This is a genomic window from Idiomarina sp. PL1-037 (assembly GCF_034422975.1).
Classification (GTDB): domain Bacteria; phylum Pseudomonadota; class Gammaproteobacteria; order Enterobacterales; family Alteromonadaceae; genus Idiomarina.
This window is the reverse complement of the sequence record NZ_CP139873.1, coordinates 173,015-230,685: the sequence shown is the minus strand read 5'-3', so window position 1 is coordinate 230,685 and position 57,671 is coordinate 173,015. Positions and strand designations below refer to the sequence as shown.

Below are 57,671 nucleotides of genomic sequence, written 5' to 3'. Positions count from 1 at the left end.
TTCGTGATTATCTACCCGATGTTTGAAACGCATGACATCCTGCACCAACTCTCGGTGTTTAAGCTTATGGTTTTCTAAGTCCGGATAGCCGTTGCGCTCCATTAACAACTCTTCGTAGTTAAAGTGTGTTGCCGTGTAGTTAATTAACGAATCCACCAGGCGTTGCAGCGCATGCTGATCACCATCACGCAGCTTCAGTCGGTACAGCTCATTAGCAATGTAAATTAAGCGCTGGTGCTGACGGTTAATTTCTTCAATGCCGACATCCAGTTTCGGCGACCATTCAATGAGTACGTCCTGCTCTGAAAGACGCCGCTCTATAACGTCTTTTTCAATGTAATAGCGGTCGCCCAGAGACTTAATTTCGCCGCCTAAAGTCGTTAGTTGGGCAGAGCTTTCTAACGCCTCTTGCGAACGTTCATCGACAATTCGTGCACTTTCAGAAAGTGAATGAATGTTTTCCTGAATGTTTATGGTTACCGCAGACTGCTCTTCCGTTGTCGAAGCTATCTGAATATTCAAATCGTTAATGACACCAACGTTTTCAACAATGTCAGATAATGAACTGGCCGCCCGGTTCGCTTGCTCAACATTTTCACCCGCCAGAGTTTTATTACGCTCCATGGTTTGTACTGCATTGTTCGTGTTGGTTTCCAGCCGGCCGATGACACCTTGTATTTCACCAGTGGAGGCCTGTACACGTTTAGCCAGTTGCCGCACCTCATCAGCAACAACTGCAAACCCCCGACCCGACTCACCGGCTCTGGCGGCTTCAATAGCAGCATTCAGCGCCAGCAAATTGGTCTGGTCGGCAATGTCATTAATGGTCAGTAATATTTTCGAGATAGACTGACTGTCTTCAGATAACGTTTTTATAACACGCTGGGATTCAGACACTTCTTGCTCGAGTCTCTGAATGGCTGCCACCATGGTATGAACAACTTCCTGCCCATTTTTGGCCGAAACTAGGGTATTATCAGCTTCTGTCGCGGCCTTCTGAGTTGACTCTGACACTTCACTAATCGCTGACGTCATTTGCTCGACTGCCGCAGCTGCGCTTTGCATTTGCGAAGCCTGAGCTCTTGCCCGTTCGGCCAGCTCTTTAATTGCCTGATAATTACCGTTACCCAGCCTGTCCATGCCGTCGCTCGACTTACGTATAGCATCGACCGAGTAACTGGTCTCAATAGCGACCGAGTTCAGATAGTGAGTTATTTTCGACAGCTCGTCATGACCCTCTGTCGAGCTCAAACTATTTAGGTCGCCATTTGCCAGCTGTTTGGCCATTTTGATATTGGCAGACACCGCCCGGTAAATTCCTAAATATAAGCTAGTGAATAACAACAGCTGTAGTAACAATACCCCGACAATCAAGGCAACGTTGGTCCATATTATTGCGTCTAACTTCTTTACGCGCTGCTCAAGCCTTGAATGATAAGCCGGAATGACACTATCGTAGAAGGCGAATAACGATCCTGTCGCGGCGGTTCCTTCACGGAAAAAATCGCTGGCCGACATATTTCGCTCCATTAGTTTGCTCGAAGCGGTTTCGCTGAATAATTTTAATTGTTGCTCGGCTGCCTTAGCCTGCATCAACAACGCCTGGTCGTTAACGTCTTCAGATAAACTCGCGACAACATCCACAAAGTCGGAAACCTGATTTTCCAGCACGTAGCTTAAAATGGTGACATCCTGCTGTAATCCGGAACTTTCATTCCCGTTTAACCATTGAGCTCCCAACCCCCTTAAGCGACCTCCCTGCTCAACTAACTGCGGCAGTTCCTCAACCGAAAGACGCGCTAAAAACAGGCTTGGTAAATCATTTTCCAGCAGTTGTTGGGAGTTTTCGCCAAGCAATTTTAACGCACTTTGGATCTTCTCCAGTAGTTCAGTATGCTGATGGAAAGTGTCCGTTGAGCCGCTTAAACCCTGCCACTTACGGCGCAGTTCCATCAATAATGACTCTGGCAGCAAAGTACTTTGGCCTAGCTCACTTTGAAGTTCATCCAGAGCATTAAAATGGCGATTAATGGCTTGTACTGAACGGTTTATTTCACTGGAAAACTCACGTTTTTGAGCGTCGCTCCCAGTCATCCCCCTGTGCATGGCAATATGCTCTAAAAGCCCTCTTAATTCAGGCCAGTATTGAGCGGCTTGATGCTTTTGTTCAACCTGATGGCTTTTTTCCAGTGAGTCATTAACCATCAACGAACTCAGCACAATAACCGGAATAAACAACAAGAAACCAATCAAGCTAAATTTTCGTCTAAAACTCAGTAAATTAAATAACTTTTGGACAGGGCGAGTTAACCAATCGAGCCACTTCATAACCACTCCACTACAGGCAGAATCGACAACCACAAACGGTTTATTCTGCTCATTCATCGGCATTAGTCACACATAATACAGGGTTGTTGGTTAGCAAGTGTCTTTTGCTTGACCGTGATCAATAAAACAGCAAACTTTCTAATGCCATTTCAGTCATTTCAGTAAAAGCGGTCTGTCTTTCATTAGCTGACAAGCCATTGCCCGTTTTTATTTCATCAGACACCGTCATAACAGCCAAAGCCTGTTTCTTATGAATAGCCGCTAGCGCATAAAGAGCAGCTGCTTCCATATCTAACGCCAGAACATTCATAGCTTCCAGCCGCGATTCAAGGTTTTTGTCCGGATGGTAGAAACTGTCAGTAGAAAATACATTACCAACGGCTACGCGCTGGTTTTTCTTCTGACAATAGCCAACGAACTCACTTAAGAGTTTGTAATCTGCAATTGCTGCAAAGTCGTAACCACCAAAATGCTTTTGGTTCATTGACGAGTCCGTGCAAGCTCCCTGAGCAACGACCAGATCACGTAACTTAAGGTTTGCTGATACGGCTCCGCAACTCCCTACCCGCACTAAGCGCTCAACACCGAAATGCTGAAACAACTCTTGTGCGTAGAGTGCACAAGAAGGCATCCCCATACCTGAGCCTATCACCGACACGGGCGTACCGCGAAACTGCCCGGTAAATGCCAGCATATTTCGGGTATCGCTTATGAGTTCAGCACTGTCCAGGTGTGTTTCAGCAATATGTTTTGCCCTTAATGGGTCGCCGGGAAACAAGCAAAGTTCAGCAAAATCGCCTGCTTTAGCCGAAATGTGTGGTGTGGTCATAGAAATCACCTTGTTGTTTTTTCATCAAGATAGATGACAAATCAGAAATTATCGACTATATTTCGAGTTATTCTAAATTAGATTATTAAGAAATAATATGATTAATGTTATTATGAAGCTAGCGACAGGTTATCGCAGAAGCGTCTTTTGGACGTTGACGCTGATCACTATTGCTGTTGCTGCCTTCATCCCGTCTATTACCATTGATACCGATCCGGAGAACATGCTTCCGGACGATAACCCGCAGCGTGTTTTCCATAATGAGGTGAAAGAAACCTTTGCTATGCATGACATGATTGTCGTTGGCGTAGTCAATGAGAACACCGTCTACAACCAAAAAACGTTAACCGACCTGCATACCGTATCGAATTATGCGGAGTCTCTGGACGGCGTTATCAGTGACGATCTGATGTCACTGGCTAACGTGGATAACATTACTCAAAAAGAACCCGGCACCATTCGTTTTGAATGGATGATGAAGCAACCTCCGGAAAATGACGCTGAAGCCCGTTACATTCAGCAGCAAGTTGAAGACCTGCCGCTGCTTTATAACACCATTGTTTCTGGCGATGGGAAGGCTGCCGCTGTTTATGTACCCATTGAAAGTAAAGACGAGAGCTATGCTCTGGCGGAGCAACTGCGTAGCAAAATAGGTACGCTGGACGGCAGCGATGACTGGCATATTACCGGTTTGCCAGTTGCTGAGGACCAGTTCGGTAATGAAATGTTTGTGCAAATGGGCATTTCCGCGCCATTAGCAGCTGCGGTTATTTTCGCCCTGCTTTGGTTCTTCTTCCGCAATGTACGCTTCATAAGTGCAGCAATGATAGTCGCGATGTCGACCGTGCTTATTACCATGGGTGCATTAATTGCCCTGGGTTTCACCGTACACATTATGTCGTCGATGATAGCCATTTTCCTAATGCCTATTGCCGTGGTCGACTCGGTTCACATTATGTCCGAATTTTCGGACCGATACCGCGAAAAAGGTAATGCGAAGGACACCATAAAAAGTGTATTGGGGCACTTGTTTACGCCCATGCTATTTACTTCAATAACATCGTCTATTGGCTTTTACTCTCTAATGCTAACGCCAATTCCTCCAGTGCAGGTGTTCGGCGCTTTCGTTGGCTCCGGAATTCTTTTGGCCTTCTTAATTACCGTTATTTTCGTACCTGCCTATTTGTGTGCACTCAAACCATCGACGCTGGAAAGCTTTGCTCAAGTTACTCATGAGGAGCACAAGGACGGCTGGTTACAGAAAGTCGGTATTCTGGCGGCCCGTCGCGCCAAACTTTGGATAGCCTTTTTTCTGGCAGTTTTGGCTTTTGCGTGGTTCGGTATTCAGCAAATTAACATTAACGACAACCCGGTGCGTTGGTTTAAACCTGGCCACGAGGTTCGTATTGCTGACGAAGTATTAAACGACCACTTTGCCGGGACGTACAACGCGTATGTAGTATTTGAAAATACCTTAGACGCTACCGAAAAAGCTCGCTCAGCGGTTCGTGAGGCCCTGAATAACGACGCGCTGTCTGAAGAATCGCGCGATGCTTTAAGCGCTCTGCTTGAGCAACAGCAAGTGAACTTTAACCAGTGGATTATCGCAATTGATGATCTGCTCTTCACCGTCGGTTCTGACCAATTAGAGCCGTTAGAGCGCTTAATGACTGAGCTCGAACAGCTGAATAGCGCCAGCAAAGCGTTCCAAAGCCCGGAATTGCTGGCCTACATGAGCAGGATGCAGGAGTACTTGCAAACGACAGGCTTGGTGGGCAAGTCAAACAGCCTGCCCGACGTGGTGAAGACGGTGAACCGCGAATTACGCTCGGGCGAAGAAAAAGACTACGAATTGCCGGACAATGCCGCCGGTGTTGCGCAAACCCTGTTGCAATACCAGTCATCGCACCGTCCGCAGGACCTCTGGCACTTTGTTACGCCGGACTACAAACGCAGCTTAATGTGGTTGCAGTTAACCAGCGGTGACAACCAGCACGTGACCCAGGTCGTGGACACTGTTGACAGCTACATTGAAGACAACCCGCTGCCTGCTAACATTGAAATGGACTGGGCCGGTAAAGCTTACCTGAACGTGGTGTGGCAGGAGGCCATGGTGGAAGGCATGCTCGACAGCTTAATCAGCGCCTTTGTGGTGGTGTTTATTATGATGGTATTGCTGTTCCGCTCGGTGGTCTTCGGGGTACTGGCTATGCTGCCTCTGAGTCTGACCATTGCCTTCATTTATGGTCTTATTGGCTGGGTCGGTAAAGACTACGATATGCCCATTGCCGTGCTGTCGTCGCTTACACTTGGGCTATCGGTGGACTTTGCTATTCACTTTATTGAACGCACACGCGCTACCTTCAAACAAACCGGTAACTGGAAAGACACTCTGGTGGTTATGTTTGATGAGCCTGCTCGAGCCATTTCCCGCAATGCCATTGTCATTGCTATTGGCTTTACGCCACTGCTGTTCGCACCTTTAGTGCCCTACATTACGGTTGGCGTGTTCTTAGCCAGTATTATGGCGATATCCGCCATTGTGACACTTATTATGCTCCCGGCGGTGATGACCCTATTTAGCCGCCTTATATTCCGTGGAGGTCAATCATGAAAAACCTATTTTTAACCGCTTTATCCGCCGCCGTTTTGTTCGTTAGCTGCCAGACTGTTGGTGCTGAGAAAAGCGCTCGTGAGATTGTCGAACAGGCTGAGTTAAACGCCTACTACTCCGGTGATGACGGCCGCAGCGCCGCGCGGATGATCATCACCGATAATCAGGGCCGTGAACAAATGCGCCAATTCACCATTCTGCGCAAAGACCAGGAAGACGGTGGAGTTCAGGACATGATGGTGTTCTTCTCTCGCCCTGCCGACGTGCGCGACACCGTCTTTCGCGTAGTAAAACAGGTAAACGACGACGATGACCGCTGGCTTTATTTACCCGATCTGGATTTGGTTAAACGCATATCGGCCGGCGACAAGCGTACCTCTTTTGTCGGTTCACACTTCTTCTATGAAGATGTTTCCGGTCGCGATACCTCTTTAGACAGTTATGAGATTCTGTCGGAGGATGATGCAGAGTACGTGTTAAAAGGCACGCCTAAAGCCCCTGACAACGTCGAGTTCAGCTACTACGAAGTGGTCGTCGATAAAGAGCATATGCTGCCGGTAGAAAGCACTTTCTATAACGACAGCGGCGAAGCCTATCGCAAAATGGAAGTACTGAAAATCGAAACGGTTCAAGGCTACCCAACAGTGACTCACTCGCGCATATCGGATCTTGAAAATGGCGGTAAAACCGAAATGCAGTTCCGCTTTATGAAATACAACATTGGTTTGCCGGACAGCATTTTCAGTGAGCGTAGCTTGCGTAATCCACCTGCAGAATGGTTACAACTGAGAGACTAATTATTATGCCATATCGGAAAATTTTCACGTTTACCGTTCTTTTCACTTTGGCTCAAGCCGCATCGGCACAGGACTCCTGGGATGATGACGAATGGGAAAGTGACTGGGGAGCGGAACAAGACCAGGGTATTGATGTCTACGGCTATGTTGAGGCGGCAATAGGCGGACGATTTGAACCCTCCCCCTATCACAAGCGTCTGTCTATTGCTGAGCCTCGACTACAGCTAGGGTTTGATGAGCGCTGGCAGAACACTACCTGGACAGCAAAAGCCGACGGCTGGTACGACGGCTTTGATGAAACCTGGCACGGCCAAATTCGCGAACTTAATGCTCAGTTCACGGTTTTCGATAACACCGATATAAAAATTGGCCGTCAGATACTCACCTGGGGCACTGGCGACTACTTATTCCTCAACGATCTGTTCCCTAAAGACTGGCAGTCCTTCTTTGTCGGGCGTGACCAGGAATACTTAAAGGCACCATCTGACTCGCTGCGCGTCACCAGCTACTTCGACTGGTTTAATATCGATTTTGTCTGGTCACCTGAGTTTGACCACGATAATTACATTCGCGGTGAACGCATTTCTTATTTTAATCCGTTAACCCAACAGTTGACCGGCGACGATCCGTCCATTCAGTTTGTGGAGCCTAAGCGCGATGAATACGCGTTGCGCTTGTTTCGTAATCACGATGGTGTGGAATACGCGGTCTATGGTTACGACGGCTTTACTAAAAGCCCCGAGGCCGTTACTGAGAGTTTTCAGCCCACTTTCGGTCGCTTAACCGTGATTGGTGCATCCGTTCGAATGCCCCTGGGTCCAGGATTAGTGAATACCGAAGTCGCCAATTACAACCGTCACGACGGAGAAGACCATTGGCGCGCACTGGTTGGCTACGAGCAAGAATTATGGACGCGCTTTACCGGCAGCTTTCAAGCTTATGTAGAAAAAGGCGACACACAAACACGCACTGTGTTCACCACCCGCTTAACCTGGCGAGACGAGCGCGATGACCTGAGTCTGTCGCTGTTTGCTTTTGTGTCGCCGAATCAAAACGACGGCTATTTACGTCCGACTTTTGACTACCGCATTGACGATAATTGGTCATTTAGCGGCGGGTTCAACCTGTTTTTTCGCGAACGTCCAGAAACCTTTTTTGGTCAGTTCACCGAAAACAACAACGCATATCTGCGTATGCGGTATGCGTTTTAATACTAAAATGAAGGAGTTTTATAATGAGTGTCGAAAGAGCTATAACCGCATTTGCCGGCTTTATGATATTGTTGTCGGTAGCTTTGACTTATTGGGTTCATCCCAACTGGGTATGGCTTACCGTATTTGTAGGTGCCAATCTATTTCAACAATCTTTCACGGGTTTTTGTCCAGCAAGCATTTTTATGAAAAAAGCGTTAGGATTAAAAACAGAACGTGAGTTAGAAAAATCAGGAAAATAAAGACACCATGAGTGCAGCTGAATCACAAGAGATGCTTCAGGAAGAAGCGCAGAATGCGGCGAGCTTTCTGCGCTCTTTAGGTAACCCCCACCGTTTACAAATTTTATGCCGATTGGCTTTAGGTGAACAAAGTGTGGGTCAACTTCACCAGTTTTTTGACTTAAGCCCGTCAGCTTTTTCACAACATCTTGCGGTATTGCGTCAACAGCAATTGGTCAGCATTCGTAAACAGTCGCAAACTGTGTACTACTCCATAAAAGATCCGGATACCGAAGCTTTTATGAAGTTACTGAAAGATAAATTCTGCCCTTCGCTTTAAGTGGTACCCTTTAAGGGATGCTACCTTTTGTCGCATCCTAACCACCTAAAAAATGGAGAATAATAGCGACATTACCTTATTAAAGGACACTGTCGTATGAAGTCTATTTATCCTCTGGCAACTTGCTTACTCTTGCCAATTATCAGTTACGCTAACGAAACCACCGATATTCAGGAAAGAATTATCATTATTGGCGAATCGATGGAGGCGCCTAGTGAATGGGTCGTCGACTCGAAACAACCAAGACAACCATTGCCTGCTCACGATGCCGGTGATTTCTTAAAAAGCCTTGCGGGATTCAGTGCAACCCGCAAAGGCGGCGCCTCTGCTGACCCATTATTTCGGGGAATGGGAGCTGGCAGACTGACCATAGTCAACGACGGACAAATGCTCCAGGGTGGCTGCAGCAGCCGCATGGACCCGCCAACGGCGTACATAACCCCACAGAGCTATGACAGCGTGACTATTGTTAAGGGCCCACAAACCGTATTGTTCGCCGGTTCAGCAGCATCTATTCATTTTGAGCGCGAAGCAACATTCTTTGAAGTGCCCGAGTTTACCGGTTACTTAAATGCCACCACAGCGCAGTACGGCCGGCTGAGTACCACAGCTGATTTAACCTGGGGAGCAAAACCCGGGTACGTGCGGGTAAACGCATCTGCCGCAACCGCCGATGACTACGAAGATGGCTCGGGTAATAGCATTAACAGCCAGTATGAACGCTGGAGTGGCGATGTTGATCTGGCCTGGACACCGTCACGGCAGCATCGTCTGATACTCAAACTTGGCGTCAGCGATGGCGAGGCAGCCTACGCCGATCGCAGTATGGATGGGGTGCTCTTTGACCGTGAAAGCGTCGCACTGAATTACCAATGGCAACCTGACAGCCGTTCGCTCGAAGAGCTTTCTGTTAATGGCTATTTCAATACCATTGACCATGTCATGGACAACTATTCGTTGCGCGAGTTTACCCCGTCCATGATGATGCCCAACCCGACCGCCAGTAACCCGGATAGATATTCCCGTGGTTTTAAAATTGCCTCCGAATGGCAGTTAACCCCTTCCGGGCAACTCAAAACTGGGCTTGAACATAATGAGTCGGCTCACCGTAACCGTTCCAGCAAAGATCAGTTTAACCAACCATTTGAAAGCCTTAACCGGGTTGATGACGCTTTTATAGAGCAAGATGGAGTTTATGCCGAATATCGCCATGCTATCGACCAGGAATGGCAGTTAGTCAGCGGTTATCGGCTTGATCACTGGAAAATGACAGACAAGCGCACCACCATTACGCCAATGTCAGCTCCGGCTCAATCCAACCCCACAGCGAATGAAACACGCAGTGAGAATCTTCATAGCGGATTTCTTCGTATAGAAAAACAGCTTAAAAATGGTTACTGGTATGCGGGCTGGGGTCAGGCAGAGCGATTCCCGGATTACTGGGAAGCCATTGGTAACAACCGTCAGTCACCAACGTCAGCATCGGCCTTTTACACCGACGCGGAGACCAACCAGCAATGGGATATCGGTCTGGATATTAACACCGACAAATGGCAACTGGATGCGTCAATTTTCTACAGTCAGGTCGATGACTTCATTCTTTTGCAAAAAGGCATGATGATGCAGCCGGATACCGTCCGTAATATTGACGCCCGAACCTGGGGCGGGGAAACAACCTTAAGTTACCAACTGACCCAAGCCTGGTCTGTGTCATCAGCACTGGCCATAACCCGCGGAAGTAATAAAACCGATGATAACTATCTGCCGCAGCAACCTGCTGATGAACTTCGTATTGCCACTGATTACCGCCACAACGCACTGACTTACTCTTTGCTCTGGCGCCTGGTGGATAAACAAGAACGCACAGCTGTGGATCAGGGTAATGTCATTGGCTACGATATCGGCAATAGCCCGGGGTATGGTATTTTATCGGCAAATATCGACTGGAAAATTGATCCAAAGTGGCAGCTAAGTTTAGGCGTCGATAATATACTGGATAAAACCTATGCAGAGCACTTGAGTCGTTCCGCTGCCAGCATTTCCGGATACCAGCAAATTGACAAAGTTAATGAGCCGGGCCGCACCGTCTGGCTGCAGACCAACTATCATTTTTAAGCCTGATGCTGACATTACTGACCTATAAATTCATTACTCATAAAGCCTGGCCATTGTGCTTAGCTTTATGTCTGGACATAGCACTGGGCAACCTCTGGGTTGCCTTTAATGGGGGGATCAGTAACCCCTTCACCTCGTTATTACTGATTTTTATTGTCATAGCGTTTTTATTGTTACCTTCAACTTTTGCTTTGATTGTGGTGCTTATAAGCATTCTGGGGCAAGTTGCCCAAATAGGCTTGCCTTCGCTTTTGCCCGGACAACAAAGTCACACTGCCCATGCCTTAAGCGACGAGATGTTGAAACACGCGATGGGTATGGTCAGCGGCTTTGTGATTGCTGCGGTTATTATTGCTTTATCAATGTACTACCTGAAGCGGCAATGGTTTCAGTCTGAAAAAGCGTTGCAGAATGCACGTGAGCGCCAGCTGCGTGACGAGCAGCTGCTGACGATAGGTGCAGCCGCAGCTCAGTTAACTCATGACGTTGCCACTCCTGTGCAGTCGTTACGGTTACTCAACGAAGAACTTCAGGAATGCGATATTGAGCTGTCACTAAAACAAGAGTTTCGTGAACACCTGGGCAAAGTTGAAGCCAGCCTTGAACAATGGCGGGACGCCGCTGAGGATGTGCGCAGCAGGCGCCAGCACAATTACACTGTCGGGGAAATTGTTACTCAGTTACGCCAGCTTCTGCGAATTGCCCGACCCGATGCTCAGGTCAACTGGCAATGTCCCGAGCGATTAAAAGCCGCGATTATAAGCGCCGATCGCACCCTGTTCCCGGCTATCGCTAATCTGGTTATTAATGCTGTCAGCGCTGGCGAACGCAGTCACCAGCTGACCGTGTCCGTGCAACTCAACCTGACGTTAGTTGGTGCGAACCCTCAGCTCACCATTCACATTCTCGATAATGGTGATGGGCTAAGCCAGGCGCAACAACGGAAAATAGGTAAATCAATGACCTTAAGTGAAAATGGTATGGGTATTGGCGCGGTTATCAGCCATGCCACCCTTGAACGGCTTGGCGGTCAAGTGAGCTGGCAATCCACTGCCGAAGGCACGCTCACATTAGTTCTATTACCGATAACAGCTTATGAATAAATTTCGCTTACTTATTATTGATGACGATGAAGGCTTCTGTCGCATTCTACAGCGGCGTCTGGAGCACCATAGTGTTTTGGTGCAAATGGCACACTCCGCTGAGCAGGCCTTGACGCTAAAAGATCATTTTGACGGTATTCTGCTTGATATGATGCTGGGCGACGACAATGGGTTGGGACTTATTCAGCCACTTAACGAACGCTACTCTCCTAGCCATTTGGTGGTACTGACCGGTTACGCCAGTATTGCAACAACTGTAGAAGCAATGAAACGGGGCGCAACGGACTACCTAACAAAACCCGTGGGGACCAATGAATTACTACGCCGTTTTACTAATGAAAAGCTGGAGTTGGAAGACACATCGATAAACCGTTTAACACCAACTCAAATTGAGTGGGAGCATATTCAAAGAGTGCTTGCGGATAACCAGGGAAATGTTTCTAAGACAGCGCGAGAGCTGGGTATGCATCGGCGTACGTTACAGCGCAAATTGTCGAAACGCTCACCACATTAAAAATGCGCCGCCTTAATAGGCGGCGCAAAAAATTTAGAAGTTATAGCGAACACCGGCCATAGCGACATAAGGGTCGATATCAACATCAACACTTTCAATGGTGCTTCCGTTTACGCGAACATCACCTGTGGTATCGATATCCATGCGGCTAACCATGAAATGAAGACCCCAGTTTTCACTCAAATCGACATTTACACCCGCTTGCAGAGCATAGCCCCAGCTGTTTTTCAGAGCTAAGGAGACATCGTCATTATCGGCAACAACACCTAAGTTGCCTAAAGTTGAGCGCAACTGAGGGTCAACTTGCTCATCAAAGAACGCGGTGTAGTTCACACCAACACCAACGAAAGGTTTAAACATATCGCTATCGATATCGAAGTGATACTGAGCCAGCAAAGTTGGTGGTAAATGCTTGGTTTTACCAATTTTCAGTCCGGCCAGCGAACCTGTTGCGGTAATATCATGACTGAATGGTGTTGCTGCAACCAGCTCAAGCGTCCAGTTTTCAGTTAGCTTATAATCAAAAGTTAAACCTAACTGAGTATTGGTATTAACACCAGCGCCAGTACTGTTCTCTTGTAAACCAGCTACTGACTCAACAACATTCAAGTGCCCACTGCTATCATCAGGCATGACAGAGATAGCACCAACATTGATAGAGAAATCGTTTGCTAATGCAGAAGTGCTTAGCAAGCCTAACAATACACCGCACGATAATACTTTAAGCTTCATGGGGAACTCCTTGTTAATGAAGACCCCTAAAGTTTATAAGGTTTATCGAATAATCGAATTGATCTGAATCAACCTAGTGTTCGGCATTGTGGTAAATGTTTTGAACGTCATCCAAATCGTTCAGCATATCCATCAAACGCTCAAACATTGGCAAATCATCTTCGGCTATGCTGGTCGTTACCTGAGGTAAAAACTGGATTTCGTCAGCTTCAAAATCAATATCAGGAAACGCATAAGTTAAGGCCTGACGAGCTGCTGCGTACTCTGTATTTGGCGCAAATACGGTAACCAGACCATCTTCGAATTCGACGTCGGTAACATCAACATCAGCTTCCATCATGGCTTCCAGCACTTCGTCTTCACTGTCGTGCTTGAAGGCAAAAATCGCACAGTGGTCAAATGAATGCGAAACGCTGCCCTGAGCGCCAATTTTTGATTTACTTTTGGTAAAACAATTGCGGACATCGCCGAAGGTGCGGTTAGGATTATCGGTTAAGCATTCGACAATAACCATACAGTTACTGGGACCGTAGCCTTCGTAACGCGCCGGAGAAAAATCCTCTCCTGCCCCGCCTTGAGCCTTGTCTATCGCTTTTTCTATAACGTGAGCAGGAACCTGGTCTTTTTTGGCCCGATCTATCATGCCGCGTAACGCCAGGTTACCGTCCGGGTCGGTACCACCCTGCTTGGCGCAAACATAAATTTCACGGCCATAACGGCTATAAACTTTGCTCTTTGCATTAGCCGTTTTAGCCATAGACTCTTTTCGGTTTTGATAGGCGCGACCCATTCTGAATTTCTCACTGTTTAATTAAAGACCCAAAGATTTTACACAGGCAGCTGTTACTGGTCGAGTACTAGCAGCAATAAGTACCGGCTTAATTGCAGATTATTGATATAGCCAAGCTGTCTACCATAGAAGATTTTGATTCTTCAGTTTGTGCTACATGGCAACGTAAACTCGGCGACAGAAACAAACTGTTGAGTCAATTATGCAAAGCCCAATACCTGTATTATCCATGCGAAAACTGTATCTCAGTGCTTCTGATCGCCAGCAATTCATTGCTGACCTTGGTAGAGCTGCGCGTGATATTGGCTTCTTCTACCTGGAAGACCACGGTATTTCATTGGCAGAACAAGTTAAGGTACTGGACACCGCTAAAACCTTTTTTGCACTCAGTGATGTAGAAAAGAAACAGGTGCAGATGATTCATTCACCGCATTTTCGCGGCTACTCAGCAAACTACTCCGAGTTGACGGCAGGCCGGCGCGATCGTCGTGAGCAGTTTGATATCATGGACGAACTGCCTGCTCAGGCTACGTCCGCTATACGCCATGAATGGCAAAAACTCATTGGACCCAACCAGTGGCCAGAGCAATTGCCTGCCATGAAAACCCAGTTGTTGTCCTGGCAGAACAAGCTAACCGAAGTGTCTCTGCAGCTTTTAGAGGCGTTATGCGAAAGTCTCGAGCAACCTGCTGACGCATTGGCTGAAACCATCAGCAACGGTCCTTACCGTCATACCAAGCTTATTAAATACCCCGGTAGCCCAGAAGCCTCTGGTCAGGGTGTTGGTGCGCATAAAGACCCGGGCTACCTCACCCTGGTTCTGCAAGACGAAAACAGCGGGCTGGAAGTGGAATACGAACAACAATGGTACAAGGTGGCTCCGCGCCCCGGCGCCTTTGTGGTGAATATTGGTGAATTACTGGAGCTGGCTTCTAATGGTTATTTAAAAGCGACTAACCATCGTGTTACCAGCCCTAAAACTGGGGTTACCCGTTATTCATCGGCTTTTTTCATGGCCGCTCAGCTGAATGCTTCGGTTCCTGTGTTAAAACTCCCTTCTCATTTAGCAAAACACGCTAAGGGGCCAACCAGCGATCCGAATAACCCATTACTACATAATGTTGGCGAAAACGTGATGAAAGGCAGGAAGCGTTCGCATCCCGATGTGTCTATGCGTTTTTATCCAAAAACTTTGAAGTGTAGTTCGTACTAACTGATAAGCTTTGTCACTTTCCGGACGTTAAGCTGTGCCTTTACTATAAGTGATATTGATAGCAGGTAAAAATAGGGGCCACGAAGGCCCCTATGTAATACGGATAAAATTATTTAACTCAGCGTTATTAAAAACTAACTGTTACTGAGCCACAAGCTTCCGTACCCGCTTCACAAACTTCGTAAACGACATCACTACCATCAGACTCAAAACGATCACGAGCACGACCTCGATTCGATAGTGTTTCAACAAACTCACCGTTACGATACAAGTCTACGTCACCGGCAGCGCCTGACCAACGCAAGTCAACCAAAGCGGTTCCACTGCGCAGTAAGCGTGAACGGTAAACGTCAAGTTCAATATCCGTCAGGCTAACCGTCACAGACTGGGTAACAGTATCTGATAACTCAGTCGCATCAGTAACTGTCAGAGTAACGTCGTAAGTACCCTCTTGAGAATACGCATATACGGGATTTGCCTCAGTTGAAGTACTACCGTCACCAAACTCCCAGAAGTAGCTCTCAATATCACCGTCGCTGTCTGTTGATGTATTAGTAAAGTTTACGGTTAAATCAGCAGCATCAGCTTCAAAGCTGGCAACGGGTGCATCAGGTAAACCGTCATCTTCCTCAACAGCTGTTAGCGTCAATGACCAATGGTTCAAAACACCCGTATCTGCACCAGCGTTATCTGATACATTCAACGTCCAGTCACCGGTCATATCTTCACCATTGAAGCTATCCAGCGACCAGCTCTGTACCAAATCATTTTCACTGCTGCCAGCACGGTCATGCAACACATGCTCAGTGCCTTCAGGTGAGGTTAAAGTAACAATTAAATCACCACGCCATGTATGAGTAATATCAACACTGACATCAGCACCGAATACCACACCAGTTTCAGGAACATTGATTATGCGACTAATACCGCTGCTGTCATCATCCGGGATATCAACACCGGCAGTGTCATCGTAGTAAAAATCAGATAACCCCTGTGGCAGAACGTAGACTGTTGCACTAACGTCACGGGTCATCTCGCCAGTTTCTGCATCCGTACCACTAACCGTTACAGCGTATTCACCCCATGCGGTTTCTTCAGTTGTTGCCAGTTGTACATCAACCGACTCACCATTTTGTGCTTGGCTTGAAGATAACGAAACATCAAGCTGAGGTTCAGCAGAAACGTTTAAATCAACAGTACCTGACCATTCAGCAATACTACCGACATCAAGCGTTAATGTGGCGTTATCACCAGCAACAATTTCTTGAGATGCTGGAGAAAGCGTTAAGCGATAAGCAGGATCCGGATCCGCTGCTTCCAGTGCACTCAACGCGTTCAAGCGTTTACCAGACACTGTCTTTCCGGCTAAAGCAGAGTTACTCTCACCAGAGTCCATCAGAATCTGCTTAACTTCAGCAATCGTCAAGTGAGGAGCAATGGACCACACTAAACCAGCAACACCTGCGACATGAGGGCTTGCCATGGAGGTGCCGGACGCCGTTGCATAGCCATCATCAAGGTAAGTTGACAAAATTTCAGTACCCGGCGCACCTAAATCAACAGACACGGCACCATAAGTTGAAGAAGCAGCCATAGCATCGGTACGCGTGGTATTAGCAACGTTAACGATGCCATCTAAGTCGTAACCACCTGGGTAACTTGCTGTAACGTCAGAGTCGATTCCGTCGTTACCCGCCGCAGAAACAAACATGATACCCGCATCGATGCTGTCAGCGATAGCTGTTTTAAGCGACTCAGAGTAAGCGCCTCCGCCCCAGGAGTTGTTCGTCGCGACCAAGTTAACACCGTGATTAACTTTCAGGTTGGTCATGTAATCGATACATTCAATCGCTGTCGCAGTACTGCCTGTTCCATCGGCTCCCAAAAACTGACAGCCAACGATCTCTACATCCCAGTTAACCCCAGTGACGCCTTCACCGTTATTTGCACTTGCACCAATGGTACCAGCTACATGAGTACCGTGACCGTTGCCATCCATTGGATCGCCGTTTGAGTTTACTGCCGAATAGCCGTAGCAATCATCAATAACACCATTACCATCGTCGTCTTGTCCATTGCCGCAAACTTCACCTGGATTAACCCACATGTTTCCGGCTAAATCCGGATGCGTATAGTCCACACCTGAATCAATAACACCGATGACTACGCTTGAATCACCCGTTGTAATATCCCACGCTGGACGCGCGTCAATATCGACTCCGGGCGTGCCGCCGCTTTGCCCTGTGTTTTCCAAAGCCCACATGTCGTCGAAGGCTGGGTCGTCCGGCGTTGCCAGAATATTAAAGTCCGAGCGCTTATTGTCATTAATTGAAATAATGTAGTTCGGCTCTGCCACGTCAACCAAAGGATGGTTCGAGAGTCGCTTAATTAGCGCATCACGCTGCTTTGCATTACGCACGTTTACTTTTGCAATACGGCCATCAGCAATATGACGCATTGCGATATCCCGCCCTCGATCGTCAAGTGCTCGCAAAGCACCGCCAGCATTATTTATTAAGTCCTGACGCTGCTCTTTTGTCGCTGAAGCCTTAAAAACGACTAGCAGCGAGTCATCGTCAGCGCTTTGTCCATTTGCAACTGCTGTTCCTGCCGCAAGCGCCATGGATACACCGACAAATAATTTTTTCAAATTCGTCATTCTTCCTTCCTCATTATTGTTGTAGGAATATGTTTCAAATGTGCGTACTACTCATCTCGTCACTAAAATTATAATTAGCATATTTTCCACAAAAAAATATTCCAAAAGTTAGAAATTTGCTGTTATGACATTTAAATACGAAAAAGGGACTAGTACACTTAGGTGGGATTAACATCAAAAACAAATTAAACCTCTGTTTAATAAGAAAATCTTCATTCAAAAACGATTTTAAAAATACATCATTCATACGATTGCCAACGTCAAGGTAGTCGCTATCCTTGTTAGCGGAATTATTAACAAAAGGTGTTCCGCTTTGACTTTTTTCAAACAACTTTTAACGGCAACAGTGGTGATGTTGGTTTCTCTTCCGGGAGCAGCTGACGAGACCCCTATTGCTCTAGCAGGGTTACTGGAGCGGCAGTCCCTTGCAAACCATGCAGAAATTGCTCAACTAGGGTCTTATAACCTCACTTCTATCGCCCAGGCAGGCGAGCAAAACTATGCATACCTCGTTCAGTACGGATTGGAAAACACTCTGACTGTCGAACAGCAAGGGTTAAATAATTCTGTCACTGCAGAGCAATCTGGACGCAGTAATTCAGCGACTATTCTCCAAGTTGGGCAAAGCAATGTTATTCAGCTTCAACAACTTGGGAACGGCAACTCAATAACCATTCAGCAGACAGGTGCTGCCGCTGAAATGTCCATAACGCAGTTCAAATAAGAACAAATCATTGGAGAACAATTATGTCTAATACGATCATTAAAAAAAGTGCTATAGCTTTAGCTTTAGGATTAGCATTTTCCGGTTACGCGAATGCAGACACTCACATTGCCGTTATTAACCAAGACTCTTCGGATGCGGTTGAACTTGGCAACGATATGTACGTTGAACAAGGCGGATTTTTCAACTGGGCCTACGCTGATCAATATGGTGAAGGAAACGAGACCTCATTGTTACAACTTGACGACTTTCAAGAAGCGTATACTTACGTCACTGGCGACTTCAATTTGGTCGAAGGTGAGCAGTCTGGCTTCTGGAATATCTTCGACTCGGAAGTGACTGGTGATGACAACATGCTGACCAGCCTGCAAGAAGGCGATCTTAACTCATCTACCGTTTTTCTGACCGGTAATGATAACTCTGCCTATGTAGAACAGTCTGGTGCTGGAAACGAAGGTGCTATTGAACTAACTGGTGATTATAATACCGCTGATATTATACAACTTGGCGATTCTAACTGGGCGAACTTCCAAATAGAAGGCAGTGACAACTACTTTGAAGCTGACCAATCAGGTACTTCCAACGAAGCCGGTTACTTCAATGCAACTGGCAACTTAAACTCATTTGTCGCTCTCCAAGAAGGCGATAGCAATGTCGGCGGTGTTGTTGGCGCTAATGGCGACTCGAATGACGTTTATGTAGAACAAACCGGTTCACTGAACACTTTCATTGCACAGTCGCTGTCTGGTGATGGTAACTTTATCGACATTTACCAAGATGGCTCAGCTAACGAGTTCCTGATTCAACCGATTCAGGGGGACAAAAACGAAATAGCTGTGCAACAGGAAGGTAATGCTAATACCGTAGAAGCGCCTACAGGCATGGTTGGTAACGACAATACGATTGATGCATATCAAGAGGGTGATGACAACTCTGCAATATTTGCAACGGAAGGTGACGACCACATCATTGATATCGACCAGGATGGAAACAACAATATTGCGGTTGCAGAGTCGTATGGCGAAGACAACAATATTCGTATTTCCAGCCGTGGTGACGACAACTTAAATGGTGTCGCCCTGATTGGTGCAGACAACGAAGCGACCAGCCAACAATACGGTAATGCAAACACCGCTGAAATCGTTATTGCAGGTGACGACAACGACGTTGACTCACACCAGGACGGTGACAGCAACACCTTGCTTGCATATTCTTACGATGCAGGCACTACCTCTGGTAACGATCTACAGTCAGAGCAAACTGGCGACATCAACTTAATCGATACCATTATCGGTGGTAATGACAACCTTATTGCATTCGTCCAGGAGGGTAACAATAACGTTATCGCCGGTGACGAAGGGTCGTTTATTGTCGGCGGTAATAATGGCAGCGTTGACGTTGAACAAATTGGTAACAACAATACCGTTACAGGTGGTCAGTTTAGCGATGGCAACACTATGAGTGTTTATCAGCAAGGCGACTACAACGTAGCAACCGTTGTTCAATACTAATTAAGTATTAAACTCCAAAAGACAAAGCGGCTGCTATTGGCAGCCGCTTTTTAGGCTCTTATGTTAAAGAAACTTATTTTTGCTCTCATTCTCATTACTCCTTTCAGCCAAGCTGACGAAATTGAGCTTGGTGGCATGGTTCTGGACAGAACGATATCGCGTTTTGGCAAAGACTTTTTCTTTTATTACACCAGCTACTGGCGAGACATTCCTTCAACAAACGGAATTACAGTTGTTGTCAATGAGCGCGTTTATCCGCAAGCGGGAACCTACTTATGGGTAGAAATGGAACAAGAAAAGGTGTTCGAAACCTATTTCGGGCGACGCCATAATGACGTAAAAAAACTGGCTGAAAAAGCCATCCTTATCAGTATTAATCAGGTTGCTCGTATTAAAGCAGACTCGGTCTTCGATTCGCCAGAACATAATAAATTCTAAAAAGGCGCTTGTTATGAAAAAACTCTTTATTACCACTCTAGCTTTACTGCTCTCTTCCACATTGGTTGGTGCTACAGAAATTGTATACCAGCCGATAAACCCAAGTTTTGGCGGAAACCCAATGAATGGCAGCTTCCTTTTGCAAAAAGCCCAAAGCCAAAATGCTCATACTGCCCCCGATGAAAGCAGATCTTTTGTTGATCGTTTCAGAGATGCGTTAGAGCGGAACATCATTAACTCCCTTACTCGTCGTATTGCTGATGGCGAAATCGTTGAGGGACTTTATGACACTGGCGAATACACCGTTGAAGTTATCGGTCAGCCGGATGGTAGCGTCCTGGTATATATAACTCATAATGAAACCGGTGAACAAACCGTCATTACAATGCCTGCGATTTAAGAGAAAGACTATGAATATTCGTACTATTATTTTAATGGCTCTATCGTTGGTAATGTCTGGTTGCGCGATGATGCCAAAACCAACCGATTTAAACATCACTCCAGCAGAAATTGATGCACCAAGCTCGATGATGGAAACCCTCCAAGAACAACCGGTTCCGAAAAACCGCATTCCGGTTTCAATTTACGCATTTCGTGATCAAACCGGTCAGTATAAGCCTCAAGCTAATGTTTCAAGCTTTTCAACCGCAGTCACCCAAGGTGCAACGTCAATGCTGACACAAATGCTGCTTGAGTCCGGTTGGTTCTTGCCAATGGAACGTGAAAACCTACAGAACTTGCTGACTGAACGGAAAATTCACAATTCAAGTAAAGACTCAGATCTCCCGCCGCTACGTGAAGCAAGACTATTACTAGAAGGCGGTATCATTAGTTACGACACCAACGTAAGTACCGGTGGTATTGGTGCGGAATATTTCGGTATTGGTGCATCTGAGCTATATCGTGAAGATCAGGTATCTGTTTATTTACGCGCCGTCGACGTGTACACCGGTCAGGTCCTACTCTCGGTATCAGCAAGCAAAAAAGTCTTTTCCCAAGAATTGCGTGCTGGCTTATTCCGCTATGTGTCGTTAAACCGCTTAGCTGAGTTTGAAGGTGGTTATTCTACTAATGAGCCTGTGCAACTGTCGGTAAAACAGGCTATGGAAAAAGCACTACTGGAACTGATAGAAAAAGGACAAGCGCAGGGATTCTGGCGGGCAGAGAGCTAACTTCTGAGTTTTCAAATTTTACTTAGCCGGATGTCGCGTAATTCGACCACTTTAAAAGCTCAACTCGGTTACGCGCTCCGGTCTTTCTAAAAATTGAAGACAAGTGCGTTTTTACTGTATGAGCACTGATATTTAACTGCTCCGCAATTTCTTTATTGCGCGCACCAGTCGCTACCAGCTCGATAATTTTGAATTCTTGAGGGGTAAGCGAGTTAATTTGAGATAAGCTGCTAAAAGAATCGTCACCTGCCTGACGCCGCAACATCATCTCTTCAATCTTATCGGAAAGCAATGAGCGCGGGTAATAAAGCTCCCCCTGACCTATCACTTTTATTGCAGTTAATACGCGATCTAAAGGATCATTTTCATAAATAATTCCACGCGCACCAAGGTTTAATGCCTGGTTAGGAAGAACCGTATCTTTTTGTGCGTTAACTAGGAAAAGAGGATAAGTCTTTGTAAGAGTCACAATTTGGTTATTAGTGTGGACCCGCGAAAGCTGTTCAGACTCTAACGAATAAGCAACCATCGTGTTGTCTAGTGGCGAACTCTCAACCAACTCCGAGAATGTACGGTGGATAACCGATATCTCTAAGGATTCGGCAAGCAACCCCAAGTTCTGCGTACGCTTTTGATGTTCAATTAAAGCTAACTGAGTAAAACGCGCCATAACATCCCTTAAAGTTAAAAACACTTACTCGACATTAAAATTACAGCGTCCTATAACGAATAAGCGCGACTATTTATAATACATGACTAATTTTTATTCAGAAAGTTTTGCACTCTATAACATGTTACAAAATGTAACAAGCGCTCTATTTGAAATGAATGCAATGCATGCAATGACAAACGATCACACCATATAGTCCCACTCGCAAAGTCCGAAATAAGCGACAAAAGGGCTTTGATCCCGTATCATAAGCCTTAGTCAGCAGATAAAGTTGAGTGTTTTAGTCAAGTATTTTATACTGTCGTCCAGTAACGGGCGAAACTCCCATCCGCAGCTTTTAGAGTGGGTAAATCATGAGTGAACAGATTGATCAGGCGCTTGCACGTAAATACGACGCAGGCTTCGTTTCAGAAATAGAGTCAGAAACTTTCCCAATCGGTTTAGACGAAGACGTTATTGCTCGTCTATCCGCGATTAAAGAAGAGCCCGAATGGATGCTGGAATGGCGTCTGAAGGCTTATCGAACCTGGTTAAAAATGGAAGAGCCGGACTGGGCACACGTCGATTATCCCAAAGTGGATTACCAGTCTATTTCATATTATTCAGCGCCGAAAAGCATGAAGGATAAACCTAAGTCATTAGACGAGGTTGATCCTGAGTTGCTGCGCACTTATGAAAAGCTGGGTATTCCCCTGCATGAGCAAGAAATGCTGGCTGGCGTAGCCGTCGATGCGGTCTTCGATTCCGTATCTGTCGTCACCACCTTCCGCGAGAAGCTGGAAGAAGCCGGCGTGATATTCTGCCCTATCTCTGAAGCCATTCATAAATACCCGGATCTGGTTAAGAAATACTTGGGAACCGTAGTTCCCCGTGGCGATAACTTTTTTGCCGCGTTGAACAGCGCCGTATTCACCGATGGTTCATTTGTTTATATTCCAAAAGGCGTTCGCTGCCCTATGGAACTATCAACTTACTTCCGCATAAACGAACAAAACACCGGTCAGTTCGAGCGCACCTTGATTGTTGCCGAAGAAGGCAGTCATGTTAGTTATCTGGAAGGTTGTACTGCACCGCAGCGCGATGAAAACCAATTACACGCAGCCGTAGTTGAGCTGGTCGCACTGGATGATGCAGAGATAAAATACTCTACCGTTCAGAACTGGTATCCGGGCGATGAAAACGGCAAAGGTGGTATCTACAACTTTGTCACTAAACGCGGCCTGTGTGAGAAAAACGCTAAAATCTCCTGGACTCAGGTAGAAACAGGCTCAGCCGTTACCTGGAAGTACCCAAGCTGTATTCTTAAAGGTGACAACAGCGTTGGTGAATTCTACTCGGTCGCATTAACCCGCGGAAAACAACAAGCCGATACCGGCACCAAAATGATCCACTTAGGTAAAAACACCAAGTCGACCATCATTTCCAAAGGTATTTCCGCTGGTCGCAGTAATAACGCTTACCGTGGTCTGGTGCGTATGGGCCCTGGTGCTGAAGGCGCGCGTAACTTTACCGAATGTGATTCACTGCTTATTGGCGACCAGTGCGGTGCACACACATTCCCGTATATTGAAAGCAGCAATCCAACCGCGATTGTTGAGCACGAAGCCACCACCTCTAAGGTGAGTGACGATCAATTATTCTTATGTCGGCAACGAGGCCTGGACCCTGAAAAAGCAGTCTCAATGATTGTAAATGGCTTCTGTAAAGAGGTATTCCGCGAACTGCCAATGGAGTTTGCGGTGGAAGCCGGTAAGTTGCTTGAAATCAGTCTTGAAGGTTCAGTGGGGTAAAACATGCTATCGATTAAAGATCTGCACGCACGTGTAGAAGAAACAACCATTTTGAAAGGCCTGAATCTGGAAATAAAACCCGGCGAAGTACATGCCATTATGGGTCCTAACGGTGCCGGTAAAAGTACCTTAGGTTACGTTTTATCTGGCCGCGACGGCTACGAAGTTGAAAGTGGCAGCGTTGAAATGGACGGCAAAGACTTGCTGGACATGGAAGTAGAAGAGCGCGCACAGGCCGGTATCTTTCTGGCATTCCAGTACCCTGTTGAAATACCGGGCGTTAGCAATATGGAATTCATGAAAGAATCCGTGAATGCCATGCGTGAAGCTCGTGGCGAAGACGCTTTAAGCTCTGCTGAATTCCTGAAAAAAGCGAAAGAAGCCTGCAAACAGGTTGAATTACCGCTCGATTTCTTAAAACGCGGTGTCAATGAAGGCTTCTCCGGTGGTGAGAAAAAGCGTAACGAAATTATGCAGTTGATCATGCTGGAGCCTAAACTGGCCATTCTTGACGAGTCTGACTCAGGTCTGGACGTCGATGCGTTGCAAGTTGTCGCCAATGGCGTTAACAGTCAACGTGATGGTGAGCGCAGCTTTATTGTTGTTACGCATTATCAGCGCCTGCTGGACTACATTCAGCCAGACTATGTTCACATCCTGTCTAAAGGCAAGATTGTGAAAAGTGGCGGTCCTGAACTGGCTAAAGAAGTTGAAGCCTCAGGTTATGCCTGGTTAGCTGAAGCTGAAGCAGAAGGAGCAGATGCATGAGTCAATGGTTAAACCACGTTCTAGAGCGTGCCTCGACCGTTGACGATTGGCTATCTCCGGTCCGGGCACAAGCCTTGGACACGTTAAAGCAACAGCAATGGCCGACACGCCGCACCGAAGCATGGCGTTATACGTCGTTGCATCCGGTTGCTGACTTAGATCTAAAATCCGGTACCGGTAATACGACAGCCGAAGCACCAGTGATTGAAGGTTTAAACAGCCTGGACTTGGTGTTTGTCGACGGCCAGCTTAGTACCGACATCAGCAAACTTAAGCTGCCAGAAGGCGTGACAATTAGTGAATTGTCGGCACCAAGTGAGCCCGCTGAAGCTATTTTTGCGCAAGTAAAACCCAGCCGTCATTTGTTTGGTCTGGTGAACGATGTATTGGCGCAGCAAGGCGTTGTTATCGACATTGCCGCTGGCGCTAAAATTGAACAGCCCATCCGCATCGTTAACTTTGCGTCAGCCGGTATCGAGTCTCATCAACGCACGCTGGTGCGTGTTGGTGCAAATGCGCAGGCAACCATTATTGAGCACGGTAGCGGTTCAGGTAATAGCTTAAACACGGCTTTTGCCGAGTACGACATTGCCGAGAAAGCGAGTTTAGAGCACTACCGTTTTGCCCTGCACGAAGGCGAAGCGATTCACATTGGCGGCAGTCACTTTAAGCTGCACGATCATGCCAAAATGAACAGCACCTTAATTGGCTACGGCAGTCAGTTAACGCGTCTGGACGTGGATATTGAACACGCTGGCGAACATGCCTTTGCTAAGTTTAATAACGTGTATTTACTGGCTCCACGTCAGCACTTTGATTTGCACAGCACCATTGAACATGCCTCACCTAACGGCACGACCGAAGAGAACGCCCGGGGCATTATTGGCGACCGGGCAAAAGCAGTATTTAACGGCCGCATTCATATTCATCGTGATGCACAGAAAACGCTGGCCGAACTGAATAACCGCAACTTGCTGCTGACCCGTGGTGCACAAATTAATACGAAACCAGAGCTCGAAATCTACGCAGACGATGTACAGTGCGCGCACGGTGCAACGGTTGCTGAAATTGATGAAGAAGCGTTGTATTACATGCTGACCCGTGGCATCGACAGGCAACAAGCCCTGGTTATGCTCAACTTTGGTTTCGTACAGGAAATGGTGTTCCAGATGCCAAATAAAGCCCTGGCCGACTGGTTGCAGCCTATTTTGAAAACCCGCTTTGAAAGTATGATGGAGAAGCAATGAGCCTGAACGTTGCACAAATTCGTGAGCAGTTTCCGATACTGCAGCGGCAGGTAAACGGTAAACCACTGGTTTATCTGGATAACGCTGCCACCACGCAAAAACCACAAGCCGTCATTGACGCGCTGACGGATTACTATACTCAGTGCAACGCCAATGTTCATCGCGGAGCTCATTATCTTTCTGATGAAGCCACCCGTCGCTACGAAGCGGCACGTAAAACCGTCGCTGATTACATACATGCAAATCGTCAGGAAGAAGTTATCTGGACCAGCGGCACCACCGAGAGTATTAACCTGGTTGCTAATGGTGTTGCTCAGCGCTTAAAAGCTGGCGAGGAAGTACTGGTGACCGAAATGGAACACCATGCGAACCTGGTCACCTGGCAACAGGCGTGTAAGCGTTCTGGCGCCACGTTAAAAGTCGTCCCTGTTAACGAAGATGGTTCACTGAATACCGAGCAGTTTCACGCTCTGTTGAGTGAAAACACGGCTTTCGTGTCAATGCCGCATATTTCAAATGCGTTGGGTACCATTAACCCAATTAAAGAGCTCACCGCTGCCGCCAAGGCCAAAAATGCTCTGGTTATGATTGACGGCGCACAAGGCGTGGCGCACGGTGCTATCGATGTGCAGGACATTGGTTGTGACTTTTACGCGTTTTCCGGCCATAAGCTGTTCGGTCCAACCGGCATTGGCGTACTCTGGGGTTGTTATGAGGTTTTAAAAGACTGGCCTATATGGTTAGTCGGCGGCGAAATGATAGCCACAGTCAGTTACCAGGACGCCACCTGGGGTGAATTACCCAACCGACTGGAAGCTGGTACGCCAAATATCGCTGGTGCCATTGGTCTGGCGGCAGCTATAAACTGGTTACAGCAATTTAATAAAGCCGACATTTTGGCTCACGAAACCGCCTTACTGGCACGCGCAACCGAGCTGGCTGAGCAAACCGATGGCTTAACCATTATTGGTCACGCTGACAATAAAATTGGCGTGTTAAGCTTTATTTTAGAGGGTGCACACCCGGCTGATATCGGCTTTTTGCTGGACAAACAAGGTATTGCCATTCGTACTGGTGACCACTGCGCTCAACCGCTTATGAAACGCCTGAATGTACCAGGTACTGCGCGAGCGTCATTTACCATTTATAATACGTTAGACGAGGTTGATAAGCTGTTCGAAGGCATCAACAAAGCTCGTTTAATGCTAGCCTAACGGCAGGAGGAGACTCATGTCTGTAGAAACATTTGTACCATCGTCTTCCTTAATTTCGATGACAGAAAACGCCGTACGTTATTTCGAGTCACGCTTAAAAGACGAACCCGGAAAATTCATTCGGCTGTCCACTAAACAGAGTGGCTGCACAGGTTATGCCTATGTGCTCAGTTCAGCCGATGCACTGGAAGACGGTGATGAAGTTGTCGACATTAATGCTAACCTGAAAGTCGCGATTGCTTCTAATGCTCTTGAGCTGGTTCGTAACACCGAAATTGATTACGTAAAAGAAGGCATTAACGGCGTGGTTAAATTCAACAACCCGAATGTAGTCAATGAATGTGGTTGTGGCGAAAGCTTCAACGTGCAGTAACGGAAGTTTAAATTATGCAGCAGAAAATGGTGTCCACCACCCGCGAAGTTAAAGCGCGTCGCGTACCAACGGGTGAGCCGAAAGTTATTCCTAAGGGTGAGTTCGTTACTATTACTCAGGATTTAGGCGGCAATTACACCGTCACCTTTCAGGGCAATATGCTGCGTATAGATGGTACTGACGCGGATGCTATTGGTCGTAAACCAGAAAAGCTCGACTTTGAACCACCAGCAGACGGAAGCGTTTCAGAAGATCAGGTCTGGGAAGCGTTAGAAACCATTTATGATCCGGAAATTCCTATTAACTTAGTGTCGCTGGGGCTTATCTACAAAGTCGAGGTTGATAAAGATTCAGGCACCGTTACTATTGATATGACCTTAACCGCGCCCGGCTGCGGTATGGGTCCGGTTTTAGTGGGTGATGTTGAATATCGGGTTTCTCTGGTACCGCACGTTAAAAATGTGAACGTTGGCCTCGTTTTTGACCCACCCTGGTCACGCGACATGATGAGTGAAGAAGCTCAGCTTGAAGCCGGTGTTTTCTTTTAACGTTAGCTACTCTTTTAACTTATAAATGAAGGTTATTGGTCAGCATGAATTTACCCAGTACAGATGAAATCATTGATGACTTAGAGTTTTTAGATGACTGGGAGCAACGTTACCAGTACATTATTGATTTAGGTAAGGCCTTACCCGGTTTACCGGAAAGCCAGCATAAGGAAGAGTATTTGGTGCGTGGCTGCCAAAGTAACGTCTGGCTTATCAGTGAAGAAAAAGACGGCAAACTGTTACTGCATGTCGATAGTGACGCAGTTATTGTGCAAGGGTTGCTGACCTTAGTTATGGCCGCTTACCGCGACAAAACGCCAGAGCAAATTCTTGCCGTTGATATCGACAGCTACTTTGCCAAGCTGGACTTAGAAAACCACATTACACCGACTCGCGGAAATGGCTTACGCGCCATTGTCGGAAGAATTCAGCAGTTGGCAAAAAGCAGCCAGGCTTAAATGGTGTTAAACAGTTCCTGAACATTAAACGATACGGTTCGGTAAAGTGCGAGTAGATTAGGATCGACTTTATCAAGCCGTTCTTTCATCTGTACCAATCTCTCTAGCTTCAATACCACTCGCAAACACTGGCCTTTCGGACCAGCATGTTGATTGACTGCCAATTTAGTAGCATCTGTTAACGGTAGTTCTTTGAAAAATGCCTCTTTTTCAACGCCCAGCATAATGTCAATGCCAGACAACAGTCCCACAAAATAACACTGATCTGGGTCCAAACTTTCAGACTTCTGTCTTTTACAAAGTTCGTAACACATTTGGGCTCTTATCAAAATCATACGTGACGCTTCTGGGCCGCTCACACTGACCGAGCCAATCAACGCAATCCAGCGGCGAAGTTTTTCAATGCCCAACCGCATGATGACATCTTTTACCCGCGTGATAGGACTAGCGGTTGGATAAAGCGGACTATTTACGATTTTTAGCAAGCTGATAGATAACTTAGGGTCTTCTGAAACCCGTTGTGATAATTCAGTTAAATCAGGTTCTTTTTCAAAACATAACGACAATATCTTAGCTAACTGCAACGATGACGGCTCGAGCCTTGTGCCGTAGACAACCGTTGGCTTGGCAAAATAGTAGCCTTGAAACAAATCAAAACCCATTTTCTCGTAGGCAATTTTTGTTTCCTCGTCCTCTACTCGCTCAGCTAGCCAACGTCCCTTAAACCCGGTTAGCTTTTCTTTGAAAGCTTTTGCCTGTTCCACAGTGAGAGAAGAAACATCTACTTTTATATAGGAGGCATAACGAACAAGTGGCTCCCACGCAGGGTCAAATTCAAAATCATCCAACGCAAAGCGGAAACCTTTTTCGTGCCACCTGGCTACAGCCGTAACAATAGCTTTTGTTGGCTTCAGCCGCTCAACCAGCTCAATCACTACTTTATCCGGCCCTACAGGTAAAAAGCTTTGGGAAATAAGGAAGTCATTAGAAACGTTAATAAATGCGGTAGCGTTGTAATGCTCAGTTTGACTGGTTATGCCAGCACAAAAGTTGAATATAACTTCGCTGGTTGCCGCGGTATCACCAACGGTTTCAGCCGTTAAATTAAGAGCGTTACGATACAGTAACTCAACCGCATAAAATTTATTTTTGCTATCGTATATTGGCTGTGAGGCCAGTAGAGGAGAGCTATCAGACATTAATTTTTCTCTTCTTTTGCCGCTTCCATTGCGCTTAAAATATCCGATGATAAGGAGTCCAGTTGACCTGTTGGCTGTGGCAACATAATCACTTTACTGGCGGCGGTATCGAAAGAACCTAACACATCGACATAGTTAGTGAATTTCAGCAAATCGATGACATCTTTAGAAGATATATCGTTTGCCTGATCGGTAACCATGGCAATAGAGTCCCGCAGTCCTTCAGCTATTGCTAAACGCTGACCCGCAATACCCTGACCCTGCAAAATTTTCGATTCTTTGTCGGCTTCAGCCTGCTTCACCAGCATAATTTTTTCAGCTTCCGCTTTATGCTCTGCTGCACGGCGCTCTCTTTCAGCCGCGTTAATTTGGTTCATTGAATCTTTAACGGACTGGTCTGGGTCAATGTCTGTCACCAGCGACGCAATAATCTCAAAACCATACTCTTCCATGGTATCGCGCAACTGCTCTTTTACGTCTTTAGAAATTGAATCTTTATTGTCGAATACGGCGTCCAGATTCTGCTTAGGAATTTGCGCGCGCACCGTATCAAACACATAAGACTGCATTTGCCACTCGGGGTTTTCCAGCTGATAAAACGCATTATAAACTGAGGTTTCATTGCTCACGCGATACTGCACTGACACCCGGACAATAACAAACACGTTATCGTTTGTTTTGGTCTCAACATCGACATCCAGCTGCCGCGTTCTCATTGACTGTTTGTGAGCAACCTGCTCAATAAGCGGGATAATAAAGTTAAGCCCCGGCGTCAGCATGCGCCGATAACGCCCGAACAACTCAACCAGATACACGCTTTGCTGCGGCACAATGCGCACCGACGCTATCAGTAAGAGTAAAACAACTACAGCGGCAACTACCCACATAATATTAAAATCATTGTTCATAATTGAATCCTTACAATACGAGAGTGGGAGTGAAAACAGATTAACGGGAAACGAGGAAAATATCGAAAGAACAACGCAAAGGCGTCGCCGTTTATAGCGAAGCCTTTGCTGATCAGAAGTTACTCAGGAAGCTCTTCAAACCCCATGTGATACAAAGTAAAACCAAAGATATCGGAATACTGCTCAATGGTTTTTGAAACCGGTGTCCCAGCACCGTGTCCAGCGTTGGTTTCAATACGAATAAGCTGAGGGTTTTCACCGCCCGCTTTGTCCTGAAGCTCCGCCGCAAACTTAAATGAGTGCGCAGGAACCACGCGATCATCATGGTCACCCGTAGTGATCAGCGTTGCCGGATAAGCCACGCCTTCTTCCACGTTATGAACAGGAGAATAGCCCAACAAGTACTCGAACATTTCTTTACTGTCATTGGCTGTACCATAATCGTATGCCCAACCTGCGCCAGCGGTGAAGGTGTGATAACGCAGCATATCCAGAACACCAACTGCCGGTAATGCGACCGCAAACAGTTCAGGACGCTGAGTCATGACCGCACCGACTAGCAAGCCACCATTAGAACCACCACGAATGGCTAAACGCTCCGGTGAAGTATAGTCTTTCTCAATTAAATACTCGGCCGCAGCGATAAAATCGTCAAACACATTCTGCTTCTGCAGCTTGGTACCCGCTTTATGCCAGTCTTTACCGTATTCACCGCCACCGCGTAAGTTAGCAACGGCGTAAACGCCACCCATTTCTAACCAGGCTGCGTTAGCAATGCTGAACGAAGGCGTCAGGCTGATATTAAAGCCACCATAACCATACAGGATTGTCGGGTTTGAGCCATCCAGCTTAGTGCCCTTCTTGTAGGTAATGATCATAGGCACTTCGGTGCCGTCTTTAGACGTATAAAACACCTGCTTTGATTCATAGTTTGCCGGGTCAAAATCGGCACCAGACTCAGCATAAACTTCAGAGCCGCCCTGGTCCGGGTCAAACTTATAAATCGTTGACGGTGTGCTGTAGTTGGTAAAGGTGTAGTACAACTCATCCGCTTCTTTCTTACCTGAGAAGCCACCAATACTGCCTACGCCCGGAAGCTGAACTTCACGCACCATATCGCCGTTATAAGCGTATTGCTTCACCTGAGCCACAGCATCCACCATGTACTCGGCAAAGATATAGCCGGCACCGGTTGAGACGCTTAGCACGTTTTCCGTTTCTGGGATAAAGTCTTCCCAGTTTTCTGGCGCTGGATTACTAGCATCAACAGTCACAACGCGCTGGTTCGGCGCATCTAAGTTAGTCACAAGGTAAAGCTTTGAACCATCGTTATCTAATACGCGAGTATCAGAGTCTGTATGATCAAGAATTGTCACCAGTTCGCTGCCTGCATCGGTCAGGTCTTTTAAAAACAGTTTATTACCCGAGGTTGAATTAGCCGCTGAAATGAGTAAATAACGATCATCATCGGTTACTGAGCCACCAACATAGCGGTGTTTCTCAGCATCCGTTCCACCAAACACCAGTTTATCATCAGCCTGGTCCGTACCCAGCTCATGGTAATACAGTTTATGCTGATCGGTTTTTGCAGAGAGCTCACTGCCTTCTGGCTTGTCATAACTTGAGTAATAGAAACCTTCGTTACCAACCCAGGAAACGCCGCTAAACTTCACATCCACTAACGGCTCTTCCAGCTGTTCTTTGGTTTCGGCGTCAATAACCCGAATTTTACGCCAGTCACTGCCGCCCTCAGAAATTGAGTAAGCCGCTAGCGAACCGTCGTCAGAAAAGGTTAACTGTGCCAGCGAGGTTGTTCCGTCTTCACTAAAGGTGTTCGGATCCAGAAACACTTCCGGTTCTTCGTCACCTTTCTGCCGGTACACCACGTACTGATTCTGCAAGCCGTCGTTTTTGTAGAAATAGGTGTAATCGCCCTCTTTAAACGGCGCGCTGATTTTCTCGTAATTCCACAGCTCGGTCAGACGCGTTTCAATTTTCTCACGATAGGGAATGGACTCAAGATGTGCAAAAGTGACTTCGTTCTGCGCTTTAACCCAGTTTTCAGTCTCTTCGCTACGGTCATCTTCTAACCAGCGATATGGGTCCGCAACTTCGGTACCAAAGTAGGTATCAACCACATCGCCTTTACGCGTTTCCGGATACGACATAGATTGCGTATTCGCCTCTTGTTCTGTTTCAGCATTTTGTGAACAGGCTGTCAGCAAACTGACTGCAACTGCTCCCAGTAGATATTTCATTGTTATTATCCTTATCGACTCTCTATAGGAAATTCTTTTAACCCGCACTTTAATTTAGCAAAGTCTTCAGTTAGAAAGTAGCATAAATACGTATCAAGGTGTGTACAAAGTCCAGCGTTTTTCAGCTAATTGCTCCAGCCAAAAACGAAGTTCATCCTCAAGCGCACGGTCTTCTTTTACCGGAGCAAATTCTTTTTCAATGTCGCTTAGCATGTCTTCCACCTCTGCAGATAACGATTCCGGAGCACCGTTTATTCTTTGCCTCAGCCGAACACCCTGGCAAGAAGCCAAAAGAGTCGCGATAGCAACTTGTGCAGTTAAGTCCAGAACTCTCACACAGTCGCGGGCCGCAATGGTTCCCATGCTCACCTTATCCTGATTGTGACACTCAGTAGAACGGGAAAAGACGCTGGCGGGCATGGTCAGCTTTAGTGCTTCTGCAGTCCAGGCAGAACAACCAATTTGCACCGCTTTAAACCCGTGGTTAATGGCAGTTCTAGAGGAATCGGCTGCGGATAAGTTTGCCGGTAAACCGTTATTCACTTTCTGGTCCATCAACAGCGCCATTTGCCTGTCATGTAAATCGGCCAGATTAGCCACCTGCGTTTTTAGGGTGTCCATCGCCATAGCAATATGGCCACCATAGAAATGACCACCGTGCAGAACCTGTTCTCGCTCGGCGTCAATAATGGGGTTGTCATTAGCGCTGTTCAGTTCATTTTCTATTGTTTGTCGGAGCCAGGGTAAAGCATCTTTTAATGCGCCTACAATATGTGGCGCACAGCGAATGGAGTACCGATCCTGCAAACGCGCAGAATTTCTTTGTGTGGGTATTTCCCCTAAATCATGGCGTATCCACTTAGCCACCTGCTGTTGACCCACATGCGGCTTAACCTGAAATAAATGTTCGTCAAAGTGCTGAGCGTTTCCGCCAAGCGCGTAACACACCAAAGACGTAATACGACTCGACAGACGACTGAAGTAATCCGCTTTGTCAAAGTTCAGACAAGCAACTGCCGTCATAACTGCCGTGCCGTTCATCAGTGCCAGAGCTTCTTTGGGCCTAAGTTTATAGGGGGATAACCCGAAGGTGCTAAAAGCCTCCTGACTTGAAATGACCTGCCCGCGAAAATGCACTTTATTTTCACCAACAAGCGCACTGGCAATATAGGATAAAGGCGTTAAGTCACCGCTGGCGCCAACGCTCCCTTCTTGCGGAATAAGAGGCAATATATCCTCATTTATCATAAGGGTCAGTCGCTCAAGTAACTCCCAGCTTACTCCCGAGTACCCTTGCGCCAGAGAACATAAACGAACCGCGAGAATAGCTCGCACTGTGGATTTATCAAAATGCTCGCCCAGGCCGCACCCATGAAAGCGCGTAAGATGCAGCGGCAGTTCATCAACTAAGTCAGCGGGAACGCCTACTGTGCAGCTGTCTCCATAGCCAGTGGTTACTCCGTAAATGACACCATCTTCCAACAGGAGTTTTTCGAGAAAATCCGCACCGGCCTGAATCCTCTCCCGGAATAAAGGGTCTGAATTTAGTTCTGCTTTTGACTCACATCGAGAAAGCCGGACAATATCTTCAATTCTTAAGGTGCCTGCACCAAAACATACGTTTTTCTTCATCACAGCTCTATTATCGTTGTTTGACCTTTAAATTACTGGCTCTCTAACCTGAACGATCAACGTGTCGGCTCAGTATTCTTTTATTTTCTAATTGAACAAGAGAGCTCTTGCGCCAGTCCCAAAGGTTTTTACTCATGGTCCCACGATATTCGTCTTTGTCGACGATCGGATACGGGTAATCGGTGCCCAGCTCAATATCGAACATGGCCGATTCCAAGGGCGTCAACTGCCAGGGTTCTATTAGCAACTCATTCGGCAGTTCGGCAAGCTCAGGCAGCCAGGTTCGTATAAAAGTACCCTCGGTATCCTGTTCAAGAGCCTGTTTTGTCGGGTTGTATATGCGCACGGTATTAATGCCGGTCACGCCCGCCTGCATTTGAAACTGGGGATAATGAATGCCCGGCTCAAAGTCGAGGAAAAGTGACGCTAGATAATCAGCCCCCAGACGCCAGTCTATTGCCAGATAATGACACAAAAAACTCACCAACATAGCGCGCATTCTGAAGTTAATGTAACCCGTTTTAATCAGGCAGCGCATACAGGCATCCACCAGCGGGTAGCCCGTTCTACCCTGTTTCCAGGCCTCTAAATGCTGAGCAACTGATTCATCCTTCCGAAACGGCAAGGTCTCATAACCGCGGTTAATAGGCTTAAGCTGCTGACTTATCTCACTTTCAAACTTTTGAATAAAGTGACAATGCCAGTGCAAGCGAGAAACCAGCGCCCGCAGCGGTTTTCTCCAGCCGGGTGTCTGCCAGTAGGTTAAACAATACTGGTATACCTGCCGTAGACTTAAATTACCCCAGGCAAGGTACGCAGAAAGTCGGCTGCAACTCTCGCGGCTTAATCCCGGTTTGGAAATATTCACACTGTACAGTTTTCCCCGGCCTTCAAAAAACGATAACAACGTCCGTCGTGCTTCCAGTTCTCCGCCCTTTTGAAACAACGGGTCATGCGCCTGCCACTCTGCGGGCGCACGGTAAAGCTCAAAAGGACTGGCAATAATTCTTGTTAAATCGAGCGTTTCAGACTCAAGCCGCATCACTCGGTTCCAGTTTTTACGCCAGTTCGAACGCGAACGAGCCGCCCTGATGACCGCACCATAGGAAGACTCGTGCCAGTTTATGTTTTGCTCACGGCAAAACCTGGAAACCTGCTTGTCACGCTGGTAGGTATTAATTAAGCCAATTTCCTGGTAGCTATACAGCTCAATGCTGCCAAGTTTATTCTGTATGCGCTGCAACTGCTCTAAAGTATCACCGCAGGAAATATGCAGATTTACACCATAGGGTTTTAGCTGCTCGTTCATGTCACAAAGGCTTTGCCAGACAAACCGCCAGTGCCGCATGTCGTAATGCGGGTCATCTAGCAACATCGGTTCAAAGTTGTACCACAGCAAAACCGAGTCATGATGCTTCAGCGCCGCAGCTAACGCATCATGGTCGGAGAGTCGCAAATCGCGTTTTAACCAAACTACTGCAGTGCGACTCATGTTCACTGCACCGGCCAGTCTGCGGCATCAACGCTGTCTATGGGTTGCCCAGATAAGTCGCCAGCCCAGCGCTCAATAAACTCATTGTCCGGGTCGTAGCGCTCGGTTTGCTTTTCCAGATTAAACTGACGATGCCCTCTGGGATCGGCTCCTACACCCGCCAGATACTGCCAGTTGCCCCAGTTGGAGGAAACGTCGTAATCAATCAGCTGCTGTTCAAAATAGGCCGCACCGTAGCGCCAGTCCAGGCTCAGCTCGTGTACAAAACAACTGGCAACCAACTGCCGCCCCCTGTTCGACATATAACCGGTGGCATTCAACTGCTTCATACAAGCGTTAACAATAGGATAAGGCGTATTGCCAGAGCACCACATCTGAAACCTTTCAGAATAAAAGCTGGTTTTGGGTGACTTGCCGGAGAGTCCGGAAAAAGCGAACAGACGTTTTCCATGCTTCAGTGCGTACCAGAAAAAATACTCGCGCCACAACAGCTCAAAACTTATCCAGTAGCTGGATTCACTCTCGCCAAACTGCGCTTCGTACTCTCTTAACGCCGTCATAATTTGCCGGACAGAAAGGCAGCCCTGCGCAAGCCAGGGCGAAAACTTGGTTGAGCTCGAAAAGTCATCTAAAGCATTTCGTGTTTGTTTATAAGTACCGGCAGACTGACCAGAAAAGTAGCGTGTTAAATGCGCTAAACCGGCCTTTTCTCCACCTTCAAAATCAGCTGACGCAAATTCATTCAAAGTTTCTGTCTTGAAGCCCGGATAACGGATGTTCTCTGGTAATGGAGGTAATGCGTTTATCGGCTGAACCGAAAAGTCACGGCTCAACGGCTCTACTTTTTTCCTGAATTGAGAAAAGGTTTCCGGTAAACCGGCCAAATCGAACGGCAGCTCCGACTCCGAAAACAAGGTGTTGTTTGGCACCTCATGAAAAGGCAGAAATGGAAACCGTTGCTGCAACAAACCCAATTCAAGCTGTTCGTAGTAACCCTGATGCTGGCTGAGGAAAACCGCATCCGCCCGACGTTCGGAAATGAGCTCAGTTAAAATTCGGTCAAATGTTCCGGCCCAAACAATGAGTTTTTGTCCACGCTTTTCCAGCTCGGTTCGCAGTTGCTTTAAGCTCTGCTGCAAAAAACTAAAGCGATGTTTACCCATGGTCTGAGTGCCATAGTGGCCATACTTATTATTTGCCGGATTAAAACAAAAGCAGCAGATGAGTGTTTCACTGCGCTGCGCAGCTTCATAAAGCGCCAGGTTGTCTTCAACCCTGAGATCATTCCGAAATACAAATAGACCTAACCGATAATCTGCCATAATGAATACGAGTTGTTGTTTAGCATTCATTACGTAAGTCATTTAGAATTGGACTAAACGTAAAGAGAACAATGACCGTAAAATATAAATAACTGACTTCTGGTGGACTCATTTTTTATGAACAAAGGTAAAAACTGGCTAATTTATACCCTGGGCTTTTTAGGGCTTATTCCCTTTCTGGCATCGTCGCTTGCGGCTTTAATGCATACAGGAACCTGGTGGGGCATTTCACCTTTAGAGTTGTTAATGACTTACGGCGCTATTATTCTCAGTTTTCTGGGTGGCACTTTATGGGGCCGGGCACTGCACCGCGCGGAAAGCGAAAAAACCACAGGTTTACTGTTATTAAGCAATGTTTTCGCTTTAGCGGCCTGGTTCACTATTTTAATTAACGCGCCAGCCTGGTCATTAGGTATGCAGATGGTGGGCTTTGCCTTAGTTCTGTACTTTGAACAAAAGCTGGCGCGCAGTTCGGCTATGACGGCTTATATGGGCTACTACCGTATACGGGTATTATTAACGACCATTGTCATCGTCTGCCAATTACTGGTCTTTGGTAACCACATTTTGTAGCGCTAGTTGTAGCACTATTTTTTCTCGTGATACCGCGCCAGAGTTTCCGCATAAATGTGGCGCACGTCATCACTGAATTTTTCCACCGAATAGTCGCGGGCAAAAGCCAGAGCATTTTCCGCGAGGCTCTGGCGCAACGCTTCATCATCCAGCAACTGTTTTACCCGCTCACACCACAAGGCCTGCTTAGCCGGGGTCTTGTAGCCGTTGTATCCGTCTTCAACAACATCGTCTATACCGCTGGAGCGTACAGCAACCACGGGTAAACCCGCTGCCATAGCTTCCAGAATCACCATACCCTGAGTTTCCGACTGCGAAGCAAACAAGAAGGCGTCACCTAACTGATACCAGGCGGCCATGTCTTCCGGCGGAACTGAGCCTACCAGAGTAATGTACTGCTGGAGTTTCATGTTATCAATGCGTTCCTGTAACCTATGGCGTTGATGACCGTCCCCAACAATGAGCAAACGGAAAGGCTTATCGGTTTGCGCTTTCAGTTGCGCCACCGCATCAATCATAAAATCGATATTCTTCTCATTAGACAACCGGGACACGCTGACAAACACCGTTTCATCGCCTAGTTTTTGTTGCTGGCGTAGCTCTTCTATTTTCTTGTCGTCAACTTGCTGGAAACGCTCAAACTCAATACCCGTTGGCTGAACAAACGTCGGCTTCTTAACCCCTATCATACGCAGGTATTCTTCCGTCGACTGTGTCGGCACAATTACGCCGTCGCATTTATTGGCAAAGCGACGCACCAAAAAGTGCGCAATAATATTACGGAACAACGAACCGGGTAAAAACACAAAGTGCGCATAATGTTCCAGCCGCGTGTGATAAGTATAAACCACTGGCACTTTCAGGCGACGCGCAATAAAGACCCCAAGCGAACCTATCCAGAACGGATGGTGAACGTGAATAATATCCGGTTTAAAGGCTTTAACCTTTTTACGCACGGCACCGGAGAAAATATTGGCAAACTGAAACTCACTCTTTTCACCAAAAGAAAACAGCGACGGCATACGCACCACATGCTCTTCTTTTTCACTACTTTGCTGATAGCGCGGCGCAACAACCAATACCTTATCTTTGAGCTTAACTAACCCCAGGCGCAGGCGCTCGATAGAAATTGGCACACCACCGATAAAAGGCAGATAATTATTAGTGAACATGGTCACGCGCAACGGCTTTTTGAACCAGGGCTGCGGGTCAATATCGTAGTCCGGGTAGTAATCTTTACCGACGAATACCGCGTTGTACAATTTGGTACTAATAACCAAAAACAGGCTCACCAGCAGAATAAAATTCAGGTAGCCCACGTAAAACAACGAGTGAATAAAGAACCATAGGCTTTCCAGTTGTTTTAGAATGGGGTGCTGACCAATTTCCAGCTCTTCAACGGAGTGCTCAACCGAGCCGTCGGCATTTACTGTTACTTTCACATAATGGTAAAAGCTTTCGTCCTGATTCAGTACCAGACCACCCGCGCCACCAGTAGTGATATAGGGAGTGCCGTTGTGCTCACGCTCGGAGTAAATAGAAATATTGGATGAAAAGACACGATCGACCCCGAAGTTGCTTATTGTCTGCAGTAACGCATGGCGAAACTCCAGGGGTTGCAAAAAATCGTCCTCCTGGGCTAAAAAGAACTCCTCTTCCGGCTCCAGAGGTGGGTGACCAATAAAAACAAAGCGATGCTTTGAATCGTCGGCTTTAAGAATGTCCGTTAACCAGCGCAGCTGCCATTGCCATGGTGTTTTCCCCGTGCTGTCTAAGAAAATAAAGCGACTGTCATCGGCGGTAAAACTGAAAAAATGCGGGCCGTAATGGTCATAAAAACGGAAGCTGCCGAACTCTTCATACTCATTGTTACCGAAGGTCAGTAAATACGGCATATCCAGCCGCGACAAGGTACCTTGAATCGCTCTGTATTTGTCCTCACCGCCGCTGCTCACCGCATTCCCTGCCGACACTAAAAAATCAACGTCGGTGTCGTTCAGCATAGGAATAATGCGACGCTCGAAAATACCGACCGAGTTATTGATATTACCCACTACGGCAAAGCTATAACTGTCCTGCCCTTCCAGCCGGGCGCTAATGTCTGAGAGCTGTTCAGTATGTTCTGCTTCAAACTCAGAGATGACCAAATTCAAATAAACTTTATAGCCAATAAGCCCAACCACAACCGCAATATTGAGGTAAAACAAGACTTTCAGTAATTTGGTTTTATTCATTGTACGCCCTGCACTTTAGCCGACTGAACTAAGTAACGCTGTAAAATAAAAAGCCCCAGTAACATACCAAGATAAATGGTCAAAAAGCGCCAGCTAAAGGTGACTAACAGTAAATGGTTACTGGCTAGAATGTCACTGAAAAAGCTGCCAAATACCCCCTCGGAAATACCCGAAGCACCGGGCGTTGGCGCGAAATACATGATAAAAGTAGTAACCACCAGTAACCCCAGACTGACAAGATAGTCAACGTCGTATCCTAAGCCCCACATTAACAACGCCGGAAAACTGAATAAGCTAAGCAGGAAAATAAAGGTGAACAATACTGACAGTGCAATAGCCGCTTTAGAGCCGCGACAATACACCGAAAAGCTACGGGAAAAGCGCAGCATTTCTCGGCGAGTTTTGTATTGCCAGCGCAGATGACGCTCCGCACTGATCAGTTGCAGCTTGTGCACCGCTTTACATAAATAGCTTAGCGGCACAATTAACCAATGCGCCCGCAATAAAACCACCGCGAAAAAAAGCAGATAAAGCACTATGAAAACGGCAAGAGCCGTACCAATTTCACCAATAATGGCCTTGTCCTGCAGTGGTTCCAGCGTCAGCAAGAACACCGGTGTCAGCGAAAAAATAAAGAAAATAGCCAAGACCGTACGAATAGTAGTGGCAGCGGTCGCCCGCCCAATAGGCACTCCGTGCTCGTGTAAAAACCAAACCTGCGCGAAACCGCCACCCGTGGCCATAGGCGTAATATTAGAGAAGAAGATATTAATGAAGACCAGTTTAGCCATGGCTTTTTTGGGAATACGGTAACCCAGAGCACGCAAAGTGTAGTAAAGCCGAAGGCCGTCGGCGGCAAAATACACCAGCAACAGCAAGACTGCGGCACTTAAAACTTCAGGGGCAAACAAACGAAAATCGAAGGTTAGGCTGCGACCGGAAAAGTGGTCATAAATGGCGTAAAACCCGGCAGCCGTGAGTAAAACAAATAACACACTAAACAGCGCTAAGCGTTTCCATGAGGCTCTGTATTGTTTTTCTTCTTCCGCTGAAGCTGCCATCTTGCTGCCGTTTACTCCCCACAAAGCCTAAAGATTAAGGATTATGGAGTTGCTGGGAAGGGATGTCAAAAACCTTACATTACGCAGCCGCCGACTGCCGTGCGTCATGAGTCATTTTCACTAGTTGCTTTCTGATCTCACCGGCTGTCGCGCAGTCCGTCTCAAAAGGAATGAAAATACTGTGTTCATCGGCAATTAGGTGGAAACCGTCCGGGTAAATACTGCTCATTTCGACAGTGCCTGCAGAGTTTCTGAACTCCGCTTTTTGGTGGCGCAAAATCAGGCCGCAAGCATCGGCATGGTCATCATTCATATGCTGGATCATCTGCAAAGCGTCTACGGTATGCCATTGGGGCTCAGGTAACAGCCATTCAGCCGGATTAATCCAGAAAATCTTACCAAATCCCCCAATATACCGAACGTGCTCAACGTCCATTTGCCAAAATTTAAAGTCGTGCGCGTTGCGATAACTTAATGCACTGGGAAAGCGCCGGAAGTACAACTCCCCTAACGATTTATCGCCTAGAGGTCGGGCATTACCTGTTAGCGTCAGTCGTCCGTGAGTATTCTGGTCACCGCTTTCAACCGCATCAAATACGGTAACGCTTAAACGGCTATCTACTGATAAATTGCGGGCATGCTGGGCAATATCAGACACATAAAATACGACCTGACCTTCTGCAGAAAGCATAAAAGGTGATACCGACCCGAACGGATACCCCTGTAACTTTTTTGAGATAGTAGACAGCACTGCGGTATCTTTATTTTGCGCTAGTAATCGCGCTTCCCGCGCCGCTTTTATTCGTTCATTCATTGTAAAATGCTCCTCAAGGTCTTGGCTCGGTGAAAATCATTGGTTTTAAAAAGCTCGGATGCGAGCTGACATGCACCGGTGTGCGATAGGTTCTTTCCAGAATGTCTTCCCGGAAAACACTCTCGGGTCTGTCGACATGCTGAATACAGTTATTGCCTAAAACAATGACTTGGTCGGCATACAAAGAGGCCAGGTTTAAATCGTGCATAACCGACAGAACCAGGTTGCCTTTTTGGCTGAATGACTTAATTTCATGCAACACCGCATGTTGATGATAAACATCCAGTGCTGAGGTCGGTTCATCCAGCAGCAACAATTGTTCGCCCGGCAAGTCTTTATCTAGCTGACATAAACACCGGGCTAAATGTGCCCGCTGTTGTTCACCACCAGACAAGGTTTCAATGCCTCGCTCACCCATTTGGGCTAAATCAAAGCGGCTTAACCATCGGGTTGCGCGTTGTTCCGCATCGGCATCAGACTCCTGTGACCAATATCGCCCCATGGCCACCAGTTCCTTAACCGATAACCCTTCAGGCGCGGCCTGGTGTTGCTCCATAACCGCTCTTATCGGTGCCAGTTTCAAAGCATCCCAGGAGTTCAGTTCTCTTCCATTTAAGTAAATAGAACCATTATAAGTAAGTTCCCCCGCCAACATGTTTAAAAAGGTGGATTTACCCGCGCCGTTTTCACCCACAATCGCAACAAATTGGTGGGCTTCTAAACTCAGGTTCAGTGACGTTAACACTTGCTGCCGGCCAATAGATAGATTCGACACATCGATATCAAGCATAAAACCTCCGTCGTTGCTTTATAAGCAAATAAATAAAAAATGGCGCGCCGATAGCCGCCGTAATAATGCCAATAGGTAATTCCGCCGGAGCAACCAGTGTTTTTGCCAACCAGTCGGTAAGCACTAAAATGGCCGCGCCAAACAACATGGATACTGGCATTAACCAGCGCACATTAGCGCCAACCAGCATTCGCGCTATGTGGGGAATAATCAGTCCGATAAAGCCAATCATGCCGGTTAAGGCAACAGCTCCGCCAACGCCAAGCGCAACGAAGAAAATTATCCGACGCTTTAGAGCACCGACATTAACGCCCAGGTAACGCGCTTGTCGTTCTCCTAAAAGCAGTGTGTTAATTGCCCGGCGCTGAATAAAGAGTGCAACGCAGCTAACGCCCATAAACAAAAAGCCAAGTGGTAATTGTTGCCAGTCCGCTCCGGCCAGAGACCCCATCTGCCAGAAACTCATAAGCCTCAGAGCGTCATCGTTAGCGTAGTAGCTGAGTAACCCAAGAATGGAACCGGCCAGCGCATTAATGGCAACACCTGCCAGCAGTAAGGTGGCGACATGAACTCCTGAACGGCCGCCTGCCAAATGGTAAACCACAAAAGTGGTCAGCAACGCACCGATAAAAGCCGCGGCGGAAACCCAAAGCTGTCCCTGCAACCCATAGTTGGGTCCGAGTGCAATCACCGCCAGTGCAAATACTGCTGCGCCGCCGGAAATACCAATGAGCCCGGGGTCAGCCAGGGGGTTACGACACAAGGTTTGCATTGCAGTACCACTTTGCGCCAACACCGCGCCCACCATTAGCCCTAAAACCAACCGGGGTAACCGAATATCAATTAAAACCGTCTTTTGAATATCGGTAGCTTCAGACAATACTCCCGGTAACCAGATAAAGGGCAACCGCCAGTCCGACATCACCGGCCCGCTGGAAAGCAACAGAATGCTGCTAACGGCAATACCCATAACACCGGCAAGTAACCAATAGCGACGTTCAAGCGGCATGGTCTTACTCCCTGCCCGACGCTATTTCATTGGCAAACTCAGCAACCACTTGTTGAGCTTCTGCAATTCGGATTGTCATACCAAGCGCCAGCAAAGAGTCCATAACCAAAACCCGGCAAGTCTTCCCAGCTTCCAGTAGCTTAAGTGCCTGCGCCTGACAAAACGCTTCTTTACTGCCGTGGCTTTTAACCACATGCTCGGGAGCAACTAAAAAGTCCGGCTGTTCTGCCAGTAAATATTCAGTAGAAACGGTCTTAAATCCGGCGTGAGAAAACACACTGTTAATATCGGAGTAACTGAAAAGCAAATCCGGTACCGTATCTTTCCCGGCTGCCACCACGCCTCGCTCTGACGCCTGCAAAACAAACAGAGCCGTTAAAGGTTCTTTGCGCGAGCTAGTCGTCGTCAAATCTGACTTTATACCGGCAATAACCTGCTTTCCTTCGGCTTGCGCGCCAAAGCGATCCGCCATGTTTTCGATTAGCTCGTACAGCTCCTGAAGCGACGTCGGCTTATCAAATACAACCACAGAAACTCCGGCCCGCTCAATTTGCTGCAACACTTTATCGCTACCACCACCTTCCAGAACCCACAAATGCTCAGGCTCAAAGCTCAAAACGCCTTCAGCCGATAAATTACGGTAGTAACCAACTTTCGGTAACCTGTTGACAGCCGCAGGTGAGGTACTGGAAGTATCTACGCCAATCAGACTGTCGTCTTTATTCAGCGCAAACACGATGTCGGTTAAGGTTCCGCCTGCGGTTATTAACTGGTTAACCTCCTTATCCAGCGTATCCTCAGCCTGTCCGAACCACGAAAATAACAATAGAAAAGCGGCGCCGGTATGAACCAGAAACTGTCGTCCTGTCATCACAATAAAACTCCTGAATTAGGTTTTCTTTTTTGTCCTAAATCAAAAATAGTAACTTTCACTTGCAAATGCAAATCATTTTCGTTTAGATCTTATTGATTTTTTCATACGACGTGTTAGTCAGGATTGGAGATGAAAAGTGAATAACGGACATGAGGCAACTGGTGGCTTTGCAAAAAGCTTATTGGCGACAGCAATATTCGCTACCTTACAAACCACTGTTTACGCAGCTGATTTAGCAAAACCCACGCTGGAAACCGATGAAATACTGGTAGTAACTGGGTCACGCAGTAAAGAAAAACTGGAAGAAGTTGCCGGTGCGGTCAGTGTGGTGACAGCCGAAGAAATTGATATTCAGGTTAGCAACAGTCTGTCGGATATTTTCCGGTATGACCCCAGCATCAGTTCAACCGGCAGCCAGGGTCAGGCACAAACCCTCTCAATACGTGGCATTGGCGGTAACCGGGTAGTTTATATTAAAGACGGTCGACGCTTAAACGATGCCTATGCCGGCGGTGGCGGATATCTGGTTGGCCGGGGCTATCTGGACGTCTCACAATTGAGTCAAGTTGAGGTAGCCAAAGCCGCTGCATCGCCACTCTACGGCTCCGACGGGTTGGGTGGGGTTATTGTTCTGACGACGCCTGACCCTGACGATATGCTCCAGGGTGAATCAAACGCACTTTCCCTGCAGGCAGGTTTTGATAGCATTGCAGACGAACGCAGTTTAGGTGTGCAGGCGGCAAAACAGTTTTCCGGATCACAGGCATCCATTCAGCTCACCGCCCGCAAAGGAAACGAAACCCAGAACTATGAGGAATCGTTACCGGAATTTGATTACGACAGTGTTGGTGTGCTGGCTAAGTGGGCTATCGCGCTTAAGAATAACAATGAGGTTAAGTTTACTCTGGACCACTACCAGCAAAACAATGAGCAGTTGCAGGAGCCGCCTGAGCAAACCGAAGATGAAGACAAACAAACCGCCTTTTCCATCGACTATATCAATAATAACAGCAACTGGCTGACCGATACCCAACACTGGCAGCTGTATTTGAGTCACTACGAGCAAAACAGTGACCAAATAGTCCAAGGTGCGGACCAGGGCGGTCCTTATATCGACAACAACGATTATGGCTTTGAACAACGTATTATTGGTGCCCGCTGGCAGAGCGAAACCTTGTTGTCCGGCAACCAAGTGGAACAAGACCTGGTATTTGGATTCGATGTTGACTACTACGACACGGAACGACCACGCTTTAAAACTCGCACAGCAGCAGACGGCACCTTACTGCAGGACAACGAACCGCAAAAAGCTTTTCCTGGTGCTGAAACCTGGTTAGCCGGGCTCTTCCTGCAGGACAACATCCAGCTGAAAAATATGCCTCTTAAATTCATTGCAGGTGTTCGTATCGACCATTACCGCATGACGCCTCAAGACAATGCACTCTACGATATGTCGCTATTAAGTGATATACGTGAAACGGCTCTGTCACCTAAACTGGCGGCTATATACACTTTCTCAAATGATATTCGCGGATACCTTCAATACGCCGAAGGCTTTAAAATTCCACCTCATGATCAGGCCTACCAGAACCATGGTATCGAACCTTTTTATGCCATATTGCCTAATCCCGACTTAGATCCTGAGAGCAGCCGCTCGCTGGAAACCGGCCTGAAATTTGCGGATAACAACACTCGCTGGAATCTGTCCGCCTTTTACAGCAAGTTTGACGACTTTATCGATACTCAGGTTGTCGGAACCAGCCCCACCTATATTCCCGGCGTTGATCGCGTCGAGTATCAGTATGTTAATAAGGACGAAGTGACGATAAAAGGCGTTGAAGCCTCAGTGACTCACTGGCTGAATGACAACATTCAATTGGCCTCGTCAGTTGCCTACACAACCGGTAAGGATGAAACTACGAATGACTATCTGACCACTTTGTCACCGCTTTCCGGTAATGCCTCAGTCGGTTACCACGGCAACGACTGGTATATACGCGGCGTTGTTAGCGCGGTAGACAGCATGAGTCGAGTTCCAACCGATGAATCTATTCAAACACCGGGCTACGCAACCGTTGATGTACTGGCAGGTATCACACTGACAAACTGGCAAGTTAACCTTGCTGCGCGTAACTTAACAGATAAGTATTATGTGCCTTACCAGAGTGTGGCAGGCCTTCAGAGCGAAGCCTCGACGGAGCAGTACAGTCAGCCCGGACGTTCGTTTGGGGTGCAGGTGAAATACACTTTTTAGTCTAAAACAGCCAAAAAAAAGCCCCCAAATACTGGGGGCATAAAAACTTAACCAGGGAGTATTGCCAAACAATGTTAAGTTGTGGTGCATGTTAAAGACTTAATATGACAGTTTTTAGACGACTTTATTCAATTTTGATGAAATCTGCCGTTTAAATAAAACCATCACAAGAATCAAATACACCAGTTGCGCACTTAAAGTCTCCCAGCTGGCGTAAATACCCAGCCAGTCAAAGGTGACATCCACTGGAAACGCCGTATGACTAAACCAGGCAGCTTCCTGCAGGGCGCTAATGCCTTTGCCCAGCAAAATAAAGACCAGCGCCAGAATGATGTACGTTGTGAACTTGAAAAACGTATTCATTGGCAGTTTGACTGAGTATTTAATGACAGCCCAGGCCACCAGCGCCAGAACCACCAGGCCAAAGACAAAACCGTAGGCGACACTGCTGCCATTGTCCTGCGCCTGCAATAACAAAGACTGATAGAACAAGACGGTTTCAAACACTTCTCGATACACGGCTAAAAAGGCAAGACCGGCAAAGCCCCATAAAGCGCCCTGCTTTAGCTGAGTCTGAACTTTTTCCTGAATAAAGCGTTGCCACTGTTGTGACTGGGTTTTGCTGTGCATCCAGTAACCCACATAGAACAGTATAACGGCGGCCAGCAACGCCGCCCCACCTTCAATAATCTCACGGCTGGCACCACTAATGCTGATAAAGTATTCCGCCACCAGCCAGGTGCCAACACCCGCAATCAGCGCCGTGATCCATCCCGCGTGCACATAACGCAGGCCGTCTTTGCGTCCGGAACGCGCCAGTACTGTGCCAATTGCCAGCACAATGAGTAAGGCTTCAAGCCCTTCGCGTAACAGAATAACGACGCTTGCCGCAAACAATGCAGACTCTGAAAGCTGATCTTCCGACAGTGTATTCGCCGCGACGTCCAGTTCCCGTTGCAACTGCGCTGTCATTTGCTCTACCTGCTGCAGCTTGCCGGGTTTGCTGATAACCCCACGCAACGCCATCATGTCACGCTCTATGGTTCGCATTAGCTCCGGAGCTTTGGCATTAAGGGAGTTTTCAGCTAACTCGAAACCATCGAGATACGCCGAAATAGCCAACCGCTTAGCTTCGCTGTAATTGTCTTGTTGGTACGCCTTTAAAGCCTGACCAAGGGTTGTCTGGGCAATTGCAATAGGACTGTTTACTGAGCTTTCAGAAAAGTAATTACGGGCGTGAGTACGAGAGTAATCAATAGCGTTAGACGAAATACCGCGCTGCAATAAGGTATTTGGGCTGTAATTAATGAGTTCGTTCAACGCGACTTTTTGCTCAGAGTCAGCACTGTCATTAAACGCCAGACTGCCCACGTAAAAGGTTAACGCCCACCGCTCTTCTTCGCTTAAATGGCTAAAAGACGCCATTGCCGTGCCGTCGATGCCATCGGACACCGCGTCAAACAACCCAAGTAATGAGCGGTTATTGGCGCGTTCACGATCGGTAAAGTTGGTAGGCGCAGGCTCCAGTCCGGCTGCACCGGGACCACCTCCCTGGCCACTTGCACCATGACAGGCAGCACAATTTTGTTGAAATAGCTGTTTCACCTGCGCTTCACTTGCCAATTTCGATGGCAGACTTAATTTTGGCAGAGCCGACAACAGGGTGTCTCTTAGCTCACTGGTTAGCGTAACCACCGCTTCCGGATCGGCTTTATCATTAATCAGCTGCTTGAGCTTATCCACCAGCTGACGCACTTCGGCTTGCACCGCCTGCGGCGCCTGTTCAGTTTTTTCACCAATGAGGCCGGCGAACTCGTTCATTTCACTGTATTCATCGGGGTTAATGACTTCACCATTGGCTACCGCTTCGGAATAATCTACGCCAACGTATTCCGCCAGCTGCAATAACTGACGCATATCAGAACTTTGAGTATCCGCTGAAGAACTGGCCAAAGCCTGACCGGAGAAAAGTAATGTGCCTATTAAGGCAATAGGGAAAAAGAATCGGGAAAACACGAGTACTCCTCAAGGCTCATGTCATAATCAGACTTCAAATTATACAGGAGCCTTGAGGGGGATTAAATGATAACTATTGTCGTTTATCTATAATGTCTCTTAACCTGAGCTGAATCAATACGCTGGCATTAAGAACACTTCACGCACACAATTACGCGAATTGGCATTTATTGAGTACAACACCGCGTCAGCAACGTCTTCAGGGTCTAGTTTGTCCGGCTTAGGTTCGTCGAAAAACGGCGTATTAACCATACCCGGGGCTATGGTTGTACAACGGCCGTTCCACTCTTTCATTTCTTCGGCCAGGTTCTGGGCAAAGCCATGAACGAACCACTTAGTCGCACCATAAACCGAACCTTTTAGTGTAATTCGCCCGGCGGCAGAGCCTGTCATCAAAAAGTGGCCGGTAGTTTTACGCAAGTGCGGCAAGGTCAGTTTAGCCGTGTACAGAAGACCATTGATGTTCACATCCACCATAGACTTCCATTCATCCGGGTCGCCCTCTTCGGTTCCTGCGCTCGAAACCCCGGTTCCGGCGTTAGCAAATACCGCATCCAGCTGACCAAATTTATCAACGCCCTGCTTTACAGCCTCGGCTAACTCGTCATAATTTCCGGCATCGGCAGCCACGCCAATGGCATTATCCGCACCAAACTCCTTAACCAGCGCATCCAGTTTTTCTTTCCGACGCGCCGTTAATATCAGTTTTAAACCCTCTTTCGCCGCTTTTCGGGCAGTAGCTTCACCAATACCGCTTGAGGCACCTGTTATCAATAATACTTTGGACATACTTCCTCCTTAAGTTCGTATTTCTACCTCTATTGTACTCTTCTGCTTCGCTTAGCGATCAACGACCCACCAACGAAACCATGGAGAACAAAAAAGGGGCGCTTAATACTAAGCGCCCCTTTTCATTAACCAGCTAATTCAGTATTAAGCTAAATCAAAACGGTCTGCGTTCATGACTTTAGTCCAGGCTTTCACAAAGTCTTTTACAAACTTCTCCTGGTTGTCGTCTTGAGCGTACAACTCTGAATACGAACGTAGAATAGAGTTTGAACCGAAGACTAAGTCAATGCGGCTTGCTGTCCACTTCAGCTCGTCAGTTTTGCGATCGCGAACTTCGTAATGGTCATCCGCTTTCTTCCAGACATTGTTCATGTCGGTCAGATTAACGAAAAAGTCGTTGGTTAACGTACCGGCCCGGTCAGTGAATACACCGTGCTCAGACTCACCGTAGTTCGCACCTAAAGCACGCATACCACCGACAAGAACCGTCATTTCTGGTGCCGTTAAGCCCATCAAATGGGTGCGATCGAGCATCAGCTCTTCCGCCGGTACCGCGTAATCTTTTTTCAGATAGTTACGGTAACCGTCATGCAATGGCTCTAAAGGCTCAAAGCTTTCTACATCGGTCTGTTCGTCGGTTGCATCACCACGGCCCGGCGCGAATGGAGCCGTTACGTTATAACCAGCATCTTTTGCAGCTTTCTCAACGGCTGCCGTACCGCCAAGTACAATCAAGTCGGCCAAGCTGACTTTTTTATCCAGCGTCGACTGCAGTTCTTCTAGTACACGAAGGACTTTGTGCAGCTTTTCCGGTTCGTTACCGTGCCAGTCTTTTTGCGGCGCTAAGCGAATGCGAGCGCCATTTGCGCCGCCACGGAAATCCGAACACCGGAAGGTACGTGCGCTATCCCATGCGGAAGAAATCAGCTCGTAAGAGGTTAACTCTGTGTTTAATAATTTCTCTTTCAAGTCAGCAATTTCTTGCTCGCTTAGGGTGTAATCCACTTTCGGAATCGGGTCCTGCCAAATCAGGTCTTCTTCCGGCACGTCCGGGCCTAAATAACGGTCTTTTGGACCCAAGTCGCGGTGCGTCAGTTTGAACCAGGCGCGGGCGAATACATCGGCAAAATACTCAGGGTCGTTATAAAACTTCTCCGCAATTTTGCGATAGTCCGGATCCATTTTCATTGCCATATCAGCGTCTGTCATAATGGGGTTATGACGAATGGACGGATCTTCGACGTCAACTGGCTTGTCTTCCTCTTTAATATCGATAGGCTCCCACTGCCACGCACCGGCCGGGCTTTTCTTCAGTTCCCACTCGTAGTTAAACAGCAGGTAGAAGTAACCGTTGTCCCACTGAGTTGGGTTGGTCGTCCAAGCGCCTTCAATACCACTGCTCATGGTGTCGCGACCAACGCCTTTGCCGCCGCTGTTGCGCCAGCCCATGCCCTGCTCTTCCACATCTGCCGCTTCCGGCTCAGGACCTAAGTTCTCTTCTTTACCATTACCGTGACACTTACCCACAGTATGGCCACCTGCGGTTAACGCACAGGTTTCTTCGTCGTTCATTGCCATACGTTTAAAGGTTTCGCGTACGTCTTTTGCGGAACGAAGCGGGTCAGGCTGACCGTCAACGCCTTCAGGGTTCACGTAAATTAAGCCCATTTGCACTGCGGCCAGTGGGTTCTCCAGTGAATCACGCTTTTCATCTGAACTGTAACGGTTTTTCGTTTCCGCCAGCCATTCTTTCTCGCTACCCCAGTAAGTGTCTTCTTCAGGGTGCCAGATGTCCTCACGACCACCGGCAAAACCAAAGGTTTTAAGACCCATGGACTCATAAGCCATAGTACCGGCCAAAATGAACAAGTCAGCCCAAGACAATTTGTTGCCGTATTTTTTCTTAATTGGCCACAATAGCCGACGCGCTTTGTCTAAGCTTACGTTGTCCGGCCAACTGTTTAACGGCGCGAAGCGTTGGTTACCTGTACCGCCGCCGCCACGGCCATCAGCTAATCGGTAAGAACCCGCCGAGTGCCAGGCCATACGAATCATTAAACCACCATAATGGCCCCAGTCTGCTGGCCACCACTCCTGGCTGTCGGTCATAAAGTTTTTCAGATCTTGCTTTAACTCTTCTAAGTCAATTTTTTTGAACTCTTCCGCGTAGTTAAATTCTTCATCCATTGGGTTGGCTTTGGTGTCGTGCTGACGCAGAATTTCCAGCTTCAACGAGTTTGGCCACCAATGGGTGTTTGTTTTCTTCTCAGAGGTCATGCTGCCGTGCATGATAGGGCATTTACCGCCACCACTTGATTTAGTCATTTAGCTTTCCTTATTTTCTGTGCTCAAATCGATTACTTGTTATGTAAGTTATAGCAACACACAGTGACATACTCAAAGGCAAGATTTCGTTTGCTTTGATAGGTTTTATAGATACAGCTCAAATAAGAGGGTGGATCGGAATGCCGCTAACACTCAACGTCTCACTTTTTTGAATGTTTGCCAGCGACCATAGGTAGCCAAGCGCCATAGCCACTCGAAAGGCCCATAGTTAAAGTACTGCAGCCACCACTGACTTAATGTTAACTGACAGAGCCAAAAAGCGAGAGCCAGTAACATCATTTCAAACCTCCCCAGCTCGCCATATAAGCCAAATCCGTAGCCATAGAATAACGTGGTGAAACACAAGGATTGCAGTAAATAATTTGTCAAAGCCATACGGCCAGCCGGAGCCATATTCTTCAAAATACAATTCTGCTTTTTATTACGACAAAACATTAAAGCAATAAAAGCCATATAAGCTACGCACAACCCTAAAGACGAAATTTGCATTAACGAATAAAGCAAAGCCGCATTAACTGTCAGCAAAATCATTTCAGTAGCCGGTAAGGCACTTGCGTATAGCGCAGCGGAAATTCCCGGTATTCCTCCCCAAATGAGGAGCTTGTTATAAACTTTAGTTTGGGACTCGGAGCTTGTAAAAACCCCACTCCGACTAAGAGCTGCGCCCAGAAGGAATAGCCCCAGAAAGGTCGAAATTGTAAAGACAATCTCACTGCTAAAAATTAAAGCAAATTCCTCAATACGTGCTTCAGTTACTTTTTCATAAACGCCAGTGGCATATGCCTCGCTGGCAAAACTTGCCACCTCAGATAAAGAGCTTTGCATTTCGTTAACATCTATCTGATATTGCTGTATTTCTTCTGACGATTGGCTCGAAGAGTGAATTGAAACTGCAGATAACCATAAAAGCGCAACGGGCAAAGCGATAAAAAATAATCCCCACTTCCACAGCCTGCTCGCAGAGGTTCTGACAAAAAACAATAGAAACAGTCCGGCTATAGAATAGATGAATAAAATATCCCCCGCCCAGACAAAAACAGCATGGGCTACACCAATAAGACCAAGCACTATGATACGCCGGAAGAACAACCACTTCGGTAAATTGCTTTTTTGCTTCGCTCTGTCATAAAAAATGACAAAACCAATACCGAATAATAAGGAAAACATGGTGTAGAATTTTCCTTCGGCAAAAACAAAAAGGCTCCAGGCTATCGCGTAATCAATGCCACTTTCGTTACCTTCAACGCCTAATGAAATCGTTGTTAGAGGGCTTTGAAAAAACGCCATGTTCATCAACAAGATACCCAGCAAAGAGAAGCCTCTGAGAATGTCGAGTAACTCAATGCGCTGACTGGAATTTATAGAACACGCTGTCATATTTCTCTGGTCGGTTACCGTCATCAAAAACTAGCTTACTCGAAATCTCTGAGGTAGCATACCCCCATGCAATGTACTCTATGTTCCTCAATATCCCAGCCTTTTTGTGCAGATAAAAAGCGTCAGTATTTTCGCTGCACGGAGTGCGACCTTATTTTCGCAGACCCTGACACCCTGCTGTCTCAAGCCGAAGAGAAGCTCATTTACGACTATCATGAAAATGGCCCAAACGATCTTGGCTACCGTGCGTTTTTAAACCACCTGACAACCCCTTTACTGGAGAAACTGTCTCCGGGTATGGAAGGTCTTGATTTTGGTTCCGGCCCCGGTCCAACATTGAATTTGATGCTTGAAAAACAGGGAATGAAGATGTCTGTTTATGACATCTATTACGCGCCGGATACCGGTCAGCTGAGTTGTCAGTACGACTTTGTCACCTGCACCGAAGTCGCAGAACACTTTCGGGAGCCCGATAAGAGCTGGGCGCAGTTAATTGGCCTGATCAAACCCGGCGGCTGGCTGGGAGTAATGACCTGCATGTTCACAAAAGAAACGGCTGACGACTTTAACCTGTGGAGCTACAAAGGAGACCCCACCCATATCAGCTTTTACACACCAGAAACCATACAGTGGATAGCCCGGCATTTCCGATTAGAACTTGAAATAGTCAATGATCGTGTCATTTTGTTTAGGAAAAACAAAGTCGCTCTTTGAATCTAATGCACTATCTTATAAAAAGGACGGCACGGAGGACGATGATGAAATACGAATGTGTACACGGTGATATTAACCAACAAACTGAAATAGAAGCCATTGTTAACGCTGCGAACGCCAAACTGCAAACGGGTGGTGGTGTCGCCGGAGCCATTCACAGAGCAGCTGGCCCGGAACTTGAGAAAGCGACACGCTCGCTAGCGCCGATTAAACCAGGGGAAGCCGTAATAACTGAGGCCTTCGATCTGCCCAATAAGTACGTTATCCATTGCTTAGGCCCGGTATACGGCTCGGATGAACCCAGCGATAAGTTGCTGGCAGACTGCTATAAAAATGCTCTGGAGTTAACCGAAAAGCACAAAATCGAGTCTATTGCTTTTCCGGCCATATCAACTGGCGCTTTTGGTTACCCTTTCGAAGAAGCAACAGATTTAGCAATAAAAACCGTAAAAGCGCATGTTGAAAAGCTCAGCCATCTCAAGTTGATACGTTTTGTTTTATTCAGTGACAGTAACTTTGCCTATTATCAACAAGCGCTTAATAATTGATTCCTGGATGATTATTTAAAGATAACACCTGCCTCTCTGAGCTCTTCTCTGGCTTTCTCAGCGTCGGCTCTATCGATAAAGCGGGTGCCCTCTTCCACTAAAATGGTTTCATAGTCATTTTTTGCAGCGTCTACCGCCGTAGCTTTTACACAAACTTCCAGAGCCAGGCCGACAACCCATACGCGTTTGATATTCAGATGCACAAGCTCCGAAACCAGCCCTGTTTTATCGAACGCAGAATATTGATCAATATCGAAGCGAGCCCCTTTAGAAATTAAACGGGCGTTCTCGGGCACAATAAGATCAGGGTGAAACTCAGCGCCCTTAGTATCCTGCACACAATGCTCGGGCCATGGCCCGCCGCGCTCGTCAAAACTCACATGATGGCGCGGATGCCAGTCTCTTGAAACAAAGACCGGAATGCCCGCCTCCTGAGCCTGAGCGCTCAGTGCATTAATAACGGGCACAACCTCGTCGCCTTCATCCAGCGCCAGCTTGCCGCCCGGACAAAAATCGTTTTGTACATCCACAATGATCAGTGCATCGTTTTGTTCAAAAGTCGCTTTCATGAATATCCTCCGCTTAAAACCTGGGCTAACCCTCTTGTTTAAGGTGTTCGGTTATTTCTTTCTGGTAGCTCGCTAGCTTATCGCTTATCTCGACCGGATAAGATTTCTCCTTGCTGCTTATTGAGGAGACATACTCAGGTAATTTATTTAACTGTTGCTGCGCGTACTGTCGAATTTCTTCAATGTCGCGCTGGTGAGAAGGCAACCTTTTGCCGCTTTGCATCACTTTTGTCAGCAATGGTTCTCCGGGTAACTGCTCTTCTGCACGAGCAATAATGTCGCGGCGGAAGTTGTCTCCAGCCTCGCGAAAAACTTGCTTTTCGCCGGGCAGGACAGGCTTGCCACTGGAAAGCTTCAAACGCCCCTTACCCGCGTATTCAACCAGTTTGTAGGCCATATCAAGTGCCGCTGCGTCGTCGGAGACACCCATGCCGGTGCCGACACCAAAACCATCAATTGGTGCTTTGTCAGCTATTAGCTGAGCAATTTTATGTTCATCCAGTCCGCCGCTGGCAATAATTTCTAAATGGTTAAGATTATGTTCGTCCAGCAGCTTTCTGGCTTTAACAGCAAGCTCACCCAAATCACCGGAGTCCAGCCGAATGCCTTTTACTTTAAAGTCATCGCCCAGCTCATTGGCCAACTGAATAACTTTTTCTACGCCTTTTAAGGTATCGATGGTATCTATCAGTAAGATCGTTTCTGGAAATACTTTGGTGAAGTTTTTTAATGCCTGATATTCGGATTCATGAGCCTGAATATAGCTGTGCGCCATGGTACCGGCTACGGGTAAACCATAAGTTCGCGCAGCCAGCATATTTGAGGTGGCTGCAATACCACTTAAATACAGTGCCCGGCTGCCTTTTTTGCCGGCATCGATGCCATGTACCCTGCGTGCACCAAAGTCCAGAACCGGCCGCTGCTCTGCCGCGTGGGCAACTCGTGCTCCCTTTGATGCCAATAACGTTTGCAGGTGTATCTGATTCATTACCAGAGTTTCAATAAGCTGCGCCTGTGGCAGCGGCGCTTTAATCTCGACAATGGGTTCGTTTTCAAAGAATACCGTACCCTCAGGAAGCGCTCTGACCTGCCCGGTAAACTCAAAATCGCGAAGATAATCGATAAGCTGTTGAGAAAAGTTTTGCTCTTTTAGGTAGCGCAAATCGTCATCGCTGAACGACAGGTTTTCTATGGTTTCAAGCAGGGGATCTAAGCCCGCAGCCAGAAGAAACTTTCGCTCATTCGGAAGTCGCCGGACAAACAACGTAAAAACCGCGTCCTCTTGCATGCCTTCCTGTAAATACGCATCGAGCATTGTGAGCTGATACAAATCTGTGAATAGTCCAAGGTCTTGCCGCTCAGTACCTGTCATAGCTTTCCTCTATTTAGAGTCTTTGCACTAAGTCTAGACAATGCACTCGCTTTTATGTAGCCAGAAAGCAGCAACTTCAGGCAGTAAGAAAAAAGCCGCCCGACAGCTTTAACTACCGGACGGCTTTGTCAGTAAGTATGTAAGAAGTAACTACTTACTTAATGGTTTTCAGAATATTCTCTAAGGGCACCAGTTTAAGGTTCTGACCCGCTTCCGGCATGCGGTTACGTCCGTCCTGAACAATAAAAGCGCCTTGCTCAAACCCTTTACCCAGAGACTGAGTTGTTACGTCAATGCCATCGGTTTCTGATGCGCCATCAATAGCTAATTCAGTATTGGTGCGAATACGGAAGTGCGAGAGCAACGACCAGGGTGCCTGCCCTTCAAAGACAATGTAACTGTCGTTGCCCTGACTGGAAACAAACAACAAGTCTCTGCTATCAACTTGGGCAAAGCTAACGCCTTCAATGTCGTCAACCAGCTCTTCATGTTGGTCAACATTAATAATGGCTTCACCGGAGGTTGAACCATCCTCTGCAGCATCAAATAACCATACTGCAACGTCCTCTTCACCAACGAATAAACGTTGCGTTTTATCATCGACAACACAACCTTCTGGCTGAGAAGGAACGCTCAATTCTCTTACTTTTTCCATCTTGCCGTCGTTGCTTATAACAAACTGCTGAATAACACCCGATTTGCCGTTTACATAAACAGAGGCCTGTTCTGTCGCTTCGTTATAACCCATGCAAAGACCGTAAATTTCTTCAATGTCAGTGAGGGTATTAGTGCCAACCGAAAGCCCTCCGTCTGCGCTAATATCAAACAATTGCAGGCTGTTATTGTCACGCAAAGAAGCAACTGCCCAGGAGCCCCGAACATCGACATTATTGAGGCGGCCTACAGGGAGTTCCTGAACAATGTTACCGGACATGTCATAAACATAGAGACCTGTGCGCTTATCCGTACCCAAAATGCGGCTTTTCTCAGGTGTTTCCGGGTGTACCCAAACGGCGGGATCATCAATCGCATCGCCACGTAACGGTGAGGGTTCAGTCTGCAGAGTTGCCTCAACCTGAGACACTGGCTTTTTAACCGGACGCTGCTTTGACTCCAGAGTATCAATGGTCAGCTTGCTCAT

The 57,671-nt window shown here is 47.2% G+C and carries 50 protein-coding genes (2 of these 50 running past the window's edge); 25 read left to right on the top strand and 25 right to left on the bottom strand.

Translation table 11 applies throughout. The features are described from left to right. Nucleotides 1-2,328, bottom strand: the 5' portion of a protein-coding gene (locus U0358_RS01010) for a bacteriohemerythrin (RefSeq protein ID WP_322406718.1). It extends 108 nt beyond the left edge of the window; 2,328 of the gene's 2,436 nt are visible here — the first part of the coding sequence; its start codon is at nt 2,326-2,328; its stop codon lies off the left edge, out of view. Between the two features lie 118 nt (nt 2,329-2,446). Beyond that, nucleotides 2,447-3,157 (bottom strand): purine-nucleoside phosphorylase, encoded by a 711-nt coding sequence (gene deoD / locus U0358_RS01005; RefSeq protein ID WP_322406717.1) that lies wholly within the window; start codon nt 3,155-3,157, stop codon nt 2,447-2,449. Between the two features lie 97 nt (nt 3,158-3,254). Here deoD and U0358_RS01000 point away from each other — a divergent pair, with 97 nt between their 5' ends. The 8 genes from U0358_RS01000 (at nt 3,255) to U0358_RS00965 (ending at nt 12,072) form a co-directional block, all read left to right on the top strand. After that, a complete protein-coding gene (locus U0358_RS01000; RefSeq protein ID WP_322406716.1) occupies nt 3,255-5,771 on the top strand; it encodes an efflux RND transporter permease subunit in 2,517 nt (838 codons plus the stop codon). Continuing rightward, nucleotides 5,768-6,568, top strand: a complete 801-nt coding sequence (locus U0358_RS00995) for an outer membrane lipoprotein-sorting protein (RefSeq protein ID WP_322406715.1) — start codon at nt 5,768-5,770, stop codon at nt 6,566-6,568. Before U0358_RS01000 ends, U0358_RS00995 begins: the two co-directional genes overlap by 4 nt. A gap of 5 nt (nt 6,569-6,573) precedes the next feature. Continuing rightward, nucleotides 6,574-7,779 carry a hypothetical protein gene (locus tag U0358_RS00990; protein WP_322406714.1) on the top strand — a complete coding sequence of 402 codons (1,206 nt, stop codon included), beginning with the start codon at nt 6,574-6,576 and terminating at the stop codon, nt 7,777-7,779. A gap of 23 nt (nt 7,780-7,802) precedes the next feature. Then, the gene (locus tag U0358_RS00985) at nt 7,803-8,021 is read left to right on the top strand and encodes a YgaP family membrane protein (RefSeq protein WP_322406713.1); all 219 of its coding nucleotides are present in this window, start codon (nt 7,803-7,805) and stop codon (nt 8,019-8,021) included. Nucleotides 8,022-8,028: 7 nt separating this feature from the next. Next, the gene (locus tag U0358_RS00980; protein ID WP_317498106.1) at nt 8,029-8,340 is read left to right on the top strand and encodes an ArsR/SmtB family transcription factor; all 312 of its coding nucleotides are present in this window, start codon (nt 8,029-8,031) and stop codon (nt 8,338-8,340) included. 96 nt (nt 8,341-8,436) lie between these two features. Further along, nucleotides 8,437-10,455 carry a TonB-dependent copper receptor gene (locus U0358_RS00975; protein ID WP_322406712.1) on the top strand — a complete coding sequence of 673 codons (2,019 nt, stop codon included), beginning with the start codon at nt 8,437-8,439 and terminating at the stop codon, nt 10,453-10,455. A gap of 5 nt (nt 10,456-10,460) precedes the next feature. Next, on the top strand, nt 10,461-11,558 hold the full coding sequence (locus tag U0358_RS00970; RefSeq protein ID WP_317498104.1) for a sensor histidine kinase: 1,098 nt from the start codon (nt 10,461-10,463) through the stop codon (nt 11,556-11,558). Continuing rightward, nucleotides 11,551-12,072: a response regulator transcription factor gene (locus U0358_RS00965; protein WP_322406711.1), complete on the top strand. Its 522-nt coding sequence runs from the start codon at nt 11,551-11,553 to the stop codon at nt 12,070-12,072. Before U0358_RS00970 ends, U0358_RS00965 begins: the two co-directional genes overlap by 8 nt. Nucleotides 12,073-12,105: 33 nt before the next feature. Here U0358_RS00965 and U0358_RS00960 read toward each other — a convergent pair whose 3' ends face one another. Beyond that, a complete protein-coding gene (locus tag U0358_RS00960; protein ID WP_317498102.1) occupies nt 12,106-12,804 on the bottom strand; it encodes an OmpW/AlkL family protein in 699 nt (232 codons plus the stop codon). Nucleotides 12,805-12,877: 73 nt separating this feature from the next. Beyond that, nucleotides 12,878-13,594 carry a YebC/PmpR family DNA-binding transcriptional regulator gene (locus tag U0358_RS00955; RefSeq protein WP_322406710.1) on the bottom strand — a complete coding sequence of 239 codons (717 nt, stop codon included), beginning with the start codon at nt 13,592-13,594 and terminating at the stop codon, nt 12,878-12,880. Between the two features lie 202 nt (nt 13,595-13,796). On the opposite strand from U0358_RS00955, the gene U0358_RS00950 reads away from it, so the two are divergent. Further along, a complete protein-coding gene (locus U0358_RS00950; protein ID WP_322406709.1) occupies nt 13,797-14,807 on the top strand; it encodes an isopenicillin N synthase family dioxygenase in 1,011 nt (336 codons plus the stop codon). A gap of 127 nt (nt 14,808-14,934) precedes the next feature. Here U0358_RS00950 and U0358_RS00945 read toward each other — a convergent pair whose 3' ends face one another. Beyond that, entirely contained in the window at nt 14,935-17,466 is a 2,532-nt protein-coding gene (locus tag U0358_RS00945; RefSeq protein WP_322406708.1) for a S8 family serine peptidase, read from the bottom strand. Nucleotides 17,467-17,779: 313 nt separating this feature from the next. On the opposite strand from U0358_RS00945, the gene U0358_RS00940 reads away from it, so the two are divergent. The 5 genes from U0358_RS00940 to U0358_RS00920 are packed head-to-tail and all read left to right on the top strand — an operon-like array spanning nt 17,780 to nt 21,311. Continuing rightward, on the top strand, nt 17,780-18,190 hold the full coding sequence (locus tag U0358_RS00940; protein WP_322406707.1) for a curlin subunit CsgB: 411 nt from the start codon (nt 17,780-17,782) through the stop codon (nt 18,188-18,190). 23 nt (nt 18,191-18,213) lie between these two features. Continuing rightward, nucleotides 18,214-19,701 (top strand): hypothetical protein, encoded by a 1,488-nt coding sequence (locus U0358_RS00935; protein ID WP_322406706.1) that lies wholly within the window; start codon nt 18,214-18,216, stop codon nt 19,699-19,701. Nucleotides 19,702-19,761: 60 nt separating this feature from the next. Next, on the top strand, nt 19,762-20,139 hold the full coding sequence (locus U0358_RS00930; RefSeq protein WP_322406705.1) for a curli production assembly/transport protein CsgE: 378 nt from the start codon (nt 19,762-19,764) through the stop codon (nt 20,137-20,139). A gap of 13 nt (nt 20,140-20,152) precedes the next feature. Then, nucleotides 20,153-20,539 (top strand): curli assembly protein CsgF, encoded by a 387-nt coding sequence (locus tag U0358_RS00925; RefSeq protein ID WP_322406704.1) that lies wholly within the window; start codon nt 20,153-20,155, stop codon nt 20,537-20,539. Nucleotides 20,540-20,549: 10 nt separating this feature from the next. Next, the gene (locus tag U0358_RS00920) at nt 20,550-21,311 is read left to right on the top strand and encodes a CsgG/HfaB family protein (protein ID WP_322406703.1); all 762 of its coding nucleotides are present in this window, start codon (nt 20,550-20,552) and stop codon (nt 21,309-21,311) included. Between the two features lie 22 nt (nt 21,312-21,333). On the opposite strand, the gene U0358_RS00915 is transcribed toward U0358_RS00920, so the two are convergent. Continuing rightward, nucleotides 21,334-21,981 (bottom strand): helix-turn-helix transcriptional regulator, encoded by a 648-nt coding sequence (locus tag U0358_RS00915; protein ID WP_322406702.1) that lies wholly within the window; start codon nt 21,979-21,981, stop codon nt 21,334-21,336. Between the two features lie 353 nt (nt 21,982-22,334). Between U0358_RS00915 and sufB the strand changes: the two genes are divergently transcribed. The 7 genes from sufB to U0358_RS00880 are packed head-to-tail and all read left to right on the top strand — an operon-like array spanning nt 22,335 to nt 28,379. After that, entirely contained in the window at nt 22,335-23,771 is a 1,437-nt protein-coding gene (sufB, locus tag U0358_RS00910; protein WP_317498099.1) for a Fe-S cluster assembly protein SufB, read from the top strand. Between the two features lie 3 nt (nt 23,772-23,774). Continuing rightward, nucleotides 23,775-24,539: a Fe-S cluster assembly ATPase SufC gene (gene sufC / locus U0358_RS00905; protein WP_322406701.1), complete on the top strand. Its 765-nt coding sequence runs from the start codon at nt 23,775-23,777 to the stop codon at nt 24,537-24,539. Beyond that, nucleotides 24,536-25,786, top strand: a complete 1,251-nt coding sequence (gene sufD, locus U0358_RS00900; protein WP_322406700.1) for a Fe-S cluster assembly protein SufD — start codon at nt 24,536-24,538, stop codon at nt 25,784-25,786. Before sufC ends, sufD begins: the two co-directional genes overlap by 4 nt. Next, nucleotides 25,783-27,000, top strand: coding sequence for an aminotransferase class V-fold PLP-dependent enzyme (locus U0358_RS00895; RefSeq protein WP_322406699.1), 1,218 nt, complete (start codon nt 25,783-25,785; stop codon nt 26,998-27,000). Before sufD ends, U0358_RS00895 begins: the two co-directional genes overlap by 4 nt. Nucleotides 27,001-27,016: 16 nt before the next feature. Next, nucleotides 27,017-27,373 (top strand): HesB/IscA family protein, encoded by a 357-nt coding sequence (locus U0358_RS00890; RefSeq protein ID WP_317498095.1) that lies wholly within the window; start codon nt 27,017-27,019, stop codon nt 27,371-27,373. Nucleotides 27,374-27,387: 14 nt separating this feature from the next. Further along, nucleotides 27,388-27,921: a putative Fe-S cluster assembly protein SufT gene (gene sufT, locus U0358_RS00885; RefSeq protein ID WP_317498094.1), complete on the top strand. Its 534-nt coding sequence runs from the start codon at nt 27,388-27,390 to the stop codon at nt 27,919-27,921. Between the two features lie 44 nt (nt 27,922-27,965). Beyond that, the gene (locus tag U0358_RS00880) at nt 27,966-28,379 is read left to right on the top strand and encodes a SufE family protein (RefSeq protein ID WP_322406698.1); all 414 of its coding nucleotides are present in this window, start codon (nt 27,966-27,968) and stop codon (nt 28,377-28,379) included. On the opposite strand, the gene U0358_RS00875 is transcribed toward U0358_RS00880, so the two are convergent. The 6 genes from U0358_RS00875 to U0358_RS00850 form a co-directional block, all read right to left on the bottom strand. Further along, entirely contained in the window at nt 28,376-29,314 is a 939-nt protein-coding gene (locus U0358_RS00875; RefSeq protein ID WP_411161936.1) for an EAL and HDOD domain-containing protein, read from the bottom strand. The two genes, U0358_RS00880 and U0358_RS00875, sit on opposite strands and share 4 nt — an antisense overlap. 263 nt (nt 29,315-29,577) lie before the next feature. Then, on the bottom strand, nt 29,578-30,486 hold the full coding sequence (locus U0358_RS00870; RefSeq protein WP_322406697.1) for an SPFH domain-containing protein: 909 nt from the start codon (nt 30,484-30,486) through the stop codon (nt 29,578-29,580). A 119-nt stretch (nt 30,487-30,605) separates the two neighbouring features. Continuing rightward, entirely contained in the window at nt 30,606-32,744 is a 2,139-nt protein-coding gene (locus U0358_RS00865) for a prolyl oligopeptidase family serine peptidase (protein ID WP_322406696.1), read from the bottom strand. A 93-nt stretch (nt 32,745-32,837) separates the two neighbouring features. Then, nucleotides 32,838-34,376, bottom strand: coding sequence for an HAL/PAL/TAL family ammonia-lyase (locus U0358_RS00860; RefSeq protein ID WP_317498089.1), 1,539 nt, complete (start codon nt 34,374-34,376; stop codon nt 32,838-32,840). Nucleotides 34,377-34,419: 43 nt separating this feature from the next. Further along, the gene (locus U0358_RS00855) at nt 34,420-35,868 is read right to left on the bottom strand and encodes a cryptochrome/deoxyribodipyrimidine photo-lyase family protein (protein ID WP_322406695.1); all 1,449 of its coding nucleotides are present in this window, start codon (nt 35,866-35,868) and stop codon (nt 34,420-34,422) included. Between the two features lie 2 nt (nt 35,869-35,870). Then, nucleotides 35,871-37,220, bottom strand: a complete 1,350-nt coding sequence (locus U0358_RS00850; RefSeq protein ID WP_322406694.1) for a DASH family cryptochrome — start codon at nt 37,218-37,220, stop codon at nt 35,871-35,873. A gap of 87 nt (nt 37,221-37,307) precedes the next feature. Here U0358_RS00850 and U0358_RS00845 point away from each other — a divergent pair, with 87 nt between their 5' ends. Beyond that, a complete protein-coding gene (locus tag U0358_RS00845) occupies nt 37,308-37,763 on the top strand; it encodes a DUF3429 domain-containing protein (RefSeq protein WP_322406693.1) in 456 nt (151 codons plus the stop codon). Nucleotides 37,764-37,777: 14 nt separating this feature from the next. On the opposite strand, the gene U0358_RS00840 is transcribed toward U0358_RS00845, so the two are convergent. The 6 genes from U0358_RS00840 to U0358_RS00815 all read right to left on the bottom strand — a co-directional run bounded on the left by U0358_RS00840 (nt 37,778) and on the right by U0358_RS00815 (nt 44,542). Then, nucleotides 37,778-39,997 carry a glycosyltransferase gene (locus U0358_RS00840; protein WP_322406692.1) on the bottom strand — a complete coding sequence of 740 codons (2,220 nt, stop codon included), beginning with the start codon at nt 39,995-39,997 and terminating at the stop codon, nt 37,778-37,780. Then, complete coding sequence (locus U0358_RS00835; protein WP_322406691.1) at nt 39,994-41,058, bottom strand: lysylphosphatidylglycerol synthase transmembrane domain-containing protein; 1,065 nt, start codon at nt 41,056-41,058, stop codon at nt 39,994-39,996. Before U0358_RS00835 ends, U0358_RS00840 begins: the two co-directional genes overlap by 4 nt. A 79-nt stretch (nt 41,059-41,137) precedes the next feature. Further along, a complete protein-coding gene (locus U0358_RS00830; protein WP_322406690.1) occupies nt 41,138-41,872 on the bottom strand; it encodes a HugZ family pyridoxamine 5'-phosphate oxidase in 735 nt (244 codons plus the stop codon). Nucleotides 41,873-41,885: 13 nt separating this feature from the next. Further along, complete coding sequence (locus U0358_RS00825; protein ID WP_322406688.1) at nt 41,886-42,662, bottom strand: ATP-binding cassette domain-containing protein; 777 nt, start codon at nt 42,660-42,662, stop codon at nt 41,886-41,888. Continuing rightward, entirely contained in the window at nt 42,655-43,671 is a 1,017-nt protein-coding gene (locus U0358_RS00820; protein ID WP_317498081.1) for a FecCD family ABC transporter permease, read from the bottom strand. Before U0358_RS00820 ends, U0358_RS00825 begins: the two co-directional genes overlap by 8 nt. Before the next feature lie 4 nt (nt 43,672-43,675). Beyond that, a complete protein-coding gene (locus U0358_RS00815; RefSeq protein WP_322407440.1) occupies nt 43,676-44,542 on the bottom strand; it encodes a heme/hemin ABC transporter substrate-binding protein in 867 nt (288 codons plus the stop codon). 139 nt (nt 44,543-44,681) lie between these two features. Here U0358_RS00815 and U0358_RS00810 point away from each other — a divergent pair, with 139 nt between their 5' ends. Further along, entirely contained in the window at nt 44,682-46,799 is a 2,118-nt protein-coding gene (locus U0358_RS00810) for a TonB-dependent hemoglobin/transferrin/lactoferrin family receptor (RefSeq protein ID WP_322406687.1), read from the top strand. Between the two features lie 114 nt (nt 46,800-46,913). Here U0358_RS00810 and U0358_RS00805 read toward each other — a convergent pair whose 3' ends face one another. The 4 genes from U0358_RS00805 to U0358_RS00790 form a co-directional block, all read right to left on the bottom strand. Next, entirely contained in the window at nt 46,914-48,815 is a 1,902-nt protein-coding gene (locus U0358_RS00805; RefSeq protein ID WP_322406686.1) for a cytochrome c/FTR1 family iron permease, read from the bottom strand. Between the two features lie 114 nt (nt 48,816-48,929). After that, nucleotides 48,930-49,604: an SDR family oxidoreductase gene (locus U0358_RS00800; RefSeq protein WP_322406685.1), complete on the bottom strand. Its 675-nt coding sequence runs from the start codon at nt 49,602-49,604 to the stop codon at nt 48,930-48,932. 144 nt (nt 49,605-49,748) lie between these two features. Next, entirely contained in the window at nt 49,749-51,929 is a 2,181-nt protein-coding gene (katG, locus tag U0358_RS00795) for a catalase/peroxidase HPI (protein ID WP_322406684.1), read from the bottom strand. Nucleotides 51,930-52,082: 153 nt separating this feature from the next. Then, entirely contained in the window at nt 52,083-53,243 is a 1,161-nt protein-coding gene (locus U0358_RS00790) for a DUF418 domain-containing protein (protein WP_322407439.1), read from the bottom strand. A gap of 150 nt (nt 53,244-53,393) precedes the next feature. Between U0358_RS00790 and U0358_RS00785 the strand changes: the two genes are divergently transcribed. Both U0358_RS00785 and U0358_RS00780 read left to right on the top strand, forming a co-directional pair. Further along, the gene (locus tag U0358_RS00785) at nt 53,394-54,041 is read left to right on the top strand and encodes a class I SAM-dependent methyltransferase (protein ID WP_322406683.1); all 648 of its coding nucleotides are present in this window, start codon (nt 53,394-53,396) and stop codon (nt 54,039-54,041) included. A gap of 41 nt (nt 54,042-54,082) precedes the next feature. Beyond that, complete coding sequence (locus tag U0358_RS00780; protein WP_322406682.1) at nt 54,083-54,589, top strand: macro domain-containing protein; 507 nt, start codon at nt 54,083-54,085, stop codon at nt 54,587-54,589. A gap of 11 nt (nt 54,590-54,600) precedes the next feature. On the opposite strand, the gene U0358_RS00775 is transcribed toward U0358_RS00780, so the two are convergent. From U0358_RS00775 to U0358_RS00765, 3 genes are all read right to left on the bottom strand, one after another. Next, on the bottom strand, nt 54,601-55,158 hold the full coding sequence (locus U0358_RS00775) for a nicotinamidase (protein ID WP_322406681.1): 558 nt from the start codon (nt 55,156-55,158) through the stop codon (nt 54,601-54,603). A gap of 25 nt (nt 55,159-55,183) precedes the next feature. After that, nucleotides 55,184-56,530: a nicotinate phosphoribosyltransferase gene (locus U0358_RS00770; protein ID WP_322406680.1), complete on the bottom strand. Its 1,347-nt coding sequence runs from the start codon at nt 56,528-56,530 to the stop codon at nt 55,184-55,186. Between the two features lie 154 nt (nt 56,531-56,684). After that, nucleotides 56,685-57,671: the 3' portion of a phytase gene (locus tag U0358_RS00765; protein ID WP_322406679.1), read on the bottom strand. 822 nt of this gene lie beyond the right edge of the window; only the last 987 of its 1,809 coding nucleotides appear in the window; the start codon falls outside the window, past its right edge — the gene reads right to left on this strand; it ends in the stop codon at nt 56,685-56,687.

Excerpts from the sequence above, each read along its gene's own strand:
- deoD (WP_322406717.1), bottom strand. The coding sequence starts at position 3,157 with ATGACCACACCACACATTTCGGCTAAAGCAGGCGATTTTGCTGAACTT.
- U0358_RS01000 (WP_322406716.1), top strand. The coding sequence starts at position 3,255 with ATGATTAATGTTATTATGAAGCTAGCGACAGGTTATCGCAGAAGCGTC.
- U0358_RS00995 (WP_322406715.1), top strand. The coding sequence starts at position 5,768 with ATGAAAAACCTATTTTTAACCGCTTTATCCGCCGCCGTTTTGTTCGTT.
- U0358_RS00990 (WP_322406714.1), top strand. The coding sequence starts at position 6,574 with ATGCCATATCGGAAAATTTTCACGTTTACCGTTCTTTTCACTTTGGCT.
- U0358_RS00985 (WP_322406713.1), top strand. The coding sequence starts at position 7,803 with ATGAGTGTCGAAAGAGCTATAACCGCATTTGCCGGCTTTATGATATTG.
- U0358_RS00980 (WP_317498106.1), top strand. The coding sequence starts at position 8,029 with ATGAGTGCAGCTGAATCACAAGAGATGCTTCAGGAAGAAGCGCAGAAT.
- U0358_RS00975 (WP_322406712.1), top strand. The coding sequence starts at position 8,437 with ATGAAGTCTATTTATCCTCTGGCAACTTGCTTACTCTTGCCAATTATC.
- U0358_RS00970 (WP_317498104.1), top strand. The coding sequence starts at position 10,461 with ATGCTGACATTACTGACCTATAAATTCATTACTCATAAAGCCTGGCCA.
- U0358_RS00965 (WP_322406711.1), top strand. The coding sequence starts at position 11,551 with ATGAATAAATTTCGCTTACTTATTATTGATGACGATGAAGGCTTCTGT.
- U0358_RS00960 (WP_317498102.1), bottom strand. The coding sequence starts at position 12,804 with ATGAAGCTTAAAGTATTATCGTGCGGTGTATTGTTAGGCTTGCTAAGC.
- U0358_RS00955 (WP_322406710.1), bottom strand. The coding sequence starts at position 13,594 with ATGGGTCGCGCCTATCAAAACCGAAAAGAGTCTATGGCTAAAACGGCT.
- U0358_RS00950 (WP_322406709.1), top strand. The coding sequence starts at position 13,797 with ATGCAAAGCCCAATACCTGTATTATCCATGCGAAAACTGTATCTCAGT.
- U0358_RS00945 (WP_322406708.1), bottom strand. The coding sequence starts at position 17,466 with ATGACGAATTTGAAAAAATTATTTGTCGGTGTATCCATGGCGCTTGCG.
- U0358_RS00935 (WP_322406706.1), top strand. The coding sequence starts at position 18,214 with ATGTCTAATACGATCATTAAAAAAAGTGCTATAGCTTTAGCTTTAGGA.
- U0358_RS00930 (WP_322406705.1), top strand. The coding sequence starts at position 19,762 with ATGTTAAAGAAACTTATTTTTGCTCTCATTCTCATTACTCCTTTCAGC.
- U0358_RS00925 (WP_322406704.1), top strand. The coding sequence starts at position 20,153 with ATGAAAAAACTCTTTATTACCACTCTAGCTTTACTGCTCTCTTCCACA.
- U0358_RS00920 (WP_322406703.1), top strand. The coding sequence starts at position 20,550 with ATGAATATTCGTACTATTATTTTAATGGCTCTATCGTTGGTAATGTCT.
- U0358_RS00915 (WP_322406702.1), bottom strand. The coding sequence starts at position 21,981 with ATGGCGCGTTTTACTCAGTTAGCTTTAATTGAACATCAAAAGCGTACG.
- sufB (WP_317498099.1), top strand. The coding sequence starts at position 22,335 with ATGAGTGAACAGATTGATCAGGCGCTTGCACGTAAATACGACGCAGGC.
- sufC (WP_322406701.1), top strand. The coding sequence starts at position 23,775 with ATGCTATCGATTAAAGATCTGCACGCACGTGTAGAAGAAACAACCATT.
- sufD (WP_322406700.1), top strand. The coding sequence starts at position 24,536 with ATGAGTCAATGGTTAAACCACGTTCTAGAGCGTGCCTCGACCGTTGAC.
- U0358_RS00895 (WP_322406699.1), top strand. The coding sequence starts at position 25,783 with ATGAGCCTGAACGTTGCACAAATTCGTGAGCAGTTTCCGATACTGCAG.
- U0358_RS00890 (WP_317498095.1), top strand. The coding sequence starts at position 27,017 with ATGTCTGTAGAAACATTTGTACCATCGTCTTCCTTAATTTCGATGACA.
- sufT (WP_317498094.1), top strand. The coding sequence starts at position 27,388 with ATGCAGCAGAAAATGGTGTCCACCACCCGCGAAGTTAAAGCGCGTCGC.
- U0358_RS00880 (WP_322406698.1), top strand. The coding sequence starts at position 27,966 with ATGAATTTACCCAGTACAGATGAAATCATTGATGACTTAGAGTTTTTA.
- U0358_RS00870 (WP_322406697.1), bottom strand. The coding sequence starts at position 30,486 with ATGAACAATGATTTTAATATTATGTGGGTAGTTGCCGCTGTAGTTGTT.
- U0358_RS00865 (WP_322406696.1), bottom strand. The coding sequence starts at position 32,744 with ATGAAATATCTACTGGGAGCAGTTGCAGTCAGTTTGCTGACAGCCTGT.
- U0358_RS00860 (WP_317498089.1), bottom strand. The coding sequence starts at position 34,376 with ATGAAGAAAAACGTATGTTTTGGTGCAGGCACCTTAAGAATTGAAGAT.
- U0358_RS00855 (WP_322406695.1), bottom strand. The coding sequence starts at position 35,868 with ATGAGTCGCACTGCAGTAGTTTGGTTAAAACGCGATTTGCGACTCTCC.
- U0358_RS00850 (WP_322406694.1), bottom strand. The coding sequence starts at position 37,220 with ATGAATGCTAAACAACAACTCGTATTCATTATGGCAGATTATCGGTTA.
- U0358_RS00845 (WP_322406693.1), top strand. The coding sequence starts at position 37,308 with ATGAACAAAGGTAAAAACTGGCTAATTTATACCCTGGGCTTTTTAGGG.
- U0358_RS00840 (WP_322406692.1), bottom strand. The coding sequence starts at position 39,997 with ATGAATAAAACCAAATTACTGAAAGTCTTGTTTTACCTCAATATTGCG.
- U0358_RS00835 (WP_322406691.1), bottom strand. The coding sequence starts at position 41,058 with ATGGCAGCTTCAGCGGAAGAAGAAAAACAATACAGAGCCTCATGGAAA.
- U0358_RS00830 (WP_322406690.1), bottom strand. The coding sequence starts at position 41,872 with ATGAATGAACGAATAAAAGCGGCGCGGGAAGCGCGATTACTAGCGCAA.
- U0358_RS00825 (WP_322406688.1), bottom strand. The coding sequence starts at position 42,662 with ATGCTTGATATCGATGTGTCGAATCTATCTATTGGCCGGCAGCAAGTG.
- U0358_RS00820 (WP_317498081.1), bottom strand. The coding sequence starts at position 43,671 with ATGCCGCTTGAACGTCGCTATTGGTTACTTGCCGGTGTTATGGGTATT.
- U0358_RS00815 (WP_322407440.1), bottom strand. The coding sequence starts at position 44,542 with ATGACAGGACGACAGTTTCTGGTTCATACCGGCGCCGCTTTTCTATTG.
- U0358_RS00800 (WP_322406685.1), bottom strand. The coding sequence starts at position 49,604 with ATGTCCAAAGTATTATTGATAACAGGTGCCTCAAGCGGTATTGGTGAA.
- katG (WP_322406684.1), bottom strand. The coding sequence starts at position 51,929 with ATGACTAAATCAAGTGGTGGCGGTAAATGCCCTATCATGCACGGCAGC.
- U0358_RS00790 (WP_322407439.1), bottom strand. The coding sequence starts at position 53,243 with ATGAACATGGCGTTTTTTCAAAGCCCTCTAACAACGATTTCATTAGGC.
- U0358_RS00785 (WP_322406683.1), top strand. The coding sequence starts at position 53,394 with ATGCAATGTACTCTATGTTCCTCAATATCCCAGCCTTTTTGTGCAGAT.
- U0358_RS00780 (WP_322406682.1), top strand. The coding sequence starts at position 54,083 with ATGATGAAATACGAATGTGTACACGGTGATATTAACCAACAAACTGAA.
- U0358_RS00775 (WP_322406681.1), bottom strand. The coding sequence starts at position 55,158 with ATGAAAGCGACTTTTGAACAAAACGATGCACTGATCATTGTGGATGTA.
- U0358_RS00770 (WP_322406680.1), bottom strand. The coding sequence starts at position 56,530 with ATGACAGGTACTGAGCGGCAAGACCTTGGACTATTCACAGATTTGTAT.